Raw genomic sequence first — 57,671 nt, forward strand, 5'->3', positions numbered from 1 at the left:
TCCGGCCAAAATCATCGCGGGTGGTGATATGGCGATCAACGCCGGGCATCTGCTGAACGACAAGAGCCAGGTGATCGCGGGCGGCACGCTGGCGATTAATGCCGGCAGCGTGGATAACGTGGCGGTACCGGGCCAGCGCCTGACCACCGACGTCGGCGAAGTGACCAGTTACTACCGCATCAAGAAGAAGGGTAAAGATAAGCAGGGGCACAATGCCACGGCCTATACGCCGCCGACCACCATTCAGACCATTTCGCTGAAGCCGAGCCAGCTGATTGACCACGGGCAGGTGGCAGGTAACCCAATCGCCATTGCCCCACTGACGCAGCAGGGCACCAATGCCACTATCGGCGCTGCCGGTGGGGTCAATGCGGTGGTCAGCGGCAGTGATATTTCCGCCGGCCTGCAGACCATTGGCAGCGGCGCGCTGCCGGTGATCCAGGCCGTAGCGTTGCAGCCGGGCCAGCAGTTCGAAGTCGCCAACAAGGTCAATAACCAGCAGGGCGACGCGGTGGACAGCGTGGTGCGCATTGTCGGGCCAGACACCCGTTTGCCGGACAACAGCCTGTTCAAGACCAATCCGGCACCGGGCGGCCAGTATCTGGTAGAGACCGATCCGCGCTTCACCAACCAGAAAGCCTGGTTGGGCTCGGACTACATGATCGCCAAGGCAACCAATAACCCGGACAACGTATTGAAGCGCCTGGGCGACGGTTACTACGAGCAGCGGCTGATCCGCGAACAGGTGATCAACCTGACCGGCCAGCGCTATCTGGACGGTTACAACAACGACGAAGAGCAGTTTAAGGCGCTGATGGATCAGGGGTTGGCCTTCAGCCAGCAGTATAACCTGAAGGTGGGCGTGGCGCTGACGGCCGAGCAGATGGGGTTGTTGACCCAAGATATCGTTTGGCTGGTGAACGCCAAAGTCACCTTGCCGGACGGCAGCCAGCAAAACGTCCTGGTGCCGCAAGTGTATGCCCGTATGCAACCGGGCGATCTGGACGGCTCCGGTACGCTGATTGCCGGGCGTAACGTCAATCTCAATCTGGGCGAAGGCCTGTTCAACAGCGGCCATATCGCCGGGCGTGAAGTGGTGAAACTGAGTGCCGCCAACATCACCAACGTGGCGGGCCACATTCAGGGGGCCGACGTTGGCCTGACTGCCCGCACCGACATTAACAATATCGGCGGAGTGATCCAGGGCAACAACTCGCTGCTGGCCAGCGCCGGGCGTGATATCAACGCCATCAGCACCACCCGGACGGCACAGAGCGTTAACGGTGCCAACAGCTTCGAGCGCACCAACATCGACAGCGTGGCGGGCATGTACGTGCAGGGAGCTGACGGCAAGCTGATGCTGCAGGCCGGTCGCGACATCAAATTGGATGCGGCGCAGGTAGTTAACAGCGGCGAGAATGGCCAAACCCTGCTGAGTGCCGGGCGCGATCTCACCCTGAATACGGTGACCACGGCCAGCCGCGACAACCTGATCTGGAATGGCGACAACAGCCTGAAACAGGGCAACAGCCAGCAGGTCGGCAGCGAAGTGGTGGGCAAAGGGGCCGTGACCCTCAATGCCGGGAACGATATCACTGCCCATGCTGCAACGGTTTCGGCCGGCGATGCGCTGAACCTCAATGCCGGCCATGACATCAATATTCTCAGCGGCGAGAACACCCTCGATCTGGACGAGCGACACAAGGTGACTGGCGGTAACGGCCTGATGTCGAAAACCACTACCACCACCCGCGACACCCTGGATCGCCAGACTGTACAGGGCACTACCCTGAGCGGCGACAGCATTAATGTGTTGGCGGGCAACGATTTACGGGTTCAGGGCAGCAGCGTGGCCGGGACTCAGGACGTGAAACTGCTGGCAGGGAACGATCTTAGCATCACCGGCGCGACCGAAAGCAACAGCGAACTGCACCTCAAGCAGGAGAAAAAATCCGGCCTGATGAGCAGCGGTGGCATCGGCATCAGCTACGGCACCGAAAGCCTGAAAACCACGGATACCGCGCAGGGGCTGACCAATCAGGGCAGCACCGTCGGCAGCGTAAACGGCAACGTCACCCTGGGGGCCGGTAATAACCTGGCGGTGACCGGGTCCGAGCTGGTGGCCGGCAAGGACATGGCGCTGAGCGGCAAGAATGTGTCGGTGACGCAGGCGCAGGATCAGAACAGCCAGACTCACAAGGTCGAACAGAAGAAATCCGGCCTGACGCTGGCACTGTCCGGCACGGTCGGCAGTGCGCTGAACACTGCGGTAGAAACCTCGCAGCAGGCGAAATCCACCGACGACAGTCGCCTGGCGGCATTGCAGGGAACCAAGGCGGCGCTGAGCGGCGTACAGGCGGTGCAGGCGGCGCGTTTGGCGCAGGCGCAGGGCGCCGATCCAGCCAATAACAACATGGTGGGGATCAGCATTTCCTACGGTACCCAGTCTTCCACTTCTACTCAAAACAGCGGGCAGAGCACCGCGCAGGGCAGCAGCCTGACGGCGGGCAACAACCTGAGCATTACCGCCAGCGGCAACGGCGTGAAGGGCCAGGACGGCGACATCCTGGTGCAGGGCAGCCAGTTGCAGGCGGGCAAGGACGTCACCCTGAATGCCAATCGCGACGTGAACCTGCTTTCCGCCGAGAACACCCAGTATCTGGACGGTAAAAACGAGAGCCAGGGCGGTACGCTGGGCGTGGGTATCGGTGTCGGTTCCGGCGGTATTGGGCTGAGCGTTTCCGCCAGCGTCAACAAGGGCAAGGGTAACGAGAAGGGCAACGGCACCAGCCACACCGAAACCACGGTTAACGCCGGTAATCAGGTCAAGATTACCAGCGGGCGCGATACCAACCTGATCGGTGCACAGGTCACCGGCGAATCGGTCAAGGCCGACGTGGGCCGCAATCTGCTGCTGGAAAGCCAGCAGGACAGCGATCGTTACGATTCCAAACAGCAAAACGCCAGCGCTGGCGGCAGCTTCACCTTCGGCTCGATGACCGGTTCGGGCAGCATCAGCCTGAGCAAAGACAAGATGCACAGCAACTACGACAGCGTTCAGGAGCAGACGGGCATCTTCGCCGGTAAGGGCGGCTTTGACCTGACGGTGGGCGAACATACCCAGCTTAACGGTGCGGTGATCGGCAGCACCGCCACCGCCGACAAAAACAAGCTCGATACCGGCACGCTGGGCTTTAAGGACATCCACAATCAGGCTGATTTCGAAGTGGAGCACCAGAGCGTAGGCATCAGCTCCGGCGGCAGCATCGGCAGCCAGTTCGCCGGCAACATGGCCAACGGCCTGCTGGTGGGCGCCAACAACAGCGGACACGACAGCTCAACCACCCATGCGGCGGTGAGCGACGGCACCATCATCATCCGCGATCGGGACAAACAAACGCAGGACGTCAACGATCTGAGCCGCGACGTGGAGCACGCCAACCAGACGTTAAGCCCGATCTTCGACAAAGAGAAAGAGCAGAAACGGCTACAGCAGGCGCAGCTGATCGGCGAGATCGGCAATCAGGCGATGGACATTGCGCGGACCGAGGGGGCGATCGCCGCAACCAAAGCCGCCAACGAGAAAATGAATAACGTTACCGATGCCGATCGCAAGGCCGCGGCAGATAAGCTGGCGAAAGAAAAACCCGGCAAGATCATCACCGATAAGGATATCAACGAGCAGATTTACCAGACGGCGTATAACCAGGCGTTCAGCGAGTCGGGTTATGGCACGGGCGGTAAGGTTCAACGTGCGATGCAGGCGGCCACGGCAGCCGTTCAAGGATTGTCTGGTGGTGATTTGACGGGCGCACTGGCTAATGGGGCCGCACCTTATATTACTAAAGTCATAGCCGACAGTATCGAAGATCCAGCCGGGCGAGTCCTGGCGCACGCAGCGGTTAATGGTGCGTTGGCAGCAGCGCAGGGCAACAATGCCTTGGTTGGCGCGGGTGGCGCTGCGACGGGGGAACTTATCGGCATGATAGCGAGCGATGCCTACGGCAAGCCGGTAAGTGAACTGAGTGAAACAGAGAAGCAGACGGTTTCAGCATTGGCTACACTGGCTGCGGGCCTGGCTGGTGGCTTGATTGGTGATAGCAGTGCTGATGCCATCGCGGGTGCGCAGACCGGTAAGACGGTGGTTGAGAATAACTGGCTGAGTGAGACGGAATCCCGTCAGCTCGATAAAGAGCTATCAGCGTGCAAAGCTGCTGGGAGAGATTGCAAACCGGTGCTTGAAAAGTACATAGAAATCAGTAATAAAAATAGTAAAGAACTGGCTGACGCCTGTACGGGGGGCGGTATTGCTTGTGTCACTTGGGAAGAGGTTATTCAGGCGAATACCAATGTCGCCCGAGATGCTGATCCGGCACAGTTCCGTTTGAGTGAGAAATTGAAGGATCCAGATGCCGCAGCACTGGTAAATTATCTCAATGGTTCGGATCTTAAGTTCCTGAAAGATAATATTACCACCGGAGATCGTGTACTGGCGGTTGCCATCGATCCTACCTCTTGGCCAGCACTTGTGATGGGAGGAAAAGCCATAATCACGAATGGCGTAACTAAGGGGAAAGAGCAGTTGATAGCGGTAGGAGTTGCTAGTGCCGCAAATGCTGCAATTCAGTACGGTACAACGGGTGAAGTAAAACTCTCAGATGTTATAGGTTCCGGTGTAATCAGCGCTATCACTGCTGGTAAAGGTTATAATCCGACAGTGACGTGGAATGCTGCGGGTGGTTATTACCAAGCTGAGATGAAAGGTGACGATCCGTTTATGGGGGCGTTGCTAAGTAAAGCAGGTGCTTCCTCTGGCTATATGATGGGAAATGTTATTAAAATTCCTTTCGATAAAGTATTTAATCCGGTTTCAAAACAGTACGAATGGGTACAAACAGGAGTCTGGACAATTTCTAAGCCGGTTTCTCAGAGTTCCGTACCTTCAGTCGCTGCCAACGTTGTGGACTCTGCAGTATCGGGAGCGACTAACATAACAACGGACAAGATTGTGAAGGAGAAAAGCAAATGATAAAAATTCCAATATGGAAACTTGTACTGCTACTTGTTTATTCATGTTCAGTAATATCTATATTGATGTTCGTACTAAGCTTAGCTGTTCAGTGGTTAGGTGGGGATAATGATTTTTTTGGACCTTCGCAGTTACATGTTGCGTTCAAAATGGGGGGGGTGGGGGCTATTTTGGGCGTTGTTTTGTGGCTGGCATATTATATTCCATATAGAAGAAATTTCAGATAGAGTAAATATAATTACTTCATAACTAACTGGCGTTGAGAATAATGCGATGAGTGATATTGTACAGGCTCAGTCTGAAGGCGAGACGCTGGAGCAGAAAGCTGGTGAAACAGTATGAATGGGTGCCAACAGGAGTATGGACTATTATCAAGCCAGTTCCACAGAATCCATTACCATCAATAATCGGTAATGTTGGCGATACAGCCGTGTCAGGTATGGTTCAGGATAAACTACAAAAAATACGGGGAAAAGTAATGAGAAATAGTACGAGTCATTACTTAATCTTTTGTACTTATGTTGTTCAATGAGTTTAGTCATATTCATTTTGACAATGTTTGGACGTTTATTAGGAGCTTGGTTAGCTTGGGATGTTAATAGTACTTTTCCATTCTCAGAGGAAGATTTATTTGTCTCAAACTAACCTGGATGGGACCACCTGCTGGTTTTGTTTTTTGGTATTTTTACTATAGATGAGTTGTTTGAACTCTTAGAAGCAAGAATCCCGACCATCGAGCCGGGATTCTTGCTTCTAAGCCCTAAATATTCCAACTTCCCGCCGCCACCACCGAATAACTCCCGGTGCGGCGGTGAGCTCCAAACCAATATCCAGATAATGGATGCAGGTAGAGCACCAGAGCGTGGGTATCAGCTCCGGCGGCAGCATTGGTAGCCAGTTCGCCGGTAACATGGCCAACGGCCTGCTGGTGGGGGCCAGCAACAGCGGACATGACAGCTCAACCACCCAATCGGCGGTGAGCGACGGCACCATCATCATTCGCGATCAGGACAAACAGACGCAGAACGTCAGTGACCTGAGCCGCGACGTAGAACACGCCAACCAAACCCTGAGCCCGATCTTCGATAAAGAGAAAGAGCAGAAACGCCTGCAGCAGGCGCAGTTGATCGGCGAGATCGGCAATCAGGCGATGGACATCGCCCGGACTGAGGGAGCGATCACGGCCACCAAGGCTGCCAAAGAGAAGATGAATAACGTCACCGATACCGATCGCAAGGCGGCGGCAGACAAGCTGGCGAAAGATAAGCCTGGTGAGGTGATCACCGCTGAGGATATCAACGCACAGATTTATCAGACGGCCTATAGCAAGGTGTTTAGCGAGTCGGGTTATGGCACGGGCGGTAAGGTTCAACAGGGTATGCAGGCGGCGGTTGCCGCAGTGCAAGGGTTAGCTGGTGGCGATCTACAAGCCGCGATTCCAGCGAATATCGGTATTGCTATTGGTGGAACTATCTTTACTGATGGAGCTGATCCTGGTGCTCTATCGGGCAGTGTCGCTGGCTCAGCGTTCGGTGGTGCCATCGGAACTTATGCTCCGACGGTGCTTAAACCTGTATTAGGGCCATCAGCCGGTATGGTTAGCGATATCTTCGGCACCATGGGTGGCGAAGTTATTAGTAATGAATTGAAAAACACGATAAATGGGGTGGGGGATAAAAATGGAAAATAAACCTAAAGTGAAATTGAAAATATTGTTTATTAGCGTTATTTACTGCTTTGTGTGTTTTCTTTTTTTCATTTTGATAGTGAAGGTTGGTATTAATTTTTTAAAGTTTGGTGAGCTGCGCTTTACTCAGAAATCTTTTAAAGACTCTTTGGTGGTTAGTGGTATCGTTGGTGTTGCAGCCGGTGTTGGTTCATGGATTTTTGCAAAGATAGATGAGTATAACGCTAATAAAAAATCATCCTCTAATGAACCACCAAAGGATTGATAAATAAATAGACGTAATGAAAAAGGCTGAGCATGCCCCTTGATAGGGGGGCTTAAGATATTTTTAAATCCATATTCTTACATACAATGGAGTGTGATTATTATGGCAATAAAATTAGGTGCAATTTTTGCCGTTTTTTTATCAGTCACTGCTGTTTCTGGCTGTTCCGTGAACTTAACAAAATCTGTCGATGACTACACTGGAACGAATTTTTCCAGGATCAGAGTGAAAAACTACCTGCCACCGTTAACCTTTGAGGTTTATGAGAAATCAGGGAAGTGCTACAAGCTTGTAGATGCCAAGAGCTTAACTGCTGGTGTTAATATCATCGGTATCAAGTCGACCTACAACAAAAAACTGCCGGGCATGCTGCCGCCATCTTCAGAGATGCAGGGGAGGGATGCCATAGAGTATAAGATTAAAGCTAATCAGCATATTATGATTACTTATAAAGAAGAAACCTTTAGATCGCAATATAATCAAGTAATAGAGACGCGCTCATCCAGTTTCATTCCTGAAGTCGGTCACGATTATGACATTTACCCGGTTAATTCTGGTGTAAGGATTGTTGACCTGACCAGTAGCACCCATGCGCCAAAATCCTGGGGCAATGAAGATAAAGAGTGCAGCTATAAAACAGGCTTGTTGGGTGGACGAAATTACTATTGACGCGAAGCAACTCGCAAGTTACCGGTACGACTAATTAATTATGATACTGGATTTGCTACGCTGTCATTTCATCTATCAATTTGGTTAGATAATGCAAAATTAATAATTCATGCCGTCAATACGATATGAATAGTTGTTTTTTTACCAAAGTTGTTCCACTTACTATTAAGGAAGATTGCATGAAAAAGTTAATCATCTCCACTTTGGTTCTTTCCACTCTGGGCTTCGGCATGGCTGCCCATGCTGGGCAAAGTACTATCACTGCCGGTTATGCACAGAGCAAGGTGCAGGACTTCAAGAATATCAACGGCGTGAACGTTAAGTACCGTTACGAGTGGGATTCGCCAATCAGCGTTATCAGCTCATTTACCTATATGAGCGGTGACAAGGACGAGTCTTACAATGTCTATCGCGACAAGGTTAATAATCATGCCGAAGTTAAATATTACTCACTGTCCGTTGGTCCGGCATACCGTTTTAATCAATTTGTCAGCGTTTACGGGCTGCTGGGTTTGAATTATAACAAGGTGGATTACAAGTCCTCCTGGAGTAATTACGCATACAACACTTACGAATATATGGGTGAAGAGAGCGGTAACCAGAAGAAAACCTCCTTTATGTACGGTGTTGGTTTCCAGGTTAACCCGATGGAAAATCTGGCGGTAGATATCGGTTATGAAGGCTCCAAACTGGATGCCGGTGGTAAAAATCGCTCTATCAACGGTTTCAATATCGGCGTTGGCTATCGTTTCTGATAGTTGAACGCTTCCGGCCTCCCGATATCAAGAGGCCGGTAATCTTTACCCCATCTTCGGATAGACCCCCGGACCGATCGGCAGGCCGAGTGCGTACCACGCCAGCAACAGTAAAATCCACACGGCAAAGAACACCAGCGGATACGGCAGGATCAGCACGTAATAGGTGCCGAGCTGGGCGTCTTTGCGGTAACGCTGCAGGAAACCGAGGAACAGCGGCAGGAACGGCGACATCGGTGCCAGCGGCAGCACCGAGGAGTCGGCAATGCGGAAGGTCATCTGCGCGAATGCCGGGTGGAAGCCGAGCAGCATAAACATCGGGACAAAGATCGGTGCCAGAATCGACCAGATGGCCGAACCGCTGGCGATAAACATGCACAGGAAGGCGGAGAGGAACATCAGACCGAGGAACGCCGGTGCGCCGCTCATGCCGGCGGCTTCCAGCATGTCGGTCAGGCCGATGGCCATAAACTTGCCCATGTTGCTCCAGTTAAAGAACGCCACGAACTGCGACAGCGGAAACACCATCACGATAAAGCCGGCCATGCTCTTCATCGGCTCTATCAGGTGGTGGGGAATATCGTCTGGCCGTCGGATCTGTTTGGTCACCACGCCGTAGGTAATACCGACGGTGAAAAAGAACAGGATGATGATCGGTACAATGCCTTTGATGAACGGCGAGGGGATCACCGAACCGGTTTTCGGATCGCGCAGCGGGGCGGCTTCCGGTACCACCAGCGCGGCGATAATGGCGATAAACACCAGTGCGGCAATGCCGCTCATCATCAGCCCACGGTTTTGTAGCGGGGTCAGCGCTTCAATTTTGTCTTCCGCGCTGCCGCGCCACTCCGGCAACCTGGGTTCAATAAACTTATCGGTCAGCAGTGCGCCGGCGATGGTCAGCACGATCACCGAGGTGGCCATAAAGTACCAGTTGTCGATCACGCTGACGTGAACGGTGGCGTCTACCGCTTTGGTGGCCTCGGTACTGATACCGGACAGCAGCACGTCGGTGGTGACGATCAGCAGGTTGGCGGTAAAGCCGGAAGCGACCCCGGCGATCGCGGCCAATAGCCCGGCAATGGGATGGCGGCCCACGGCAAGGAACATCAGTGCGCCGAGCGGCGGCATCACCACCAGCGCGGCATCCGATGAAATGTGGCTGAAGAAGGCGATAAACAGCACCATGTAACTGGCATAGCGTGCGCTAACGCGTGAGGCCATTTTATACATCAGCGCCTGCAACAGCCCGACTTTCTCTGCCAGCCCAGCGCCGATGACCAGTGCCAGAATGGCCCCCAGCGGCGCAAAGCTGCTGAAGTTATGGATGATGTTCGGGAAAATCCACTGCATGCCCGCTACGCTCATCAGGTTATTCACCTTGATCAGCTCGCCGGTGGCCGGGTTCTTCACCGCTACGTCCAGCCAGGAGAACAGCGCCGTGGCCAGCATTAAAACAACGATTAAATAGACGAACAGTAAAAATGGATTGGGGATTTTATTCCCGATGCGTTCTACCCAGTAAAAAACGCGACCGGGGCTTTTATTGACTGACGTTGTGGCCTCACTCATTGTCTTACCCTCTGTGTTTGTCCTGTTGTGTTTATTTTTTATTATTTGATTTATTTATAATTATTTTCACAGACCCGTGGGCGGGCCTGCGCAGTTCTGTCTTTATTTTAACGGCGAAGGGTTAACCCCTGGCGGGATTGGGCAACTGTACGGCTGTTCTGTGCGTTGGCGTTCGAACTCGCGGCGGCACTCCGCCAGCAGTGCGCTGTCGCTCAACAGGTCGATGGCGGTGGCCGCCATCACCTTGCCCGCCAGGCACATGCCCTTGTGCGCGATAGAGGTGCGGCCCTGCGCCACCAGTTGCCAGGTGTGCAGCGGGGTGCCGAGCGCAAAGCACGGGCTGAAGCACTGAGCGGTCGGCGTCACCCAACTGACGTCGCCGACGTCGGTGGAGCCGTACAGCAGATCTTCCGAGGCCACATAAGGCGCGACTTCATCCATCAGTACCTTGTCGCCCAGGTTTTGCACCCATTCACGGCCGGCCGCCCCGCCAGTCCGGGCGATATTCAACTTGGCATTACGCAGGTCGTCCTTGTTCAGCGTTTGGCGGATCTCGGTGGCGAAGCTGCGCTCCTCCTCGCTGTACTCCGGCAGACCGAAGTCACAGACGTGGCGATACATCACCTGCTCCAGGCTGCGGTTTGGCACATAGTTGGAGCAGGCCTTGTCGAAACGTACCGTCATTTGGGTGTCGGTCATTAGCGCTGCACCCTTGGCGATGTTGATCACTCGCTGGTAAATATCTTGCGCTTGATCGAGCTGCGGCGCGCGGATCAGATACAGCACTTCGGCGTCGGCTTGCACCACATTGGGCGAACTGCCGCCGGTATTGGTAACTGCATAGTGCAATCGCGCTTCCTGCACGATGTGCTCACGCAGGAAGTTGGCACCGGTGTTCATCAATGTCACGGCATCCAGCGCGCTGCGGCCAAGGTGGGGTGAGTTGGCGGCGTGCGCGGCGACCCCCTTGAACTGAAACGCCGCCTGAATATTGGCCAGGGTGCTGGTATTGAACATGCCGCTGAAGCCTTCGGGGTGCCAGGTGAGGGCGGCGTCGACGTCATCGAACAGCCCTTCGCGTACCATAAAGGTTTTGCCGGAACCGCCCTCTTCGCCAGGGCAGCCGTAGAAACGCACGGTGCCGGTCAGGTGCTGTTGCTGCATCCAGGCTTTGACCGCGAAGGCTCCTGCCAATGCGGCGGTGCCCAACAGGTTGTGACCACAGCCGTGACCGTTCCCGTTTTCGACCAGCGGTTGCGGCGTGGCGCAGCCTGACCGTTGGCTTAATCCGGCAAGGGCGTCGTACTCGCCCAGCAGGGCGATCACCGGCTGGCCGCCGCCATAGCTGGCGATAAATGCGGTTTCAATGCCGCCGATGCCGCGTTCAAGCGTAAAACCTTCTTGCTCCAGCGCATCGGCCAGCAAATTGGCAGAATAGGTTTCGGTAAAGCGTGTTTCCGGGTGATCCCAGATGCTGTCGCTCAGTGCGCTAAAACGCGGCTGGTGTTGGTCAATGTAGTGATGGATAAACTTCAGCAGCTGTGGATAGCTCATGCTTGGCTCCCAAAAGTAGGCAGGTTAAGCGCCAGCGACGCCAGCGTTTTTACTGCCACCGCCATGACCTGTTCGTTAAAATCAAACTTCTCATTGTGGTGCCCGGCGCTCAGCTCGGTGCCGAAGATCACATACGAGGCCTGTCCGCCGTGCGATTTCACCCGTTCCATCATGTAGGTTGCGTCTTCAGAACCGGCGGCCTGTTCGCGGCGGTCGACCACCGAACTCAGTTCGGCAATGTCCTGCGCCTGGCGGTGAATGTAGTCCACCCACGGCTGGGTCGGTTTGCTGCTCTGCGCCGCGCCCATCAGCGCGATATCGCATTCAACGCCGTGCATTTTTGCCGCGCCCTCAATCACGTTCAGCGCCTGCTGGTAAACAAATTCGTTGATGGCATTGGTGGCGCCACGGGTTTCTACTTTCATAAATGCGAGGTCGGCGATCACATTACGACCGGTCCCTGCCTGCAGCACACCGACGTTGATGCGCGAGCTGCCTTCGCTGTGGCGTGGAATGGCGTACAGCCCCAGCGTGGCCTGTGCCGCCGCCAGCAGCGCATTGCGGCCATCTTCCGGTTTGGCCCCCGCATGGGCGGCCACGCCACGGTAGGTGACGTCGAGTTTGCTGGTCGCCATAAAACTGTCGCTGCCGCACACCAGCTCGCCGGCCGGTACGCCGGTGCCGATATGCACCGCAGTGAAGAAATCAACGTCGTCCACTACGCCGGCTTCCACCATGGATTTTGCGCCGCGGGTGCCTTCCTCCGCCGGTTGGAAAATCAGTTTGATGGTGCCGTTGAGCTGAGGCTCCAGGCTTTTGAAAACGTGTGCCAGTCCCAGGCCGATGGTGGTGTGGCCATCGTGACCGCATGCATGCATCATGCCGCTGTTGCAGGAGGCAAAACCTTCGCGAAACGGCAGGTGATCCGGCTGCAGCTTTTCGTTGAGATCGAGCGCGTCCATGTCAACGCGATAGGCGATCACCGGCCCGGGGCGGCCAGTATCCAGCGTGGCGACAATACCGGCGAAGCCGCCGGAAAAATGTGGCAGCCATTTTTCCAGCGCACCCTGTTCGCGGGCGCGCTGCTCCTGAGCCTGCAGAGCCTCGGCCGACGGTAACCCCATGCGGGCGTCGGCGTTAATCACTTCACGACCCAGTTGCAGGCGGTAGCCCAATCGATCCAGCTCTTCCGCCACCAGGGTAGCGGTGCGGAATTCAAACCAGCCGGACTCGGCGTAGCGGTGAAAGTCACGCCGCCAGGCCTGCAGCTGCGGGTACAGATCGGTCACCAACATCGAAAGCGGATTATTCATTTTGATATCTCATAAGTTATCGCGCCCAGGTAAATGCCGGGCAGCAGTGGTGCGCTGAACCAAATCAGACGGTGAAGCTATTTAATGAAAAAAAGACGTATTTAGTGACTAACTGCCGTGAATAGCGCTTATTGGCGCAGAAAATGCGATTAATTAAGCGAAATAAGAATTTGGTTATATATTCTGTTTTTTTCGAATGTACACAATGGAATCAGGCTAAATAAGATGCCAATATCTTGCTATTGATAAACAACGGTTATCGCCATTTTCCTATGCCAGCCTCAATAAAATTGCACCAATTACGTGCGTTTGTAGAAGTCAGTCGCCAGGGCAGCATCCGCGCCGCCAGCCGCACTTCACGCCTTTCCCAGCCTGCGTTAACCAAGTCTATTCAGGAGCTGGAGCAGGTGCTGGGGGCCAAGCTGTTTATTCGCCGCAGCCAGGGCGTGGTGCTGACCGACTGCGGCGATAACTTTTTCCAGCATGCCAGCCTGATCCTCGAAGAGCTGCGGGTGGCGCAGGAGGATATTCAGCAACGGCTGGGGCTGGCGGGTGGTTCGGTGAATATCGGCGTAGGCGGCAGCATTGCGCGCACCGTCATGCCGCAGGTTATCACCCAGTTTCATCGTGAATACCCGAAGGTCAAAGTACGGATTGTCGAAGGACAGCTGGTGTCGATGATCCCGGAACTGCGCCAGGGTGAGCTGGATTTTACCGTCAATACCTATTACCCCAGCAGCCTGGACAATGAATTACAGTACGAACGGCTGATGGAAAAAGAGTACAAGGTGGTGGTGCGCAAGGGGCATCCGATGGAAGGAGCGACGTCCCTGAAACAGCTGCAGCACTGCGACTGGACCATGCCGACGCCCAAAGGCAGCTACTATCGCCTGCTGCACGATCTGTTCGGGGATTTGGGAATGGCGCCGTCAATCAGCGTGACCTGTGAGACATTTATGGCCTGCACCAGCCTGGTGGCGCAAAGTGATTTCGTCAGTATTTTATCGGTAGATGTGATCTCTGATCCAATACTGGGTAAGCATCTGGTACCACTGGCACTGGAAGAAAGCTTGCCAAAGGCGACGTTTTATCTGATTCAGCGTAAGGACACCACGCTGACGCCGATGGGCGCACACCTGGCGCGCCTGTTTCGTCTGCACTGTCGCTGAGATCAGCGCCCTCCGAAGAGGGCGCTGATGCTTAGAACGCCACGGAACCCTGCACGAAGAAGGTGCGCGGTTCACCGACGTATTTGCCGAAGTTGTTGTCGTTGGAGCGGGTGAAGTAGCGCTGATCGAACAGGTTTTTCACCCCGGCACCCAGCGTCAGGTTCGACAGCTGCGGCCCGAAGTTATACTCCCCACGCATATTCCACACCATATACCCGGCGATGTTGCCAAACTGGCCGTCGGCGCTTTCCTGCGTGACGTAATCCGGCCCGGTGCCCGGCGAGTGCTGCCTGGACTGGGCATAGCTGTCCAGATTCCACACCCAACTGCCGGTGGCGTAGCGGGTGCCGACGGTATATACCTGGCGTGAATAGAACGGCAGATCCTTACCGGCGAAGTCGCCCTTGTCGGTGCTGGCTTTGGTATAGGTGTAGCTGGTGTAGACGCTTACGCCATCCAGCGCGCGGTTCAGTTCGCTGAGATCGTAGCTGAGCGCCAGCTCGATACCCTTGTGCTTGGTGGCGCCCATGTTGGTCCAGCCGACGTCGTTGCTGATGTACTGCAGCTGGTTATCGAAATCGATATAGAACAGCGTGGCCTCGGCTTTGACGATGGTGTCGTCGTAACGGGTACCGAACTCATAGGTATGGGCTTTTTCCGCCGTCAGGCCCGGTGCGGGTTGGTTGCCGTTGCCGCCCTTGGTCAACTGGAAGTACTGCATGCTGCCGAACGAGGTGTTGGCGTTGGCGAACAGCTTCCAGGCGTCGGACATGTGGTACATGACATTCAGTGACGGCAGCGGTTCGCTGTAGCTCTTCTCGCGGCTGATATTGTTGAACGAATCGTCCACATGGGTGCGGATGCTTTCATAGCGCAGGCCCGGCGTAACCGTCCAGTTGCCGACGTTGATGGTGTCGTCTATGTACAGCGCGTGGGCTGCGGTGCCGCCGGAGGTGTGCTGATAGTAATCCGGCGTTTCCGGGGTGGAGCCGATATCTGCCGGGTTGTACCAGGCAGAACGGGACGCTTTTTCATCCATGGTTTCGTTCAGGTAGCGGTAACCGAGGGTGATCTCGTGCGCCATGTCCCAGAAACGGAAGACCTGCGAGTAGCTGGGTTCAATCGCCCAGGTGGAGTAGTGGCGTGGGTAAGACACCATACGCTTCATCCCGGCGTTTTTACCGGTGCCTTCCGATTCGATGCTGCTGCCGCGATAGCTGTCGGTGAAATACGTCAGCACTTCGAACTGCTTGTCGTCTTCCTGGTGCTTATATTTGAACGACATGTCCTTGCGGCGGCCTTCGAACTGGTCCCACGGACGGGTCGACTGGAACGGATTTTGCGCATACTGCGCGCTGCTCAGCCCGCCCGGCATGCCGGATTTTGCGTCGTAATAGTGGAAATTGGCCAGCAACTCATCACGATCGGTAAACGCATAGCGCGTTTTCAGCATGAAATCGTCGATGTCGGTATTGTCGTTGTTGTCGCGATAGCCCTGGCCGTGCAGGCCGGAATACAGCAGTTCTGCGCCGAAGCCGTTGTCGGCGGTGCCGCCGAGCGAGGTGCTGGTCAGGGTTTTCAGGCCGCCGTGGCTGGCGCCCTGGGTCTGGACGCTGGCCGCGCCGCCGAAGGTTTTTGGGATGTCCTTGGTGACGAAGTTAATTACGCCGCCGACGTTTTGCGGTCCGTAACGCACCGCGCCACCGCCGCGCACCACGTCAACCGATTGCAGGCTGCCAATCGACAGCGGTGCCATCGACAGCTGTGGCTGGCCGTAAGGCGCGACCGCCAAGGGGACGCCGTCCATCAAAATGGTGGAGCGAGGTGAAAGACGAGAAGTCAGGCCACGTACGCCGACGTTGAGCGAAATGTCGCTGCCGCCGGTACCGTTGCTGTCGCGCACCTGCACGCCAGGCACGCCGCGCAGGGTATCGGCAATGGTCTGATCGCCTTGTTCATGCATTTGTTGTTCGGTCACGATGGAACGTGCGCCGGGGTGGTTGAGCAACACCGAACTGGTATCCGGGTTATCCAGCCAGTTGCCGACGACGGTAATATTGTCGGCAGGCGCATTATTTTGAGATTTATTATCAGCAGCAAGGACTGGCAGAGCCATGGCAACGGAAGCCGCCAACAGCGAAAGACGAAAAAGAATTGACATAATAATGCCTTAAAAGTTTCGAACCCGGATGTGTTTTTTTAGAAATGACAATCTTAATGATAATTATTGGCAAGTAAATAGCTTTGTTGCGGAATAATTCAACCGGTAAGCAAACGGCGGGGAAAGGTGTCGGAGCCCGGCTGGCGGGCCCCGAGCGGGGGATTATTTTGCCGTGACCCAAAACACGCCGCTGTGATCCAGCGCGGTGAATTTATGGTGCACCATTTCAATATCCGCTTGCGGATCAATATCTTTAAATAAGTCCGGGTGCAGGAATTTAGCGATGGCCTCGACCGCAATAAAATTCAGCGGCGTGTCATAGAACTGGTGGTAAATCGCCATCACGCGTTTTTCCTTTACCGCCTTCAGCACGTTCAGTCCGGTGCGGTTCATCAGTACCGCCAGCTTTTTCTCTGTGGTGGCCGTATCGGTGGCATAGCCCAGGGGAACCGCCAATGTGCCTTTATGACCGCGGCTCCAGTCGGCGCCGGTCATCAGATAGAAATCCGGGTTGCTGGCGATCATCTGTTCCACGTTCACCTCACCGCCCATTTCCGGGAACAGTTTGCTGCCGATGTTGTTGCCGCCGGCGGTATCGATAAACTGGCCAAAGCTGCCCTTGCCGAAGGTGTTGCAGCACTGCTCGCCCTTCATGCCGGCGCTGCGTTCGATAAACACGCTGGGGCGCTGTGCCGGCTTCAGCGTAGCCACCCGCTGGCGTACCAGATCCAGACGTTGCTGGTAGAGCTGGATAAAGGCGTCGGCATTTTGCTGCTCGTCAAACACCTTGCCCAACAGTTGCATGCTGGCGACGGTGTTGGTCAGCGGCTGCTGACGGAAGTCGATAATCAGTACCGGGATGCCGATTTTTTCCAACTGGGCCAGCACGCCGCTGTCCTTCAGCTTGCTCAGCAGGCCGATGTCGAAAATGATCAGATCCGGCTTACGGACAACGGCGCTTTCTACGCTGAAATCGCTGACGTAAGGGTTATCGAAGGTGGGGATCTGCATCACCTGCGGGAATTTTTTCGCGTAGGCCTCCACCAGATCCGGTGCCTTCACCTTCAGCGAGTTATCCCAGGCGATGATATTTTTCAACGGCTCCTGCGGATGCAGTATATTCAGTGCCAGCAGCGCGCGGGCATCGGCCAGGATCACCCGCTGGGCGGGCTGCTGCAGGGTGACTTCTCGACCCGCGACATCGGTCACGACGATCGGTGCGGCCTGTACGGCGCTGACCATCAGCAGGGCGCAGGCGGCCAGCCAACGGCTGGCTTTGGCAATAAGAACGGCAGGCATGGAGATCCTTGGGCATCGGGTATTGAATAAAGAGGCTAATGATAATCCATATCCTTTCGCTTTTTGAACACCCCCGTGCGGATATCTTAGGCTTTGCCCATCAGCGGATCGCTGACGCTGTGCTCACCGGTCTCCAGCCGTCCTGCCAACCGGCGCTGCCAGTCGCCGGAACCCTGCAATGAAATATCGTACCAACCTCCGCTGATCCTGGCGTCAAAGGCCTGCTGGTGGCGTCCTCCTGCCGGCAGCTCAATCGACCAGGGGCCGTTTTGCGTATAAGGGCAGCGGGCGATAGTCACGGTTATTGCCTGGCGGGTGGGGTTAGTGAGCGTTAATGACAGCTGGTCGCCTTGTGGCGTCAGCCGGACTTCCGGCTGCGGTTGCCCAATGGCGCCGCGCAGCTCACGATGGAAGCCGTTCGGGCCCAGTAACCACAGGTGGTACTCGTCCGCCACGGACCAGTTATCACTGAGCGCTTTGCCGGCCTCGACGGTATAGCGCCGTGGGATCTGATTCAGATCCAACCGGTCGTAAACGTGGAATACCGCCCCTTGCGTACCGGTGTTGTACAGGTTGAGCGTCAGTAATTGCTGGCTGGGGTAGAGGGTTTCTTCAACATGCAATTGGTAAGGCAGGGCGCGTGAAGGGCGTGCCAGCCGCGCCTGATGCGGCAACTGTTGTTTGTCCGCGGCCGGCAGAGGCACCTGCGGCAATTGCTCCTGCCGCTGGCGCAGGCTGTCGGCGGAATTGCGGCTGGTGACGGGCAGGTTGGGCAAGGTTTCCCCGTTGGGATCGACAAAGTTAAAGGCCGAAGTGAGATCGCCACATACCGCGCGTCGCCAGGCGCTGATATTGGGTTCATGTACCTTGAAGCGTTTCTCGAGAAATTGCAGCACTGAAGTGTGGTCGAACACCTGCGAATTGACCCAGCCACCGCGGCTCCAGGGCGACAGCACCAGCATGGGCACACGCGGGCCGGGGCCATAGATGCGGCCGTCCGGCGGCGGTTGTTCCTGTGAACCTGGTGGGGCGACATGCTGAAAGATTTCACTGTCGAACGGCACCGTCGATTTACCGGCGAAGCTGCCATCTTCACGCAGCGACGGTGCGGAGGGTGACGGCATATGATCGAAGAAGCCATCATTTTCATCATAATTGACCAGCAGCACGGTTTTGCTCCACACCTCGGGATTCTCCGTCAGCGCATTGAGGATCTCTTGGGTAAACCACCCACCCTGCACCGGGCTGGAAGGCCCGGGGTGTTCTGAATAGGCCGCTGGAGCGATGATCCAGCTTACCTGCGGTAATTTGCACTGCTGCACGTCGGCGCGGAAACCGGCCAGCATGGCCTCTAAATCGTTGCCGTCCGCCGCCGGCAGCGTATTGCCATTGCCTTTGTATAACGGCGCTTCGGCGTTCAGCTCGTCGCGGTAGGGGACAAAGGCAGTAAAGTCCTTCGGCGGCTGCGCCGGATTGCCCACTTTCACGCTGGCCGCACGGTACTGACGGAACCCCGCCAAAGGGTTGTCAGTGAAGTTATCCGGTAAAAACTGGTAGACCTTCCAACTGACGCCGCTGGCTTCCAGCCGTTCCGGATAGGTTTGCCATTGGTAACCCACGTCGGGTGGGCCTGGGCTGTCCCATTCGTTGACCACTACGGCGACCCCGGCCGCCGTCGGGCCGTTAGTGCCGGTCCAGTGGAACAAGCGATTGGTGTTAGTGCCGGCGTGGATCGAGCAATGATAGGCGTCGCACAGGGTGAAGGTTTCGGCGAGGGCAAACTGGAAGGGCAATTCGTGCCGACGGTAATAGCCCATCGAAGTCGGCGTTTTGTAGGTCGGCCAGGCGCTCATGCGGCCACTGTCCCAGGCGGATTGCTCATCCACCCACGAGTGCGGCGTGCCGCTTACCCGTTGGGCATTGCCGCGTTTGCTGTCCAGGTGGTAAGGCAGCACCAGCCGATCTTCCCCTTGCTGCTGCCAGACGTGACGGTTGCCGGGCAATGGAATGGTCATGCGATCGCTAAAACCGCGTACGCCGGGCAGCGTGCCGAAGTAATGGTCGAAGGAGCGGTTTTCCTGCATCAGGATCACCACGTGTTCGACATCGTTGATCGTGCCAGTACGGTTATTGGCTGGGATCGCCAAGGCTTTGCGGATCGAGGCGGGTAACAGTGAAAAAGCCGATCCGATGGCGGCAGCCCGCAGTATTTCTCTGCGCGAAAAGTCAGGCATGCGTCGTTAAACTCCCTGAGGTTTGCTTTGAAGATAGTTGCTAACGACGGTAATGGCGAAAAATAACAAGGAGATGAACAGGGGAAAAATAATGCCCCGCAGGGGGCATTGAGACAGCTGACAAACATATAATGTTTGTCAGCTGGCGTTAAAGTTTTTGAAAATAAATCAGGAAAATCAATTTATTGATTTTCGGCGGGCAACACACAAAGGGGGAAAAACCACGCTTTTATCCCCCTTTGTCAACAACCTGAATGCCCCGCATGGGGGCATTGATGGGGAAGCTTATTGTCGGATCAGACGACCGAGAGTGGGGGCCGTTTCGAAGTCGCTGCGGAACGGGTTGATGTCCAGGCCGCCGCGGCGGGTATAGCGGGCGAAAACGCTGAGCTTTTCCGGTCGGCAGCTTTGCTTGATGTCGTTGAAAATGCGCTCGACACACTGCTCGTGGAACTCGTTATGCTGGCGGAAGGAGATCAGGTAGCGCAGCAGGCGCTCGCGATCGATTTTCCGGCCCTGATAGTGGATCACCACGCTGCCCCAGTCCGGCTGGTTGGTGACCAGACAGTTGGATTTCAGCAGGTTGGACGACAGGGTTTCGGTCACGATGTCCCCCTGTTGGTCTGCCGCGCCGTGCAGATATTCCGGCTTAAAGTCGAAATCATCCACGGCAATGTCCAGATCGTCGATATTGATGCCCGGCAGGCTGTCGATCTGCGGCGAATACCCGTCCAGCCCCGGATAGAGCTTAACCCCAACCTGGCCGTTTGCCGCTTGCGACAGGTCTTTTTGCATCGCGGCACTCACCTGTTCCACGCTGTCGAAGCGCGTCTGGTTAAAGCTGTTGAGATAAAGTTTGAATGACTTGGACTCGATCAGGTTGGTGGAAGAGTGGGGCAGGGTGAATTCGCCAATGCCCACCACCGGCTTGCCTTTGGCATTGAGCCAGGAAAGCTCGAAAGCGGTCCACAGATCAAAGCCGCTGAACGGCAGGTTTTGTTCATCTACACCGATCAAATCCCGACCGCGGGAGCGGGGCAGGGCCTCGAGCAATTCGGGAGCGTACTGGTCCGGATAATCGGAGTTAGCGCCAAGATGGGTGATTTTATCTTGTTTTTTGATATGCATATTCATTGCTCCTTGCATGATCGGTATTGATATAGCGGTTAAACAGGCTGCGAGCGGCGTAAATCGGCCCGACACCCACCAGGGCGTAAACGACCTTGATCAAGAACTGTGACAGGATCATGGTCTTGATGATATCCCAGCTCAGGACGTTGTAGAACGCCAGCGTACAAAACACCACGCTGTCGATGGCTGAGGCGACCACGGTACTGGTGATCACGCGTACAAACAGGTAGCGGGAGTTGGTCAGCTCTTTGATTTTGCACAGCAGGTAAGAGTTGACGTTCTCGGAGATTAAATAGGCCGCAGACGACGCCACCAGGACCGCCATGATGCTGTGGACGATGCCGTCATAGGTCTTGCTGAATTCCCACTGCGGAATACTTGGCACCAGCGTGGTGACCCAGACGCCCAGCACGAAAATCAGGTTTGCCATAAACGAGATGATGATGGTGCGCCTGGCCAGCCGCAGCCCGTAAAACTCGTTCAGAATATCCACCAGGATAAAGGTGAGCGGGTAAATAAAAATTGCCGGGGGAGTGATGAGGTTCAATGCGGGAATTTGAATCGGTTTGACGCCACACAGGGTTGAGAAGATATAAATCACGCTGAGTGCGACGGTGATGATCAGGTAGGCGTACCACGATCGTTCATGGCGATCGCTGAGCTCATAGGCAGTTTGCTGCTGATTGTTACCGTAGATTTTGCGGTACAGCGCCTGCAGCTCATGGCGGCTCAGATCTTCCGATATTTCGCTGTCGGCCAGCTCATTGAGCCCCATGGTGATGGTTTTGCCGGTGGCCAATATCATGACATTGGCGGCCAGGGTGCCATGCCGGGTAAAGCCCAATAGCTTGAACTTTTGATTCGGTTCCATTTATAGCCGTTCTCCAAAGATATAACCCAGGAATTGCACGGTATCCTGATGATTTTTTTCCATGCAGTAATCTTCTTTGTCGTTAACCACAAAGAAGCCGTTTTTTCCCGAGTGATACAATAAAGGCGAATCGCAAACCAGCACCGGCGGGCGTTTTATAATAATGACCTCGCCTGGAATAAATGAACCTTTTATTTCGGTCTCTATTTTCATTGCTACCATATTTGACTCATCCCCGAAGAAATAAGTCAAAGGAAACTCCGTCACCAGTTGGCCGACTTTCCAACCGGCAACCGCTAAAAAACGCGACTGAGGAATTACGGGGACTGCGGAAGGGTTTTTATTGCCTTCGGTAGAAAGCGTTTCGTTCAGCAGTTCCAGTTTTGCCAGATCATAATCTTCGATCTCTTCACAGGAAACGCCAAAGAAATCTGAAATCCGGTTGACGGTGGCCTGTTGCACATTGTTGACCCGGCCGTCGAGAATTTTATAGATGGTGGTACGCGTCAGGCCAGTGCGGTTAGAGAAGGATGCTTTAGTTTCGCCCCGGGTGCGCATCAGATATTCAATATTCTTAATGATGTTGATTTTACGCTGCGCGTTAGTGGTCTTCATAAGCATTCCTTACAATATTCTGGCCGGCATTACTATATCGCACGCGCCAACATTGTCCAGAACTGACGCTGAGAAGCTGGGGGTAACCGGCTGATTAATCATTGAAAATGGGTTTTTATACGTCATGCATCATGCCAAATGATGCTTTTATCATGATGAGTAAAATGTAACATTTAGGTAATTAAATATAAATCAATTGCTTAGATGAAGCATCTTGAAAAGTAGACACAAAAGTGAGTTTTGTGTCTACTTTTGTGTTGACCATAGTGGTTTCCGTGAGCTAATGTTCACCCACACTGAAGTGTTTCTTGACGATCAAAACGGTTAATAAACGATTGTCTGACAACTTCTATAATAAAAAGCTCGGGGAGGGAGGCGTTTCCATTCTCTGGGTATTAAAGGATGTTTTAGCTACCGACACCAGGGATCCCCACTACGTCTTCAGTTTTAGCACCGCAGTAAAAAACCCGCTTCCGTATTGATGCCAGTCGGCTTTCAGCCGACCGATATCAATTTGTTGTTGCGCCTAAAAGAGGCTGCGGCAATATCACCGAACACCCTTCATGTTCCGATTATCCCCACTTCCCAGAGCGGGAGAGCAGGGATATCAATCAGCTTTGCGCCGGCGCCGGCTTCTGGGAACGGCTCATGGCCAACTTGAACACCCAATATAACAGGCTGGCGGCCAGCAGTGAGTTGATGGTCGGCACGCCCCACTCGGTTACCAACCCGACGATGCTGCCGACGATGCTGGCAATGATCGCCGCCCAGCCGATAGTCGGCGTCTGGTCCGGCAATTTCCCTTCGCGACGGCTCTCGTCGAGAATTTTACGGTGGGTGCGCAGCAGATAATAATCCACCAGCATGACGCCGATAATCGGCGGGAACACCACGCCAAGCACCGTCAGGAAGTCGACGAAGCGGTCGAGGATCCCCAGCACCGAAAGCGTGGTGCCCAGTACGCCGATCACCAGCGTGGTGGCGGTGTACTTCAGTCTTTTGCCCGTCATGCCTTCGACGGCGTTAACGATGCCCAGCGAAGAGGAATACAGGTTGAGGTCGTTAACCCTGAGGGTGGAGAACACCACCACCAGCAGGCCTGCGCCACCGGCGACCTGTGACATGATGGTGACCACATCCGCCGTGCCCAAGGTTTTGGCGATCAGTATCGCCAGGCCGTTAACCACGAATTCCCCGGCGATAATGGTAAAAATGGTTACGCCGAAAACATGCTTGCCGTTCTTGGAGTAGCGCGTCAGATCGGGCGTCATCAGGCTGGCGACAATCGCACCGCCGACCACGATAGTGATACCGGCGCTGATCGACAGAGGTTCACCCGGCGGTACCAATTGAATAATTTCAGGCAGATTGTGGCCGGTGAGGGTGATGATGGAGATATAGGCCACCAGCATAATAAACATCGGTACCGCAATCCTGGCGGCGATGCGCAGCGCCTTGAAGCCAAAGGCCACCAGAATGGTCAGCAGGGTGCCGGACAGGCCGGCCGCCAGGCCAAAGCCCAGCTTGTTCCCCAGAGCAAAATCCAGCGACTTGGCGAAGATGGCGTTTTGAATGCCAAACCAGCCCAGCAGGCTGACGGCGACCACCACCCCGATCAACACCGAGCCCAACCGACCAAAGCCGCACCAACGGGCCAGCAGGCTGCCGGAGATCCCTTCACGCATGCCCGCCAGGCCAAGGCCATAGGTCACTACGCCAAAAATCAGGCTGCCGATGAAAATGGCGGTAAATGCATCGAGCAGCGTCATGGAATGGCCCAATACGGCACCCAGCATAAACTGATCCAGTGCGGTCAACATGCCCATATGCACTATGGCCACGCTTAGAAACGAGACTCTTTTATCCTGAGGTACCCGGGTTAACGGGTAGTCTTCGATTTTGATCACGGTGAGGTATTCCTTGCTATTTAAATAAACTGGATGCCTTTAGCTATCAGGCGATCGGGAATGTAGCTGTCCAGCCGCGCATATTTGCAAAACTCCTCAAACTGCTGCTGTGTGTGGACATCAGATTTCTGATAAATGTTATATATTCTATTTTCTATGGTCTTATTGCTGATGTTATATATTTTGGCGATTTCTTTCACCGACAGCCGTTGCAGCATTAAAAATATAACGTCAAGCTCAGCCCGGGTAAAAATGGTGCTGTTGGTTTCGGTGGTCAGTACGCTGGGTTTTTGATGGTTGATATAATTAAGCGGGGATAAGGTGTTAAGCGGTTTGGCATTCCACATTACCCCGAAGACTTCTTTCTTATCGTTGTAGATAGGCAGTTTTTCGCTGATAAACGGCGTCAGGCTGTCTTTCCCGTACCAATAATGCGTTTCTATTACGGCAACCCGATCCCGCGAGATTTCGGTCATTTTGTCATGTTCTACAAAATCGGCCGCAGATTCGGCCCAGTCGGCGGGGAACTCGTCGTCTCGCTTACCGGCTATATCAAAGCTCAATGGCGTGTTGGTATAGAGGTAGGCGGCCCGGTTCATGTAAAGATGACGGGATGCCAGGTCCTTAATGCCCCAGGGCTCACTTAAGTGCTCCATCATGGCAATCAGGCCTTTCAAATAGAATTCATTACTTTTATCGGGCGAATCCATTCTGACCTCACCGACTGAAATTGGGTTAAATCTTTTTCGCCAGGTAGTGACGCGTATGCTGTTTGGCATAGTCGCCTAAGTTGCCGTAAACCTGATAGCCCAATTTTTCATAAAAGCCTCGGGCCTGGAAGTCGAAAGTATCGACATAAGCCATGTGGCAACCGCGTTTCTTGGCTTCTTCTTCGGCCTGTACCATCAGTTGACGGCCGTAACCGCTTTTACGGTATTGGTCGCTGACCCAAAGATACTGCACCTCAAGCCCGCCCCACCAGGTTCTGGCTACCAGGCCGGCGACGATTGCCCCTTCGTCATCAGTCACGGTCAGAAACAAAGGGTGGATGTCTACGGGCTCGATTTTGGCGTTATGGGCCCAAAGGCTGTCAATCACAAATTCTTCGTCTTTCGGATTTGGCTGGTCGGTAATATTGATATTCATCGTTATAATATAATTCCGTGTGATAATTGTTTGGCAGTGCAATCAAACTGAGGCTGCCCCAGCCGGTTTAACTATCACTTTTCATAATGTATTACAAGGGTGGTTTTCACCCGTTCCCGTCATGTGCTCAAGCGTTTATATTAGCTGCGACAGGGCCAGAAAATAACGTAATACGCGGTAATAAATAGCCTTTGGTCCTGCTCAGTCAATCTATTCCTATTGTGCCTCACCAGGGCCCCATCCAGGGAATACATTAGTTATTCAGGCTCCACCGGTAGAGCAAGCTAACTTGCCAAAGGGGAGCCGCCGCGTTTCGCATCCTCCCAACTTCAGCACGTTATTGATCTGCAGCCTTGTCTTTGGCTATGCCTTCCAAAGCTGGCTTTATGGCTGCGCTGAGCATAGCCCCATGGTCCAGGCCAGGCCACTCCCGGTAGTCAACCTTAAGCCCGTCAAGAGTTGCCAGCCGTTTGGCCAGGCTCTGAGCCGCGTCTGCGGGTAGCTGACTCTGCCTGATAATCGGCGGCGCTTCACGCATTTTTTCCGCTCCGCCGATCCACAGCTGCAGATGGGCAGACAAAGGCGGATGTCGGTCAATAACCCGCTGTGCTTCTTGCAGGATAAACCCTTTCCCCCACCACAGCGAAGGTTCTACGGCGATGTAATTCTGGAATGCGGCTGGCTGGGTTAACAAAGTATGCAAGACGAAGAGGCCGCCGTAAGAGTGGCCCCACAGCGTTTGTTGCTGCGGATTAACGGTAACCTTAGCGGCAACGGCAGGTTTAACCTGGGTTTCGATTAGTTTCAGGAAAGCGTCCGCGCCGCCGTTGGGCTGCTTTCCCACCTTCTGTTGCGAAGCCGGCGTGTAGTCGTAACTGCGGTCCCTGGAGTCGATGCGCAGATCGTTGTCATAGCTGAGCAGCACCAGCACCGGCGGCTGTTTTTGTACGGCAAGCTGAGCCAGCAAATGGGCATTCAGCTCCATTAATACCGCGTTACCGTCCAGAAAGTAGATCACCGGATAGCCGGTAGACGGTGGGGCAATGCGTGGCTGCGCTATGCGGATACGGTAACGACGTTGGCCGTCTGCGGAAGTGAGCCGCAGATCGCTGAATTGATAATCAGGTGATGGGCTATCGGCAACGGTAGCGCCAATGGTACGTTCCAGATCGGGCCTGGCCTGTACCAGCACTGGGGTGGCAACGCCGATAATCAGTGCGATAACAAGGGTTAGAAAGCGACGATAAGACGATGGCATGCTGGATTCTGTTTATCGAGAAAAGGCGATATTAGCATTTATGCCGGAAAGCAAAAAACCTGTCTTTCGACCCTATCTTTGCATAGGAAACCGACCTTGGACGGCCGGCGTTAGCGGTGGGTTGTACGATTATCCTGCAACGAGAGGCGCTGGCCGAGGGAAAATATCCTTTAAGGAGTTATGCCCCCGGCCAACGCTGACATCAGTCAAAAGTGCATTTTAGAAAAGATATTTCACGCCAAGCGCAGCCTGGGTGTCGCTGTAACCTTTATCCCCCATTTGTTGCCCAATGTTTGCCCACAGATTCAGATTGTTGCCGAGTTGCCCTTCCACACCCGTTTTTATTTCGCCGATGTGGTGAGTGCCGGCCATTGAGACTCTGGTGTCATCCAGGGTCACGCCGAAGTTTTTACTGTTGTGGAGCCAGTTGGCTTCAACAAAGGGTTGGAATGTCCGATCCTTACCTTTGTCGATAGCGCTGTGCCCTTTGAGGTACGCCTTGACACCAAGGCGGGTGCGGATGTTGTTTTGTCCGTCGCCCTGCACGCGAGTGCCATTGGACTCGATATGCTCCTTCGCTTTCACACCCATCCAGGTAATCTCAGCCTGAGGTTGTAACCAGAAGGTTCTGGTCATTCCCTGGCGGCTCTTGCTTTCACCGAGAAGGAAGCTGTAACCGCTGGCTAATGATGCGGTAAATCCACGGGATTTATATTTCTCGGCGTCGAGGTTGTCGCCATTCACCTCGTTGTTAAACCACTGGTATTGCAGCCAGCCATCCATATAAAGCCCTGACTTATTTGCCGCATTCGCATACCAGGTGCCGTAAATGCCGGTGGAGTAGCCATTAATGTTCCCACGTGAGCCATAGCCGGTAACTGATGAGTGGGTATGGCTTTTCTGGTTGGCATAGCCTGACATCACACCGAGGTGGTAACGGTTGAGTCCGTCGCTGCTCCACTGAGCGAGATCCGCACCCAACTGCACCACATAACGGTTGGCCTGAGTCTTGTTCTGACCATCAGCCATCTTGCTGCGTTGATGCCCACCCTGGTTACGTAACCACATGTTGGTCACTTTTTTCTCACCGGTAAGCACGTCGGTGTACTGGGTTTCACCCAAACGGTCGTGCAGCGAGAGAGTAAATAGCGTATTGGCGGCCAGCATATTCGCGGCATAGCTGCCTGTTTCTGGGCGGAAGATATGCTCGGTAGGGCGTGCTGGTTCCAGAGGATTTACCGGGGGGAGCGGCGTTGAAGGATCCGCCGGTATTACAGGCTCTGCCGGTGTTACAGGTTTTTCCGACGTCCCTGGGTCGACAGGGGGGATAACAGGTTTTTCTTCCGATATGCCGGGGTCGACAGGGTTTGCCTGCGTGCTGGTCAGATACCAGTTTTTGTTTTTCTTCACCAGGTCGTAATCATAGGCGCCGGCAGCAATACGCCCTGATTTGGTGAAAATGCCTTCAGACTTTCCGCCTACGGAAATCAGCTCGATGCCTTCGACCGTTTGTGCGCCGTTGCCGCCAGCCTTGTTAACCTGAACGTTTGAATTACCCGCCGAGTTGCCGGTGATCACCAGCCTGTCCGATTGCGACTTATCGTCACCCAGCAGGGTATTGAAAATCAGAGTGCCATTGTTCCCGGTGTAGTTTTGGGTGGTGAGTGTCTTAAACTGCCCGCCGGTCGGGGCAGAGAAGGCGAGGGTGCCGGCGTTGCTGACAGACTGTGATACCGAGGAATTATCGGTTACCGTCCATACTCCGCCTTGGTCGAGAGCCATATTAGTGGCATTTTTGGCTGCGCCGGTAAGGGTGGCATCTTCCAGCCTTACCGATACCACGTTTTCTGGGGCGGCAATGATATTGCCGTAGAGGCTGGAGTTTTTTGCAGTGAAATTGACAGCGGCATGCTCACCGGGATCTGCATCAAAGGCGTTAATCAGCAGGCCGCTGCCGGAGCGTGGGGCAATGGCATTGTTAAACGTCACATCCAGCGCGGCTCCGTAGGAAGCCACAACGCTCCCCAGGGAAGACATCAGCGTGCTGTCAGTTATGTTGACTGTACTGACATCATTATCTTTGGATAGCGTGTCTCTATTGGCAAAAATAACCGCGGCATTTTTCCCTTCGGTCTGGATTTGAGTCCCGGTGACGCTCATCCGGCCGCCGTTATATGTGACCAGACCGTGAGCGATTTCTCCGGTTGTGCTTATATCTCCGCCAACCAGAGTCGTTTCCCCTTTGTTGCCGGCACCAGCACCCAGCGAATTGAACCCCTTTGTTTCTATGGACACATTAGTTACAGATGCAGATGAGCCCTCATCTGCAGCCCCTATCCCGTAGCCTCGTTCAGCGAAAGTTTTTATTGTGCCGCCGTTAATGGCGACTTTACCGCTTTTATAAGTCACTGCACCGTATGAGTCTTTGGCGGTGGTTTCGATATTTACGTTAAACGTCTCAATAGCGGCATTATTATCCTTGGCCAAGAGCCCCAGGCCTTCTTCACCGGCAGTTCTTATGCTGCTATCACGAATCGTTATTTTGGCATTATTCAAAGCCGCAGCGCCGTAGGCTTTGTCTCCGGTTATTTCGATGGCCGAATTGATAATCTCAGCTGATGATCCCGTATCCGTAGCGACAATACCGTGGCTGTTGATATTGGCGGTTTTTATAGTGCTGCCGTTAATGATTAGTTTTCCGTTTTGATATGCCGCCACACCATAAGAATCTTTGCCTGTTGTTTCTATACTGGCATCGGAGACTTCAATGGAGGAGTCGGCATCGCTGACATAGACCCCACGACTATTCTCTCCAGTGGTTTTTATACTCCCGCCGCTGACGATGGTTTTCCCGCCCTGGTAAGCCGCCGCACCATAGGCTTCTTTTCCATTTGTCTCTACGTTGACATTTGATGCGTTAACGGAAGAATCGGTGCCTATTGCATGAAGCCCATTGCTCATCTCCCCTGCGGTTTTTATGCTGCCGCCGTTGAGGGTTACCGTTGCGGCATCTTGAGCAAGGGCACCCGTTGCCCCCCCTTTTTTGGTTTCCACCCTGGTGCCTGTAGTGCTGATGGTTGTCCCATTTCCATATGCCGCAAGCCCATATCCCATATTTCCAAGGGTGGTAACGCTCCCATCCGTCAGCGATATATGCGATTGGTCAGTGGCAATCACCCCAGATCTATAATCTGAACTATCGGTAAGTACAGTTATATTTTTTCCTGTGATATTAGTATCTTTTCCGATGGCCATAAGGCCCTCGAACGTTTTGTTTTCTACATCGCGTTGCTTACCATTAGTGATGATTAGCATGTCAGCGAAAGCATTCGGCAGGCCAGGTAAAAAACACGCAGTGCCTAGTATTAACGCGCCATTAATGGCGAAAGCTATTTTTTTAACTTTAAAGATGAACATGGTATTAACGTCCCTTATGTTAATTTGAATATGATTGATATTTTATTTGGTTTAGGGAGAGTTGGCCGAGGAATAGGGTGGTAATGCATCCATTTATTTGATGTCAGTTGTTGTCACTCTCGAAATTTAGGCGTGACTAAAATAGCTCAACTTCAAACTGGGGTAAAGCTTTCGGTTCTTATTTGTGTTTATTATTTAAAGTGGGTTAGACTACTTGATGTTATTTGTTTCAGTTATGAATTGATATGTGATGCGATTACTTTTTATTTTTAATTTGTTTTTTTAATTTAAGTCAAAGGATTGTGGGGTTTGTAAGGGCTGGATTACGCGGGCATTAACGTTGAAAACTAAAGTGCTCTTGTATGTTTTTGATTGAGTTAATAATTAATTGGTTTATAAGAAAGTAGAGTTATTTATATCATTCTTTAAACAAATGTGCTGGATGTGTACGGCTGTAATTATAATCTTATAGTGTGTGATATATGAGAGATAATATAGTCATTTAGACAAGCTATTTAAGAATGGTGATTGTTCCCTTCTGTGGGGGAAAATATGCGTGTTCTAGCGTTGGCCCGCAGGGGGAGGCCTTTAGGCCGAATAATCGAACTTGTTCGATGGAGAGTCCTACCCCAGAAAGCAAAAAAACCGCCATAGGCGGGTTCTTCTAAATAGGGTGCCCGGACTCGGACAACCGGTGCTTGCGCCGGATTGAACAACGCTTTAGCGTTGGCCCGCAGGGTGAGGCCACTGGCCGAATAATCGAACTTGTTCGATGAAGAGTCCTGCCCCAGAAAGCAAAAAACCCGCCATAGGCGGGTTCTTCTAAATATGGTGCCCGGACTCGGAATCGAACCAAGGACACGGGGATTTTCAATCCCCTGCTCTACCGACTGAGCTATCCGGGCAACGGGGCGCATTTAACCCTATTGGCCGGATATCGTCAATCGCTTTCTGTCACAAAGCCGATCGGTTGCTCTATTTTCATGCAGTGACGATCGAGGCCTGCGGCGTTTTGGGGCATTATCACCCAATAAGTATGCAAAAAATTCGTGTATTTATACCATTTTGATTTTTCTGTGTTTTATTTTTATTCTTTTTATAACAGTTAGTTACGCTGGTGTGTTCAAGTGGGTGATTAGCATAATAGTTACTTGAACCTCATAAAAAAACATGCAATCATTGCGCAAATTTTAGCACTCTACGTCCCTAACGGCGTTTCCGCTCATTTAAGTCAGAGGGTTGCAGGCATGACTGGTATGGTTCCTCAAGCGCCACTGCGCACCAGACATCTGATGATGCCGCCACTCCGCCGCTATCTTTCCCGAACGCCGTCCTCCAGAAACGCCCAGCCCAGCATGCGGTAAGGCAACTTCATGCTCGCTGTTAGGCATTATTAAAAATAGAGCTGCGGCTCTGATTTTACTGATGTCTATTGGACGCTGCCGATACCAGTTCCCGATAGTACCCTGATAATCTTAAGATCATCAGCCGGTCACGCATGCGCTCTATGCTGCCACCCCGGACATCAATTTGCCGGGATAACCTTTGTTATCTCATCACCGTGCCTTGTGGCACACCCTCATCCTTAACCGTTTGAGAGTTAGCACTATGAAAGAATTGAAAATAGCCACCAGTGCCAGCCTGGTCGCCGCCATTGAAACGCTGCGCCAGATTGTCCGCGTCGAGCAGACGGATTATACCGACGTTGCGGCGTTGGTGGTGTCGGTTGATGACGTCAATGCCGGTATCCTGGCGCAGCTTAAAGCCACCGGTTTTGAGATCCCGACCTTTGTGGCGGTGGCCGGTGACGAGCATCTCTCCCCGGACTACCTGCCGTTTATCAGCGGCGTTTTTGCGCTGGACGGCGCCAGCAAGGCGTTTTATATGGCGCAGTTGGAAGCCGCGGCGGATGCCTACGAGCAGGCGCTGCTGCCGCCGTTTTTCAAAACCTTGAAAACCTATGTGGAAATGGAGAACTCGACCTTTGCCTGTCCGGGGCATCAGGGCGGGGAGTTTTTCCGCAAGCATCCTGCGGGCCGCAAGTTTTTCGAGTTTTACGGTGAAACGCTTTTTCGTTCCGACATGTGCAACGCCGACGTCAAACTGGGCGATTTGCTGATCCACGAAGGTTCGGCCAAGGACGCCCAAAAGCATGCGGCGCGGGTATTCAACGCCGATAAAACCTATTTTGTGCTCAACGGCACCTCGGCCGCCAACAAGGTGGTCACCAACGCGCTGTTGACCCGTGGCGATCTGGTGCTGTTCGACCGTAACAACCATAAGTCCAACCACCATGGTGCGTTGATCCAGGCTGGTGCGACGCCGGTGTATCTGGAAACCGCGCGCAATCCCTTTGGCTTTATCGGCGGAATAGATTCCCGCTGCTTTGACGAGCGTTATCTGCGCGAACAAATTCGTCAGGTAGCGCCGGAGAAAGCCGAGGCAGCGCGTCCTTTCCGCCTGGCAATCATTCAGCTCGGCACCTACGACGGCACTATTTATAATGCGCGTCAGGTGATCGACACCATCGGTCACTTGTGCGATTACATCCTGTTTGACTCGGCATGGGTGGGCTACGAAGGTTTTATCCCGATGCTGAAAGAGTGTTCACCGCTGCTGTTGGAGCTGGATGAGCTTGACCCGGGCATCTTTGTTACCCAGTCGGTGCACAAGCAGCAGGCCGGTTTCTCGCAAACCTCGCAGATCCACAAGAAAGACGACCATATCAAGGGCCAGAAGCGCCACTGCAACCACAAGCACCTGAACAACGCTTTCATGCTGCACGCCTCTACCAGCCCGTTCTATCCGCTGTTTGCGGCGCTGGATGTCAACGCCAAGATGCATGCCGGGGCCGCCGGTCGCCGTATGTGGATGGACTGCGTGAAGCTTGGCATCGAGACGCGCAAGCAACTGCTGGAACGTTGTTCGCAGCTCAGGCCGTTCGTGCCGCTGCAGGTTGCGGGCAAAAACTGGCAGGATCACGACACCGATTTGATCGCCAACGATGCCCGTTTCTTCAACTTTGTGCCGGATGAGAAATGGCACGGTTTCGAAGGCTATGCGCAGGACCAGTATTTGGTCGATCCGTGCAAGCTGCTGCTGACCACGCCGGGTATTGATGCCGCCACCGGCCAGTACACCGAGTTTGGCGTGCCGGCCACCATTCTGGCCAACTTCCTGCGCGAAAACGGCATCGTGCCGGAGAAGTGCGATCTTAACTCGATCCTGTTCCTGCTGACCCCGGCGGAAAACCCGGCCAAGATGGAACAGCTGGTGGATATGCTGGTGCAGTTCGAACGTTACGTGGAAGAGGACGCGCCGCTGAGCCTGGTGCTGCCAACGGTGTATCGCAAGAACGAGCAGCGTTATCGTGGCTATACCCTTCGCCAGCTGTGCCAGGAAATGCACGATTTGTACGTCAGCTTCGACGTTAAACAGCTGCAAAAAGAGATGTTCCGTCAGCGTCATTTCCCGCAGGTGATGATGAATCCGCAGGACGCCAACGTGGAGTTTATCCGCGACAACGTCGAACTGGTGCCGATCGGGCAGGCCGAAGGGCGCATTGCGGCAGAGGGCGCGTTACCTTACCCACCGGGCGTGCTGTGCGTGGTGCCGGGTGAAGTCTGGGGCGGGGCGGTACAGCGTTATTTCCTGGCGCTGGAAGAGGGCATCAACCGGCTGCCGGGCTTCTCGCCGGAGCTGCAGGGCGTGTATATCGAGAAAAAGGATCACGGCTGGAAACGCATTTTCGGCTATATGATCAAGCCCTAGTTTTAGGCGGCCCAGAGGGCCGCTTTTAAATCATCCTGCGCGGGATGACAAAGCCGTGCGGTGGCACTACCTTTTAGGTAAAAGTGACCGATGTCGGATTAACATGATGAAAAAAGAGGGTTATCTCGAGGGCGTCGGCAGAGAGAAACGACGTTCAACGCTGCGTAATTTTAACTGGTTCTTATTGGTTAATGTATTGTTGGCGTGCTATCTGCTGTTCCAGCGTAGTACGGCACTCAACGAGCGCTCTCTTATACATTTATTGTGCGGCGCGCCGGCGATTTGCAGCGTGGTACTGGTGTCCGTCCTGTCTTTTGTTACCTTACGTCAGTTGGTTAACAGGGGAGAACTGGCGGCTTGGCGTGGTGGCGTTTTTTGCATCTTGTTGCTGACTCTGTGTTGGTGTGGTGTTTTTCACCACCTTATCGTCAACAACAACATTAACCTGGTTTATCCGTTGTCCCTCGGCCTGTTGTTTTCCTCCCTTATTGCCTTTTATCTGTCCCCACGTTTGTTTTTCCTGTTCAGCATTCCGATATTGCTCGTGGCGATTGTCGAAAATATCTTTATCCACAGCGCCTTCTCATTGGTGAACCTGGTTTCATATGCTCTGATGTTGTTTGTTATCTATTCGGCGCAGAGCCGACTGGAGCAATGGTTCAAATTGGCGATTGAGCGTGAACAGGAAAACAAGCAGTTGATTGAACGCTTGAGCAAGCTGGCACACCGCGACCCGCTTACCGGCATTGCTAACCGCCGCTACTTCGACAATTATTTTGATGCGGTTATGCTGCGGGAATCAACTCTGCAGATGCCGTTTTCACTGATCCTATTGGACGTCGATTTTTTCAAAAAATATAACGACCATTATGGTCATCAACAGGGAGATAAATGTCTGATCCGTTTAGCTGCTTGCCTGGAAAGCGCCACTCGTCGTTCGCAGGATCTGGTGGCCCGTTATGGTGGCGAGGAGTTTATTATCCTGCTGCCAAAATCCGACGTCTGCGAGGCAGCTCAGGTAGCCAAGAGGGTTGAGACGTTGCTCGCTGGTTTGGCGATGCCACATGCCACTTCCGAGGTTGCGCCATGGGTGACGGTAAGCCAGGGGATTGCACAATGGCAGCCGGGACAAGACCGTGAACAATTGCTGAGAACAGCCGATCATGCTCTGTACCGCGCCAAGGATCTCGGACGTAATCGCTATAGCATTGTGGGGTAATGCAGGCGAACAGGACGACGCAAGAGGTCGTCCTGTTCGGGGGACTAACGGCGTCGGTAACTCTTCTGGGCGTTGTTCACCTTCACCAGGTAACGGCGAGATTCGCCGGCCGGATGCTTGGTGGTCAGCGTCTGATAGACGTCGCCCGGCTGCATGCCGTTGATGATGCTCACCGCACGGGTCCTGTCACTCGAGAACACGCGCAGCACGCTGCCGGCGCCACCGTTATAGGCGGTGATAACCGCGTAGCGGCGTGAGGTAGGGTTTTGAATCCCGCCCAAATAGTTGTTCTGCAAAATGGCCAGATAAGCCGTACCGGTATCGATGTTGTTTTCCGGATCGAACAGGTAACTGCGGCTTGGTTTGCCCCATTTACCACGCATCTGGAACACGTCCTTACCGGCGGTGTGCTGCACCACCTGCATCAGGCCCAACGCATCTGAACCGCTCACCGCATAGGGGTTAAAGCTCGATTCGGTCTGCATGATAGCCAGGATCAGCGACTCTTCCACGCCGTATTTTTCCGACGCCTTGCGCACCATCGGCAGGTATTTGTGGGCACGTTTGTCCAGGTGGTTTGGCACCAGCTGAATAGTGACCGAGTAAATCACGTGCAGGCCGGAGGTGCGTTTTTGCAGCTTGGTCTGCAACAGATAGTCGGCAAAGTGCGCCGCTCGCCATTCCCAACGGATAGGGGCGCCTTTGTTATCCAGTACCTGGCCGTAAAGGAACGGCTCTTTACTGATCTGGATATCGTTGACGTCGGAATAGAGATCGATGGAACCCGGATCGTCCCCCATCAGCAAGGTGCTGATAATCGCCTGGCGCAGATGCGCGGCGGGATCGGTGGTGGCGATGGTTTCAATAGTGATGGCACCAGAATCAAAGTTGATGTGACTACGGGTTTGATACTGGTCGGTGTATTTGACGTAATCTTTCGGCCCGGCGATCAGAACTTCGTTCAGACCCCAGATATTCTCGATGTTGTGGGCGAACTGACCCATCAGGATTTCGAAGCCGTTGGTGTCTTTGACCCAGGCTTCGTTGACTTCGGTGCTTTTTTTGCCGGAACAGGAAATCAGCAGAGGCGCTATCACTAGCAAAGCTAAAATTTTCTTCATCTGAAAGCCGTATACGAGAAGTATTGGAAGGGCCAGCGCCTGGCCCCAACAGCATTATTCGCTTGGTGGCGTATAGCCTTCGATATGGACGTCATGCCCTTCGAACAGGAATTTGATCATTTCCGCTTCCAGCAATTTGCGGTCGTCGACGTTCATCATGTTCAGTTTTTTCTCGTTGATCAGCATGGTTTGTTTTTTCATCCATTCTGCCCAGGCTTCTTTCGAGATCTCGTTATAGATGCGTTTGCCGACTTCCCCTGGATAAAGCTGGAAGTCCTGCCCTTCGGCGTCACGCTGCAGGAAGGTACAAAAAATGGTTCTGCTCATGCTAATTCCTCATCAATGGCGCTATCGCCAAATAAACCCTGTTGGCGCGGGGACTGTTTTGCCAACTGTTGCAACAGGCGGTCAACCGGCGCGGCCAGGCCGACCGATGGCGGCTGCGCTAAGTTATACCAGAGACCGGCGCCCTCATCCATGCTGCTGCCTGTAGCGTCCATTTCCAGCCATATTGGCACGATATCGAGATGGAAATGACTGAAAGTATGACGAAATGCGGTCAGTTGCTCCCGGCGATTGTTTTTCAGACCGCGCTGTTGCAGCCAGAGTTCCATCTCTTCACGTTCGCTGAACTGCGGGAAGCAGAACAGACCACCCCACAGGCCGACGGCGGGGCGTTGTTCCAGCCAGGCTCGTTCGCCGTGCTGCAGCAATAAGAAGTAGGCGGTTTTTTCCGGCAGGGTCTGCTTGGGCTTTTTACCGGGGTATTTTGCCCAACTGTGGTGGGCGTGGGCGATGCAGCCCAGGCTGAGCGGGCACAGTTCGCATTTCGGCTTGGAGCGGGTGCAGACCATCGCCCCCAGATCCATCATCGCCTGATTGAACTGGCCAACGCCCTTGGCCGGAGTGACGTTTTCGCTGATTTCCCACAGTCGGTTTTCCACTTCTTTCTTGCCCGGCCAGCCTTCTACGGCATAGCAGCGGGCCAGTACGCGTTTTACGTTACCGTCGAGGATGGGGTAGTGTTGGCCGAGCGCCAGCGACAGCACTGCGCCTGCCGTTGAACGGCCAATACCGGGCAGAGCGTGGATTTCTTCAAAGGTTGTCGGGAACTCGCCGCCGTGCTGTGCGACAATAGCCTGCGCCGCCTTATGCAGATTGCGCGCACGGGCGTAGTAGCCCAGGCCGGTCCACAGGTGCAGCACTTCGTCCAGCGGCGCTTCAGCCAGCGCACGCACGTTGGGAAAACGTGCCATAAAGCGCTGGAAGTAAGGGATCACGGTGGCAACCTGAGTTTGTTGCAACATGACCTCAGAGAGCCATACTTGATAGGCGGTCTTATCAAGCTGCCACGGCAGGGTTTTACGGCCGTAACGCTGGTACCAGTCAAGCACCACCTGTGCGAACTGCTGTGCTTGCATCATAAGCTGATTCGATATCCGGCAGAAAATGAAGCGCGATTGCAGCATAGAGTCATGATGCTGTAAACCGGAACTTTCCGACGTCGCACGGCAGGTACATTAGATGAACACTTGCTAAACCAATGTATCTTTGCATAATGCGCGTTTCCCTAATTGGCAGCCAAACAGACAGAAAGCACTATGATTAATGACGTCATCTCCCCGGAATTTGATGAGAACGGCCGCGCGATGCGCCGTATCCGCAGTTTTGTCCGCCGCCAGGGGCGGTTGACCAAAGGCCAGCAGCACGCGTTGGACAACTATTGGCCGGTGATGGGCGTGGAGTATCAGGCTGAACCTGTCGATATCGCCGCACTGTTCGGGCGCGACGCGCCGACCGTGCTGGAGATCGGTTTTGGTATGGGCGCCTCGCTGGTGACCATGGCGGGCAACAACCCGCAGCAGAACTTCTTGGGGATAGAAGTCCATTCGCCGGGCGTGGGCGCCTGCCTGGCCGACGCTACCGAAGCGGAACTGAACAACCTGCGCGTAATGTGTCACGACGCGGTTGAGGTGCTGGAAAATATGATCCCGGACGGTTCGCTGGACATGGTTCAGCTGTTTTTCCCCGATCCGTGGCACAAAGCGCGCCACAACAAACGCCGCATCGTACAGACGCCGTTTGTTGAACTGGTGCGTCGCAAACTGAAAGTCGGCGGCGTTTTCCACATGGCCACCGACTGGCAGCCTTATGCAGAACATATGTTAGAGGTTATGAACGGGATCGCAGGCTATCGCAATCTTTCCAGCGATAATGATTATGTGCCGCGTCCGGATTCACGCCCACTGACAAAATTTGAATTACGCGGCCAGCGTCTGGGACATGGCGTTTGGGACTTGATGTTTGAGAGGAAAGAATAATGGCTAAGAACCGCAGTCGTCGTTTACGTAAAAAGTTACACATTGAAGAGTTTCAGGAGCTGGGCTTCTCCGTAGCATGGCGCTTTGCCGAAGGCACCGCGGTTGAAGATATCGACAGCACGCTGGACGCTTTTATCGACGAAGTGATTGAGCCGAACGGCATGGCTTTTGACGGTAGCGGCTACCTGCAGTGGGAAGGCCTGATCTGTCTGCAGACCATCGGTCACTGCACTGACGAGCAACGCGAACTGGTTAAAAAATGGCTGGAAGCGCGTAAACTGACCGACGTTAAGGTCAGCGATCTGTTCGATATCTGGTGGGACTGATTTTCCTGCCTGATAAGCGCGGCCTGTCGTCGCGCTGAATCTATTGATTTAAGGTGCCTTTACGGCACCTTTATTTTGTCCGGAGTGTGACCGCGGTGGTAACAACATTGGATAACGCGTTGCTGGATGAGATCCTGCAACAGGTGCGCCCGCTGATTGGCCAGGGCAAGGTGGCGGACTATATACCGGCGCTGGCGGAAGTGGCGGCCGATCGGCTGGCGATCGCCGTTTGCACCGTCGACGGCGAAATGTTCCAGGCCGGTAACGCCGACGAGCGTTTCTCTATTCAGTCGATCTCCAAGGTGCTGAGCCTGACGCTGGCGCTGACGCGCTATCAAGAGCCGGAGATCTGGCGTCGGGTTGGCAAGGAGCCTTCCGGCCTGCCGTTCAACTCGCTGCTGCAGCTGGAGATGGAGCAGGGCAAACCGCGCAATCCGTTTATCAACCCCGGTGCGCTGGTGGTATGCGACATGCTGCAAACCCGGCTCAGCGCGCCCAAGCAGCGAATGCTGGAAGTGGTGCGCCAACTGGCCGGTGAAGATGACCTGGCCTATGACTCGCGCGTGGCCCGTTCCGAGTTCGAGCACTCCGATCGCAATGCGGCGATAGCCTACCTGATGAAGTCGTTCGGCAATTTCGAAAACGACGTGCTTACCGTGCTGCAAACCTATTTCCACTACTGCGCGCTGCGGATGAGCTGCGTGGAGCTGGCGCGCAGCTTTGTTTATCTGGCCAATCACGGGCGTGATCTTAGCGGACGCGAGGTGATAAGCCCCCTGCAGGCACGCCAGATTAATGCGCTGATGATGACCAGCGGCATGTACGACGGCGCAGGAGAATTCGCCTATCGCGTGGGCATGCCGGGCAAGTCCGGCGTGGGGGGCGGCATTGTCGCTATCGTCCCCGACGAGCTGTCGATCGCCGTCTGGTCGCCGGAACTGGATGCTTCCGGTAACTCATTGGCGGGAACTGCGGCGCTGGAACTGTTGTCTCAACGGATTAGCCGTTCGATTTTTTAGCCCCACCACGGAAGGGCGTCAGGAGAATATATGTTAAAGAAAACCGGGTTAGCCTTACTGTTGCTGACTGCTTCACAGGCCCATGCCGAGTATCAGTGCAACGTTAAACCCCAGGACGACGTGATTATCAGTCCGCAGAACGTACAGGTGACCGGGGCCAGCGGCAATCTGCAGATTTCGCCGGATGGCGATGTCACCCGCAACGGCCAGGCGCTGAGCCTGACAGATAGCCAGCGTCAGAAGGCCTTCAGCTACCAGAGCGCATTGCGCAAAGAGCTGCCGTGGATCGACAACGGCGCTCAGCAACATCTGGAAAAAGCGCGGGTGGCGCTGGACAAGGTGATCGTCAAAGAGTTGGGCAGCGACAGCAACGTGCGTAACCGCCTGACCACGCTGAACGGTCAGCTTAAGCAACAGATGAACCGTATCATCGAGCACCGCAGCGACGGCCTGACCTTCCATCACAAGGCGATTGATCAGGTTGAGCAGGATGGCCGCAATATCGTCCAGCAGAGCATGGGCGGCGTATTGCAGGACAGCCTGAATGAGATGGGCGTCAAGCAGGCAGCCAACAGTGGCGGCAACCCGTTGCAGGCGATTATGGGCAATCTGGGGGGCCTGCAGAAGGCGATTCAGAACGAATGGAATAACCAGGAGCAGGACTTCCAGAACTTCGGCCACGACGTGTGCAACCGCGTTACCGGCCTGGAAACCCAGCGCAAAGATTTGCTTAATGCATTGAAGTAATCTGGCTTATGGTCTGTTTTGACCTTCTAACGAACATCTGACAGACTGGTTAAACTATAATCAATGACTAAAAGGATTTTGCATTGATGCCAGTGATATTCCGTTATAAAGGTTATAAATTCTTTTTTTATTCGAATGAATATGAGCCGTTGGAACCGGCTCATATTCATGTCAGAGATGCCGTGGCAGAAGCCAAGTTTTGGCTGATGCCAGAAGTGCTGGTAGCCCGTAATGATGGGTTTAATGCCAGAATATTAAAAGAATTAACCGAAGTTGTTGGAGTCCATAAAGGGTTATTTTTGGAGGCCTGGGATGAGTATTTCAGCTAAAAACGTAAACTTCGATGAGACAACGATGTGGGTTGAGTTGAGCGATGCCAGAATTATCGGCGTTCCACTCGCCTGGTTTCCTCGATTGCTGAATGCAACGAACCAAGAGCGTGCCCATTTTGAGCTGAGTGCCCGTGGGATCCATTGGGAGACGTTGGATGAGGATATTTCTGTTGAAGGCTTGCTAAAGGGAAGAGGGGATATTACCCATTGTCCCCACCATGCTGCCTGACGCTTAAAAAAAAGCGCTGATAATTCAGCGCTTTTTTTTCATTCATCCGCCAGGAACAACTCCAGCAGCGAGTTAAGGAACAGTTTGCCTTTCTCGGTGATCTGCCAGTATTCCGGCGTTTCCACCAGATAGCCTTTCGCCAGCGCTTCGTCCAGCGATGCACGGATCGCGCTTTCATCCAGCCCGGTGTAGTTGACGAACTCGGCACGCGGTGCGGCCTCCAGCAGGCGGAAGCGGTTCATAAAGAACTCGAACGGCCGATCTGCCGCCGTCACCTCATGCTGCTTGTCCCGGTACTTGCCCTGCATAAAACCGCGCGGATGCTTGGTTTTCGCGGTGCGCAGAATGCGACCGTCGCTGAAGGTCAACTTGCCGTGTGCGCCGCAGCCAATCCCCAGGTAGTCGCCGAAGCGCCAGTAGTTGAGGTTGTGCTGGCACTGATAGCCCGGTTTGGCGTAGGCCGAGGTTTCATACTGCTGGTAGCCGGCGGCGCTCAGCAATTCATGGCCCCGTTCGAAAATATCCCACAGCGCGTCGTCGTCCGGCAGCACCGGCGGGCGTGAGCTAAACAGAGTATTGGGTTCGATGGTCAGCTGATACCACGACAGGTGCGGGGGATTGAGGGCGATGGCCTGACGTAAATCGTCCAGCGCCTCTTCCAGCGACTGGTCCGGCAGGCCGTGCATCAGATCGAGGTTAAAACTGCGCAAACCCAGGCCGGTAGCCAGGTGTGCTGCGCGTTTGGCCTCTTCCGGGCCATGAATGCGACCCAGACGAGTTAACTTCTCGGCGCTGAAACTCTGTACGCCGATAGAAATGCGGTTCACACCGGCGCGCTGATAGCCGCTGAAGCGATCGGCTTCTACGGTACCCGGGTTGGCCTCCATGGTGATCTCGGCGCCGTCAATCACTGGGATGCGTGCCCGTACGCCGTCCAGCAGCGATTGCATCGCTTCGGCACTCAACAGGCTGGGGGTGCCGCCGCCGATAAAAATGGTGCTGATTTCACGACCACTGACCAGCGGCAGATCGGCATCAAGATCCGCCAGCAGATGATCGACGTATTCCTGATGCGGTACTTCGCCCTTCAACGCATGCGAGTTGAAGTCGCAGTACGGGCATTTCTGCACGCACCACGGAATGTGAATGTACAAACTCAGCGGGGGCAACTTAAGCATTGCGCATCGCTTCCAGCATCAGCTTCAGGGCTTTACCACGGTGTGATACTGCGCGCTTTTCGTCACGGCTCAGCTCGGCAGCGGTGCGGCCCAGCTCCGGAACGTAGAAGATAGGATCATAGCCGAAACCGCCTTCACCGGCGGCGGCATCGGTGATTTCACCGGCCCAGCTGCCGTGGAACACCAGCGGCGTCGGGTCTTCCGCGTGGCGCATATACACCAGCACGCAGTGGAACTGTGCGCCGCGGCTGCCCTTGGGCACGTCCTTCAGCGCAACCAGGAGCTTGTCGAGGTTTTGCTGGTCAGAGGCGTCTACACCCGCGTAACGCGCAGAATAGATGCCTGGCGCGCCGCCCAGAGCATCCACCGCCAGACCCGAGTCGTCGGCGATCGCCGGCAGGCCGGTGATTTGTGCCGCATGGCGGGCTTTCAGAATGGCATTTTCAATAAACGTCAGGCCGGTTTCCTCGGCGGACTCCACGCCCAATTCGGTTTGTGCGACCACGTCCAGACCGAAATCGGCCAACAGGTCGGCTAGTTCGCGCACTTTACCCGGGTTACCGGTGGCAAGAACGACTTTTTGCATGATGACTACCTTGAAATTTATTCGATTAGCGCCGCGACCACGGCGGGGATCTGTTGCGGATTAACGATGCGTAACTGTTTATGCCGCCCCAGTTCGCCTTTCTCTATGGTGACGTTGCTTTTCGCCACTTTGAACTGTTTGGCGAGAAACTTGATCAGATGAGCGTTGGCCTGGCCGTCTACCGGCGGGGCGGTAATGGCGACTTTAAGTTCGTCGCCATGCAAACCGATAATCTGGTCGCGGCTGGCTTTCGGCTGAATATATAGCCTGATTGCCAGCCCGTCCAGCACGGGGGTGACTGCACTCACAGCAGGAACCAGATCTCACCGAACAGATCCATACCCAGGTAGTTGATCAGATACAGGATCAGGATCACTACCATCGCTGAAAAATCAATGCCGCCCATTGCCGGAAGAATACGGCGGATTGGTGCCATCAAAGGTTCGGTCAGTTGATACATCAACTGGTCAATCGGGCTGCGGCCCTGACTTATCCAGCTCATCAGCGCGCGGATAATCATCACCCAGAAGATCAGATAACCGGCCGACTTCACCAGCGAGATCAAGCCAAACAGCAGGTTATACGGGCTGAGTGACATCGCGCCACCCTGAATGAGCAGCAACAGCGGGTACTTGATGGTCATCAGCAGGAAAGCCAACAGCAGGGATGCGCTGTCAATAGGTCCCATTGACGGGATAATACGGCGCAGCGGGCCAATCACCGGCTGGGTGATCTTCACGATAAACTGCGCGAATGGGTTGTAAAAGTCAGCGCGTGTCCACTGCATCCAGATGCGCAGCAGCAGTACCATGACGTAAAGATCAATAACGGTTTTGACCAAAAAAGTCAGCGTTAGCATGAAGTCGTCCTTCTCCTTAACTCTCGATTATTTAAAATGATTTTTCCATTTCCTGCGCACGGGAAACTGCCGCCTGCATGGCTTTGGCCACGGTTGCCGGCAGCTGTTGCTCGTTGAATACCCGCAGCGCCTCGGCGGTGGTGCCGCCTTTGGAGGTTACCTGCTCACGCAAGGTCGACAACGGCGTCTCCGGATTGGCTTCCACCAGCGCAGCGGCGCCGGAAGCCGCTTGTTGCACCAGCGCACGGGCCGTCTGGCTGTCGAAGCCCATACGTTCGGCTTCCTGCTGCATGGCTTCCATAAACAGGAAGAAATAGGCTGGGGCACTGCCCGCGGCGGCGATCACGCTGTTGATGCCGTTTTCGTCATCCACCCAACATACCTTGCCGACTGACGCCATCAAATCACTGGTGTAGTCACGATCTTGTTGGCTTACCTGCTGCGGCGCATACAGGCCGCTCATGCCTTTTCCCACCAGCGATGGCGTGTTTGGCATAATGCGTACTATGTTCAAGTTGTCGGCCAGCAGCTGGTAAAAACGGCTGACCTGAATGCCTGCGGCGATCGACAGCACCAGCTTGCCGCTGAAATCGATCTGATCGCGCAACGGCTGGCAGACATCTGCCATCATCTGCGGCTTCACCGCCAGTACGATGACGTCGGCCTCGCGTGCGCAGGCAAAGTTATCGCCGCTGCTGACGATGCCATAGTCGGCAGCCAGCGCATCGCGGTTTTTAGCCGAAGGCGCGCAGACGCTGATGGATTTGGCCGGGTAACCGCCCGCCACCAGGCCGGCGATGATTGCGCGGGCCATGTTGCCGGCGCCAATGAAGGTAATCTTACGGTGTTGCATTAAAATTCCTCGTCAGTGTGTCAGGACTGCGAATAATCTCGCGCGCCAAAAATGGCGGTACCGATACGAACCAGAGTGCTGCCTGCGGTAACGGCCGCCGTCATGTCATCGGTCATGCCCATCGACAGCGTGTCCACCTGCGGATAATGCTGTTGCAGCGCCAGGAAGGCGTCGTGCATCTGGCGGAATACCGCCAATTGGCTCTGATAGTCTTCTTGCGGAGCCGGAATCGCCATCAGCCCGCGTAAACGAACGTTTGGCAAGGCAGCCACCGCTTCAGCCAGCGCCGGCAGTTCAGCCAGTACAATGCCAGATTTACTCTGTTCATCGCTGATATTTATTTGGATCAGAACGTTAAGCGGCGGCATGTCTGCCGGGCGTTGGTCGCTTAACCGCTGGGCGATACGCAGCCGATCGACGGTATGACACCAGGCAAAGTGCTCTGCTACCAGCCGGCTCTTATTGGATTGCAAAGGGCCGATAAAGTGCCACTCCAGCGTTGCCCCTTCCGGCAACGCGGCAAAATGCTGAACCTTATCCACGCCTTCCTGCACATAGTTTTCGCCGAAGGTTCGCTGGCCTGCCGCGATGGCTTCTGCGATCGCCGCCACAGGTTTGGTTTTACTCACTGCAAGCAGCGTCACTTCTTCTGGAGCGCGAGCGCAGCCTTGAGCGGCCGCGGCAATGCGGTTTCTGACATCCTGCAGATTCTGTTGGATAGTGCTCATTATTGACCCAGGAGATTGATATGGATATCGGTGAATTCGTGGCCCTTAGTGTAAAGCATAATGCTTCCGATCTGCACCTTTGTACGGGACATCGGCCGATGTTGCGCATCGATGGCGAATTACAGCCGCTGGAAGGTGCGGAAAAACTGACCGAGACCAAGATGCACCGCTTGTGCAGCGCGCTGCTGCAACCCCAGCAGCGGCAGCAATTGCAACAGCAGGGGCAGCTTGATCTGGCGCTGACGCTTGCGGACGATATTCGGCTGCGCGCCAATTTCTTTCTGCAAAGCCTCGGGGTTTCGCTTGCCTTGCGGCTGATTGCCAGCGAGTGCCCGACGCTGGCGGCGTTGGCGGCACCAGGCATTATTTCGGCACTGGTGCGCAGGGAAGATGGCCTGATTTTAGTGACCGGCGCGACCGGCAGCGGTAAATCCACGACCCTGGCGGCAATGATTGACGACATCAATCAGCACCAGCGGCGGCATATTCTTACGCTGGAGGACCCGATCGAATTTATTCACCACAGTCGACACTCTTTAATTCAGCAGCGCGAATTGGGCCGCGATAGCCACAGCTTTGACGACGCATTACGTGCTGCCCTGCGTGAAGATCCAGACGTCATCTTGCTGGGTGAGCTGCGTGACACCACAACCATCAGGCTGGCGCTTACCGCTGCGGAAACCGGCCATCTGGTACTGGCGACGCTGCATACCCGCAGCGCGACGCAGGCGGTCGATCGGCTGGTGGATGTTTTCCCGGCGGAAGAAAAGCCCTACGTGCGTGCTCAGTTGGCCGGTAGCCTGCAGGCGGTGATTGCGCAGAAGTTGTTGAGTCGGCCCGGGGGCGGCAGGGTGGCGATTTTTGAGGTGCTGACGGCGACGGCGGCGGTCAGCAGCATGATCCGCGAGGGCAAAACCCATCAGCTTGCCAGCGTGCTGCAAACCGGTGGGCAGTCCGGCATGCAGACCTTTGAACAAGGTCTGCAACAGCGGATCGGTGCGGGGTTACTGGGTGGCGTGGAGGGAACTTTGCCAGCGGATTAACCCAATTGCCGTTCGAACCAGCTTTCCAGAATGACCACCGCCGAGGCGGAATCCACGCTGCCCTTGTCAAGCGCACGGAAGCCGCCGCGATCGAACAGGTTGGCGCGGGCCTCTACGGTGCTGAGGCGCTCATCATGCAGCGCGATTTGCACGCCAAAGCGGCCGTGCAGGCGGTTGGCGAACTTGCGCGCTTGCTCAGTGACCGGCTGTTCGGTGCCGTCCATGTTCAGCGGCAGGCCGACCACCACCAGATCCGGTTGCCACTCTTTCAGCAACTTCTCGATTTTCTGCCAGTCCGGCGAGCCGTCCTGCGCTTTGAAAGCCGCCAGCGCACGGGCGCTGCCGGTAAGCTCCTGACCAATGGCCGCGCCGATGCTTTTGGTGCCGAAGTCGAAGGCGATAATGGTGCGGTTGGTCATCAGGCGTGTCCTGCGTGGTTGGCAATGCTGCGAATATCGATGCCAAGGCGATTGGCGGCCTCGCGCCAGCGGCTGGCGATCGGCGTATGGAACAAAATGTCAGTGTCGGCCTCAATGGTCAGCCAGGCGTTTTCCAACACTTCCTGTTCCAGTTGGCCTTTTTCCCAGCCGGCATAGCCGAGCGCGACCAGCACGTCATCCGGTTGTTCCGGTGTGCCCAGCGTTTCCAGCACGTCTTTCGAGGTGGTGATCATGGTCTTCGGCGAGATCTGAATGCTGGAGCCGAAGCCTTTGCGCGGGGTATGCAGGATAAAACCGCGATCGTCAGCCAGCGGGCCGCCGGCAAACACCGGTTTATCCAGACTGATGGCCGGATCGCGCGCCTGCGGCATGATCTTCAGTTTGCTCAGCACTGTTTCCACCGTGAACTGTTCCACCGGTTTATTGATCACCAGGCCCATGGCGCCGTCTTCATTGTGCTCGCAGACATAAATCACCGAGCGTTTGAAGCGAGGATCCTGAAGTGATGGCATAGCGATAAGAAAATGGTGTTGTAAATTCATGGTGTTATTTAAGGTATTTGATTGGTGAGAAGTTAAACAGCCGCCAGTATGCGGCTATCCCCATCGCCTTTCAAGCCGCGACTCGGTTGACGCGGGCTGACAGCGTCATTCAGGGAGGTCGGGAAGGCGGGCGACGCAAGTCACCCGCATTTCGATTACTTCGCTGCCAGACGCTTCTCGATTGCATCCATCAGCATACCGGTGATGGAAACCGGGAAGGCCGCTTCTATTTCACGCGCACAGGTTGGGCTGGTGACGTTGATTTCAGTCAGGCGATCGCCAATTACGTCCAGACCCACAAAGATCAGCCCTTTTTCTTTCAGCGTCGGCGCCACCGCGCGCGCAATTTTCCAGTCGCTTTCGCTCAGTGGGCGCGCTTCGCCACGGCCGCCAGCCGCCAGGTTGCCACGGGTCTCGCCCTGCGCCGGGATGCGTGCCAGACAGTAAGGCACAGGCTCACCGTCAACCACCAGAATGCGCTTATCGCCCTCCTTGATTGCCGGCAAGAAGTTCTGCGCCATGCAGAAACGGCTGCCGTGCTCGGTCAGGGTTTCGATAATCACCGACAGGTTAGGGTCATCCTGCTTCACGCGGAAGATAGACGCGCCGCCCATGCCGTCCAGCGGTTTGAGAATAATGTCGCTGTGCTGCTGGTGGAATTTGCGGATGTGTGCCGCGCTGCGACTGACCAGGGTGTCCGGCGTCAGTTCCGGGAACCAGGCGGTGAACAGCTTTTCGTTGCAGTCGCGCAGGCTTTGCGGCTTGTTGACCACCAGCGTGCCTTTGACCTCTGCACGTTCCAGAATATAGGTCGCGTAGATGTATTCGGTATCGAACGGCGGATCTTTACGCATCAGGATCACGTCCAGATCGTGCAGCGCCAGATCCTGTTCGCTGCCAAAGCTGAACCAGCTTTCTTTATCTTCCTTTACGTTCAGCAGACGGGTGCGGGCGCGGCCGTCACCGGCGTGCAGATAGAGATCGTCCATCTCCATGTAATGCAGTTCCCAGCCACGGCGCTGCGCTTCGAGCAGCATGGCGAAGCTGGTGTCTTTCTTGATGTTGATGGAGGCGATAGGGTCCATCACGATGCCGAGCTTAATCATCTTTTCTCCTTTAACCCAGATCACCGAAACGTACCTGCAAAGCGGTAATTGCGGTGAGTGCTGTGGTTTCTGTACGCAGAACGCGTGGCCCCAGCAGGATATCAGTAAATCCGTGGCCTGTGGTCATCGCAATTTCGTCGGCGGATAAACCGCCTTCCGGCCCAATCAGCAGGCGGACATGTTCCACTGGCAGCGGCAACGTATTGATGCTGTGGCTGGCGCGTGGGTGCAGGTTAAGTTTCAGGCTGCCATCTTGCTCAGCGCACCAGTCTTCCAGTTTCATCGCTTCGCGAATTTCCGGAATGCGGTTACGGCCACATTGTTCGCAGGCGGCGATGGCGATCTTCTGCCATTGCTGAATTTTTTTCGCCAGACGTTCGCCATCCAGCTTTACGCCGCAGCGCTCGGAAAACAGCGGGGTGATGACATTGACCCCGAGCTCGATGGATTTCTGGATGGTGAACTCCATCTTCTCACCGCGAGAAATCACCTGGCCCAGATGCAGATTGAGCGGCGATTCACGGTCTTCCTGTTGGCCTGCGGCTAACCGCACCAGCACGTTTTTTTTGTCGACCTGGGTGATTTCGGCGTCAAATACCTGGTTGCTGCCGTCGAAGAGCTGCAGCGCCTGGCCGGCGCTCATGCGCAGTACACGCCCGATGTGGTTGGCGGCGTCTTCGCTCAGTGCGATTTCTGCATGGTCGATTAACGGCTGCGGATGATAAATGCGGGGTATACGCATAGAAATATTCGTTCCTGACTCATGTGCAGTCATCAGTGCTGCAGTTTGAAAAAAAAGAGTATATACCCAAAGTAATTGAAGCTGCAGCAAGGCGGCAAGTGAGTGCATCCCGATGAGCTTACTTAAGTAAGTGATTCGGGTAAGCTCACGCAGTTAACGCCGCTGCAGTTTTAAGTACGAAGGGAATTTAGCCCTTTCGTTGCTGGCAAGCCTGTTGAACATAGGGATTGTGATTGCCCTGTACCTTAGCGATGCGTGCCTCCCGCAGGCATTCCCATTGGCTGACCGGATACTGACGGTTCCACACTTCGAAAAGTTGGGTCTGCTGGCGTGAAAGCCGCAGTTGATAACGGTCGCGCATATAAAAGTAGGTGCGGGCGATAGCGCCGCGGGCGCGGGCGGGCGGTTCGGCCTGCTTGTTTTTAAAGTCCACCTTCATGGGGCACTGGCCGTACTGGCCTTCGCCGCCTTTCCATTGGCTGTACATGAAATTATTGCGATCGCCGTTCACTTCACCAATCGCTGGTTGCAGGTTGTGCAGGTCAGTTTCGATTTGGCGATAGCCCGCGTCTTTATTGCAGTTTTTGCGACCGCCCTGTTGCCAGCACTGCAATTGATGGCCGAACTGCCAGGCCGGGACCACATGTTCCCACTCGATACGCTGTGCGCGTTGAGCGTTCTTACGCGGCTGATAGCCGCAACTGTTCAAATCCGGGATGCCTTTCTTACCCTGCCACTCAATCCGGCAGCCGCAGTAGAAAGAGCCGGGCGCGCCTTGGTTGATTTTGGCCGCTGCAGCCTTGGCCTGAGAGAAATTATTAATGCCGTGCGCCTGTGCGGCACCTGCGGCGAAAACCACCGTAAACAAAATTTTGCGAAGCATGTTCCAAAACGGCTCAAAATTGGAAAGGCAGGCAGGGTAGCGGAAGTCAACGACAGTGGCAAACGACGGGCTTTACACCCATGGCTCTCAAGCTACAGCCGGGTGCCTGGCTGTAACCTGAAACTCGCAGGATATAGCGGTGGATATTTGGTTAAAGAGGCTCGTTGGCGATAAATTTTAATTTTTCACCACACTGGCGGCAGCGATATTCGCTTTCACCGCGAAGCACCCGATTATGCCGACGTACGGTGAGCTGATGCTGTTGGCAACGGCAGAGGTAGGGGAAGGTTTTGCTCTGCACCGAGGCAATCTCAAACTGGTGGGTGCGGCTGGCCGGCACCTGCAACACGCTTTCCATCATCCAGCGCCATTCGCGCCCATGGGGGGCTACGCGGCCGAACTGGCGGAAAACTAGCAGGTGCGCCAGTTCGTGCGGCACCACTTCGTCGATAAACGGCTGCTGGTTTTCCATCAGCAAAACCGGATTCAGGCGAATTTCCCAGGCTTGCAGCCAGGCGGTGCCCGCACTGGTGCCACGTTGCTGGTAAACGACTTTGGGTTCCGGAAATTCGACGGAAAAATGCTGACGCGCCAGCAGCAGTTTTTCGCGCAGGCTGCGCATCACCGCCTGTTGCAGCGCTATGGGGATTCTTACTTTGTTCATTGAGGCTAGCTTAAGCAATGGCGCGACGGCTGGCAATAAGACGAAAAACTAATTCTCATCCCGCCTGTCGGGCCGGTTTTTTATCGCATTGATAACCCGATCGACGCTGATGGATTGTAATCAATGTGTTAACTGCGGGATAATAAACCGTACATGCTGAGTCTGTACCCGCAGCGCTCACAGAAAAGATTGAAAAGCACCCCGAGAAAATACCTTTCTAACGCAGGGGTTATTATGCGATTTAGCGCAATAACCGACTGATTAAAAATACGTAAGGTGTGGGAAGTTTTTTGACGCGGCCTGCCCCGAGCTGGCTGAGTAAGTGTGAATTTAACGCAGCTGATGTTGCAAGTGAGAGATCAATGTCGAATAAACCGTTCCATTATCAAGATCCGTTCCCGCTGAAGAAAGACGATACCGAATACTATCTGTTAAGCCGCGATCACGTTTCCGTGAGCGAATTTGAAGGCCAGGAAGTTCTGAAAGTAGCCCCTGAAGCGTTAACCCTCCTTGCTCAGCACGCGTTTCATGACGCTTCATTTATGCTGCGCCCGGCGCACCAGCAGCAGGTTGCCGATATCCTCAAGGATCCGGACGCCAGCGAAAACGACAAATACGTTGCGCTGCAATTTTTGCGTAACTCGGAAATCGCCGCCAAAGGTATTTTGCCGACCTGTCAGGACACCGGTACCGCCATTATCGTCGGTAAAAAGGGCCAGCGTGTCTGGACCGGTGGCGGTGACGAAGAAGCGTTGTCACGCGGGGTGTATAACACCTTTATCGAAGACAACCTGCGATATTCGCAAAACGCCGCGCTGGATATGTATAACGAGGTCAACACCGGCAGCAACCTGCCGGCGCAGATTGATCTCTACAGCGTAGACGGCGAAGAATACAAATTCCTGTGCATTGCCAAGGGTGGTGGCTCCGCCAACAAAACCTACCTTTATCAGGAAACCAAAGCGCTGCTGTCTCCGGGCAAGCTGAAGGATTATCTGGTCGAGAAAATGCGTACGCTGGGCACTGCGGCTTGCCCGCCGTACCACGTGGCATTCGTTATCGGCGGTACTTCGGCGGAAGCGACGCTGAAAACCGTAAAACTGGCGTCGACCAAGTACTATGACGGCCTGCCGACCGAAGGCAATGAGCACGGTCAGGCATTCCGCGACGTGGCGCTGGAAGAAGAGTTGCTGAAAGAAGCGCAGAACCTGGGGTTGGGCGCGCAGTTTGGCGGCAAATACTTTGCACATGACGTCCGCGTGGTACGTCTGCCGCGCCATGGCGCATCCTGCCCGGTGGGGATGGGGGTTTCCTGCTCCGCTGACCGTAACATTAAGGGCAAGATCAACCGCGACGGCATCTGGCTGGAGAAGCTGGAGCATAACCCGGGCAAATTTATCCCGCAGGAACTGCGTCAGGCCGGCGAAGGTGAGGCGATCAAAATTGACCTTAACCGCCCGATGGCCGATATCCTCAAACAGCTGTCGCAATACCCGGTATCCACCCGCCTGTCCTTGAGCGGCACCATCATCGTGGGCCGCGACATAGCCCACGCCAAGCTGAAAGAACGCCTGGACAGGGGCGAAGGCCTGCCGCAATACGTCAAGGATCACCCGATTTACTACGCAGGCCCGGCCAAAACGCCGGACGGCTACGCCTCCGGTTCACTGGGGCCAACCACGGCCGGGCGCATGGATTCTTACGTCGACCTGCTGCAGTCTCACGGCGGCAGCATGATCATGTTGGCGAAAGGCAACCGCAGCCAGCAGGTGACCGACGCCTGCCACAAGCACGGCGGTTTCTACCTCGGCAGCATCGGTGGCCCGGCGGCCGTATTGGCACAGCAGAGCATCAAGAGCCTGACCTGCGTCGAATACCCGGAGCTGGGTATGGAAGCGATCTGGAAAATCGAAGTGGAAGATTTCCCGGCGTTTATTCTGGTGGATGATAAAGGCAATGACTTCTTCCAGAAGATCCAGGCCGGCCAGTGTTCTCGCTGCGTGAAGTAACCGCCGAAAGGATTTGCCGCCCGCAGTGGGGCGGCAAATTTCAGGTTTTATCAACCCCTGTGTAAATTACTGTAGCCCGCTGGACGCCATGTTTTAACCTGTATACCCTACGCGCAAAGCACTAATACGCGCATAAAGGCATATTTGGAACAGAAGGTTCGGCAAACTCATGGAAACGCAGGAAAGTCATATCAGGGAATTGCTGGTCTGGATTGAAGACAACCTAACCAATCCCTTGTCATTGGATATCGTTTCTGCCAAATCAGGCTACTCGAAATGGTATCTGCAGCGAATGTTCAAAAAGCAGACCAGTTTGTCGCTGGCTTCCTATATTCGCGCACGCCGCTTGTACCTCGCCGCTTTCGCCTTGCGTTATACGCAAAAAAGCATTCTTGATATTTCTATTGAATATCAATTCGATAACCAACAAACCTTTTCTCGCTGCTTCAAAAAGCACTTTGCCGAATCTCCCAGTGTTTATCGCCATGCGCGTAAACAGGACTTCAGCCATCTGGTTCGCTCGCTGTCGGTGAATCAGCCGGGTGATATCAAGGTCGATCGCGTCAAGGTCGCCAAGGGGCAGTATGCTATCCGCGGGAAGAGTTACCCTTACCATCTGGATATTACCGATCTGGATAAGTCGCACCTTCCCATCCGCAGCAAAATAAAAGAGACGTTCTATGCCCTGCTGGGCGGGCGCCCGGCATTGACCTATTCGCTGGCCCAGTTTGTGCCGGATGGGGAAAGAGTGCGGGTAGATTACACCCTGGGGGTAGCGGCGGACTGCCCGGTCAGTGACGATGCCGGGCTTGAAGCACTGCCGGATATCTCCGGTGATTTTTGTCGTTTTTGCTATGCCGGCAAGCCGGTGGCCCTGAACGATCATATCGTCCAGATGTACACTCAGGTCTTGCCGCAACTTGGCCTGGCCCGCCGGGAAGGGCCTGACCTGACGATGTTCAACTATTCGCTAAATGAGCGGGAGGAGCTGCATCTTGAGCTCCAACACCTGGTGCCAGTGACTCCCCTTGACTGAGTGGGGTGGCAGAGCGGTTCTTTTGCTGCACGATATCTGCCATCACTGCCAGCGCGATTTCAGCCGGGGTCTTGCTGCCGAGCGGCAGGCCAATCGGGGCATGAATTCGCTCCAGCTCTTGCGGGCTGAATTCGGCAATTTGCTGCAGGCGTTGGCGACGACGCGCGCTGTTGCGCAACGATCCCATGGCGCCGATATAAAACGCCGGAGTATGGATAGCTTCCATAAGCGTCAGATCGTCCATGCGGGGATCGTGAGTCAGCGCGACAATTGCGGTATTGGCGTGACAGCCGCCGTCTTCAATAAACTTGGCCGGAAACTGACGCAGTAGCGTTACGTTGGATCTCAACTGCGGGGCGAAATTTTCCAGCGCCTCCGGACGGTTCTCGCACACCAACACTTCAAACCCCAGCGAACTGGCGAAATCGGCACAGTACAATGCCACGCTGGACAGACCGGCGATCAGCAAACGCGGGGCCGCGGCAATATGCAGGGTAATTTGCGGACCGCGGCGTTCCACCTGGGTTGCACTGGCGAAATCGGTCAATGTCAGGCTGCCGCAGGCATCCGGCAGGGTGAGGCGTTTGACCAGCGCATGGTGTCCGTTTAGCGCGCCGGCGAGGGTTGTCAGGTAATCGATGCTCTCGTCGCCCGCCGGCAAATACTCAATCAGCACCTCCAGCACGCCGCCGCAGGGCAGCGCCACGTTGGGCTCCAGACCACCCTCACCGTAACGAATGACCTGGCTGGCAGCCTGATACTCCCCGGCCGCCAGGCGCCGCAGAAAGTCTTCTTCCACGCACCCCCCGGACAGCGAGCCGCAATAATGCCCATCCTGGGTGGAGGCCAATAGCGCCCCCGGCGATCGCGGTGAGGAGCCGTAAGTGCTCAGCACGGTGCACAGCCACACCGGTTGTTGTTTCAGCCAGTTTATCGCCTGGCTGACCACGGTGATATCGAGATGTTGCATAGATGAGTTACTCGCTGACCGGTAGCTGCGACGGAAGATCTATATCCTGCACCACGGTGGGTTGATCAAAATAAAGCCAGTGTACCGCCTGCTCTTTAAGCAGATCGCGTGCGCCATTATCGCCACGTAATTGGCTCAGTTGTTTGCGCAATAGAGCGGAAAACCCAACCGGGTGACCCGGCTGTTGCTCAAAACGGGGGCGGACAATGGCGTGGTGCTGCAACGTGGTGGCTACCCGCTGGAAAACCGCCGGGGTAACGAACGGCATATCCGCCAAATGAACCAGCCAGCCTTGCCAGTGCGGCGTGGCGTTAACGCCAGCGGCAATGGAATCGCCAAGACCGTCGCTGGCCAGCAGCGTGACTGGAACCTGATAGGCGGCGCAAATCTGTTGTACCGGGTGGTTGTCCGGTCGGGTGACCACCCATATTGGCAGGCCGGACGCCAACGCTTGACGCAGCGTCTGTTCAAACAGCGAACGTTGGCGGCCAGCGGCATCCGCAAACTCGGCATTTAATTTATTGCCTGCGCCACCGGCCTGAGAGAAGCGTTCTCCACGTCCGGCAGCGGCGATCACTATGCCTGTTGTCATCTTACCCGCCCGAATTTGCGCAACGTCTAATTACCTTACTAAAAATATGTGTTGTTGAGATGTGTTTTTATTGAAAATCGCATGTTAATCATCACATAATTTTGGTTATAAGCATATGCTTATGACGTCTACGGCAAGGTCGTCAGCGTTTGCGCAACACCACCGCTGAACACAAAACTACAATAAAGATGCAAAGGACTTTTTATGAGCAATTTCAACCCGTCGCGGCGCCGCTTTATCAAAAGCGCCGTGATAGCGGGGGTCTCCGTGTACCTCGCGCCCCTGTACAGCCGCGCCTATGCCGCGCTGTTTGAACAAAAGATCCTTCAGTCCCCGAACTGGGATGCCCATGAGAAACGCATACGCTTTCGTATCGATGGCCGTGCCAAAGTCATGGGGCAGAAGGTCTTTGCCCGTGATATTCGCGCGGTGGATATGCCGCACTGGCCACAGCAGCAGGCGCACGCCTTTATTTTGCGTGTCACTCAAGCAGACAAGCTGTTCGAAGGCATTGATCTCTCCTTGCTGGGCGACGACCTGCAGCCCGATCGGCTGGTAACCGCCGAGGATTTGGCGCGCGACGGTCTGGCCTTCCCGGCATTTTACGGCGACGACATGCTGCTGCCGATTGGCAAAACCCCGGCTTACCTGGGCCAGGCTGTGGCAATCCTGATTTATCACGACTTTGCCCGTTTCCGCTTCGCCAAGGACAAGCTGAAATTCCGCGAAGGCACGATTAAATACGGGGCGCAAACCGGTCCGCTGCAGCGTGACCCTTGGGGCACTTTCCGCTATGTGCGGGTGGGTGGAGACAAGCCGTTCGATGACGACCGTTTTTCCAGCCTGAAAGATACCCCGATTTTCCCGGTTTCGATGAAGAAACACCTGCCGGTCTGGCCGGAAGGGCGCGAAGGCGGCAAGCTGGATCAGGAAGGGATGTACTACGCCGGCATGATTGCCGATGAGTTGAAAACGCCGCCGGACGAGTGGCTGGTGATGTCACACCGCTACACCACGCAGTCCGTCGACACCTCTGCGCTGGAGCCGGACAACGCCAACGGCTGGTTCGACGCCGAGACGCAAACGCTGCATCTGGTGGTGCCGACTCAATCGCCGCAGGAAGTGGCCGATGAAATGCCGCGCATGCTGGCAAAACGTAATCCGCCGGTTAAACAGCTGATTCTGCACCCGTGCTACACCGTCGGTTACGGCTCGAAAGATCACTTTAACTTCCCGTATTACGGCGCGGTGGCGGCGATGTACGGCGACGGGCACCCGGTTCGGCTGGCCAACGACCGTTTTGAACAGTTCCAGACTGCACTGAAACGCCATGCCTTCGACATGAATTACCGCATTGCGGTAAACCGCCAAACCGGTGTACTGCAGTCATTTCACGGCGAGATGACGGCAGACGGCGGCGGCCGCAGCAACTTTACGCCTTCGGTGGTGATGGTGGCGGCAACTGCGGCGCAGTCGATCTATTACTTCCCGAAAAGCGATTTGTCTGCGGTGGGGCTGGCTTCGCGCGCCATCGATGCGGGGTCGGCACGGGGTTACGGCACGCTGCAAAGCATGGCCGCCACCGAAATGATGGTCGATGAGCTGGCTGCCGAACTGAAGATTGATCCGATTGAATTCCGTTTGCGCAATGTGCTCAAATCCGGCATGAAAAATACTCAGGGGGCCATTCCTGCCGGGGCTATTCGCGCCGATGAAGTGCTGGAGAAGGCGGCGAAGCATGAGATGTGGCTGCAACGCGCCAAGCGCAAGGCGGAGTTTGAAAGCCAGCATCCGGGCAAACGCTATGGCGTAGGCTTTGGCTGCGTGCAAAAAGACTTTGGTACCGGTGCCGAAACTTCATTCGCCCGCGTCGAGCTGGGAGAAGACGGGCGCATTATGCTGCATCACAGCGGTGCCGAGATGGGCACCGGCATGTCGACCTCTCAGTCGGTGTTGTGCGCACAGTGGCTGGGCAAACCGGCTGATGAGGCTCACTTCTCGGTGACCGACTGGTCAGTGTTGCCGATGGTCACCAGCGGCGATCCTTACATTATGTCGCAGGCCGATCAGGATAGGTTGCAAACCAATCCGGCCTGGACGCCAAGCTACTGCTCACCTTCCAGCGCCAGCAACTCGGCATATTATTTCTCCCACAGTACGCGAGAAGCGGCACGGCTGATATTCGATCATGGCCTGTGGCCGGCGGCGATGGCGATTTGGCAATCCGGCATCGGCGGCGGTCAGGCGGCGCCTTTGGTGGTGCGCCGAGAGGATGCGCGTTGGGTAGAAGGTGGATTGACCGC

48 protein-coding genes, 1 tRNA gene and 1 pseudogene (2 of these 50 cut by a window edge) are annotated in these 57,671 nt (G+C 54.9%); 18 read left to right on the plus strand and 32 right to left on the minus strand.

Going from position 1 to position 57,671, the window contains the following annotated elements:
* From H5P17_RS09295 to H5P17_RS09315, 5 genes and pseudogenes are all read left to right on the plus strand, one after another.
* Window positions 1–5,029, plus strand: partial view of a hemagglutinin repeat-containing protein gene (locus H5P17_RS09295; protein WP_255477878.1) — the 3' portion only. 4,814 nt of this gene lie to the left of the window's left edge; the window shows 5,029 of its 9,843 coding nt (coding positions 4,815–9,843); its start codon lies beyond the left edge, outside the window; the stop codon is at window positions 5,027–5,029.
* A gap of 844 nt (window positions 5,030–5,873) precedes the next feature.
* A pseudogene (locus H5P17_RS26815) lies at window positions 5,874–6,210 on the plus strand (filamentous hemagglutinin); the annotation flags it as partial.
* Window positions 6,211–6,708: 498 nt separating this feature from the next.
* Window positions 6,709–6,981 carry a hypothetical protein gene (locus tag H5P17_RS09305; RefSeq protein ID WP_182822509.1) on the plus strand — a complete coding sequence of 91 codons (273 nt, stop codon included), beginning with the start codon at window positions 6,709–6,711 and terminating at the stop codon, window positions 6,979–6,981.
* A gap of 102 nt (window positions 6,982–7,083) precedes the next feature.
* Entirely contained in the window at window positions 7,084–7,650 is a 567-nt protein-coding gene (locus H5P17_RS09310) for a hypothetical protein (RefSeq protein ID WP_255477879.1), read from the plus strand.
* Window positions 7,651–7,829: 179 nt separating this feature from the next.
* A complete protein-coding gene (locus H5P17_RS09315; RefSeq protein WP_044553460.1) occupies window positions 7,830–8,405 on the plus strand; it encodes an Ail/Lom family outer membrane beta-barrel protein in 576 nt (191 codons plus the stop codon).
* Window positions 8,406–8,450: 45 nt separating this feature from the next.
* Here the strand turns inward: H5P17_RS09315 and abgT are convergent, their stop codons facing one another.
* The 3 genes from abgT to H5P17_RS09330 all read right to left on the minus strand — a co-directional run bounded on the left by abgT (window position 8,451) and on the right by H5P17_RS09330 (window position 12,844).
* Window positions 8,451–9,977, minus strand: a complete 1,527-nt coding sequence (abgT, locus tag H5P17_RS09320) for a p-aminobenzoyl-glutamate transporter (protein WP_182822511.1) — start codon at window positions 9,975–9,977, stop codon at window positions 8,451–8,453.
* Window positions 9,978–10,079: 102 nt separating this feature from the next.
* The gene (locus tag H5P17_RS09325; protein WP_182822513.1) at window positions 10,080–11,531 is read right to left on the minus strand and encodes a M20 family metallopeptidase; all 1,452 of its coding nucleotides are present in this window, start codon (window positions 11,529–11,531) and stop codon (window positions 10,080–10,082) included.
* Complete coding sequence (locus H5P17_RS09330) at window positions 11,528–12,844, minus strand: M20 family metallo-hydrolase (RefSeq protein ID WP_044553457.1); 1,317 nt, start codon at window positions 12,842–12,844, stop codon at window positions 11,528–11,530. The genes H5P17_RS09325 and H5P17_RS09330 overlap by 4 nt, the downstream gene beginning before the upstream one ends.
* Window positions 12,845–13,116: 272 nt before the next feature.
* Here H5P17_RS09330 and H5P17_RS09335 point away from each other — a divergent pair, with 272 nt between their 5' ends.
* A complete protein-coding gene (locus H5P17_RS09335) occupies window positions 13,117–14,013 on the plus strand; it encodes a LysR family transcriptional regulator (protein WP_041414962.1) in 897 nt (298 codons plus the stop codon).
* Window positions 14,014–14,044: 31 nt separating this feature from the next.
* Here H5P17_RS09335 and H5P17_RS09340 read toward each other — a convergent pair whose 3' ends face one another.
* From H5P17_RS09340 to H5P17_RS09395, 12 genes are all read right to left on the minus strand, one after another.
* Window positions 14,045–16,174 (minus strand): TonB-dependent siderophore receptor, encoded by a 2,130-nt coding sequence (locus H5P17_RS09340; protein ID WP_182822515.1) that lies wholly within the window; start codon window positions 16,172–16,174, stop codon window positions 14,045–14,047.
* A 162-nt stretch (window positions 16,175–16,336) separates the two neighbouring features.
* The gene (locus tag H5P17_RS09345) at window positions 16,337–17,416 is read right to left on the minus strand and encodes an ABC transporter substrate-binding protein (protein ID WP_370570032.1); all 1,080 of its coding nucleotides are present in this window, start codon (window positions 17,414–17,416) and stop codon (window positions 16,337–16,339) included.
* Between the two features lie 143 nt (window positions 17,417–17,559).
* Entirely contained in the window at window positions 17,560–19,707 is a 2,148-nt protein-coding gene (locus tag H5P17_RS09350) for a phosphocholine-specific phospholipase C (protein WP_182822519.1), read from the minus strand.
* A gap of 285 nt (window positions 19,708–19,992) precedes the next feature.
* Window positions 19,993–20,835 (minus strand): NADPH-dependent 7-cyano-7-deazaguanine reductase QueF, encoded by an 843-nt coding sequence (gene queF, locus H5P17_RS09355; RefSeq protein ID WP_182822521.1) that lies wholly within the window; start codon window positions 20,833–20,835, stop codon window positions 19,993–19,995.
* Complete coding sequence (locus H5P17_RS09360; RefSeq protein ID WP_020828622.1) at window positions 20,813–21,709, minus strand: queuosine precursor transporter; 897 nt, start codon at window positions 21,707–21,709, stop codon at window positions 20,813–20,815. Before H5P17_RS09360 ends, queF begins: the two co-directional genes overlap by 23 nt.
* Complete coding sequence (locus H5P17_RS09365; protein ID WP_020828621.1) at window positions 21,710–22,324, minus strand: helix-turn-helix transcriptional regulator; 615 nt, start codon at window positions 22,322–22,324, stop codon at window positions 21,710–21,712. It abuts the gene before it with no gap.
* Between the two features lie 611 nt (window positions 22,325–22,935).
* On the minus strand, window positions 22,936–24,231 hold the full coding sequence (locus H5P17_RS09370) for a cytosine permease (RefSeq protein WP_044553452.1): 1,296 nt from the start codon (window positions 24,229–24,231) through the stop codon (window positions 22,936–22,938).
* Window positions 24,232–24,251: 20 nt separating this feature from the next.
* A complete protein-coding gene (locus tag H5P17_RS09375; RefSeq protein ID WP_044553451.1) occupies window positions 24,252–24,941 on the minus strand; it encodes a PAS and helix-turn-helix domain-containing protein in 690 nt (229 codons plus the stop codon).
* A gap of 25 nt (window positions 24,942–24,966) precedes the next feature.
* Window positions 24,967–25,377, minus strand: a complete 411-nt coding sequence (locus tag H5P17_RS09380; protein ID WP_044553450.1) for a GNAT family N-acetyltransferase — start codon at window positions 25,375–25,377, stop codon at window positions 24,967–24,969.
* 337 nt (window positions 25,378–25,714) lie between these two features.
* Entirely contained in the window at window positions 25,715–26,635 is a 921-nt protein-coding gene (locus H5P17_RS09385; protein ID WP_182822523.1) for an alpha/beta hydrolase, read from the minus strand.
* A gap of 219 nt (window positions 26,636–26,854) precedes the next feature.
* A complete protein-coding gene (locus H5P17_RS09390; protein ID WP_182822525.1) occupies window positions 26,855–30,052 on the minus strand; it encodes an autotransporter outer membrane beta-barrel domain-containing protein in 3,198 nt (1,065 codons plus the stop codon).
* Between the two features lie 829 nt (window positions 30,053–30,881).
* Window positions 30,882–30,957, minus strand: a tRNA-Phe gene (locus H5P17_RS09395).
* A 703-nt stretch (window positions 30,958–31,660) separates the two neighbouring features.
* Between H5P17_RS09395 and speF the strand changes: the two genes are divergently transcribed.
* Together speF and H5P17_RS09405 are read left to right on the plus strand one after the other, a co-directional pair.
* A complete protein-coding gene (gene speF / locus H5P17_RS09400; RefSeq protein WP_182822527.1) occupies window positions 31,661–33,823 on the plus strand; it encodes an ornithine decarboxylase SpeF in 2,163 nt (720 codons plus the stop codon).
* A 103-nt stretch (window positions 33,824–33,926) separates the two neighbouring features.
* Window positions 33,927–35,042 carry a GGDEF domain-containing protein gene (locus tag H5P17_RS09405; RefSeq protein ID WP_182822528.1) on the plus strand — a complete coding sequence of 372 codons (1,116 nt, stop codon included), beginning with the start codon at window positions 33,927–33,929 and terminating at the stop codon, window positions 35,040–35,042.
* Window positions 35,043–35,086: 44 nt separating this feature from the next.
* On the opposite strand, the gene mltC is transcribed toward H5P17_RS09405, so the two are convergent.
* The 3 genes from mltC to mutY are packed head-to-tail and all read right to left on the minus strand — an operon-like array spanning window position 35,087 to window position 37,587.
* Window positions 35,087–36,163, minus strand: coding sequence for a membrane-bound lytic murein transglycosylase MltC (gene mltC, locus H5P17_RS09410; protein ID WP_020828615.1), 1,077 nt, complete (start codon window positions 36,161–36,163; stop codon window positions 35,087–35,089).
* A 54-nt stretch (window positions 36,164–36,217) separates the two neighbouring features.
* Entirely contained in the window at window positions 36,218–36,490 is a 273-nt protein-coding gene (locus H5P17_RS09415; RefSeq protein ID WP_020828614.1) for an oxidative damage protection protein, read from the minus strand.
* Entirely contained in the window at window positions 36,487–37,587 is a 1,101-nt protein-coding gene (mutY, locus tag H5P17_RS09420; RefSeq protein WP_255477880.1) for an A/G-specific adenine glycosylase, read from the minus strand. Before mutY ends, H5P17_RS09415 begins: the two co-directional genes overlap by 4 nt.
* 177 nt (window positions 37,588–37,764) lie before the next feature.
* On the opposite strand from mutY, the gene trmB reads away from it, so the two are divergent.
* The 6 genes from trmB (at window position 37,765) to H5P17_RS09450 (ending at window position 41,137) form a co-directional block, all read left to right on the plus strand.
* A complete protein-coding gene (trmB, locus tag H5P17_RS09425) occupies window positions 37,765–38,484 on the plus strand; it encodes a tRNA (guanosine(46)-N7)-methyltransferase TrmB (RefSeq protein ID WP_044553445.1) in 720 nt (239 codons plus the stop codon).
* Complete coding sequence (locus tag H5P17_RS09430; RefSeq protein WP_020828611.1) at window positions 38,484–38,810, plus strand: YggL family protein; 327 nt, start codon at window positions 38,484–38,486, stop codon at window positions 38,808–38,810. The genes trmB and H5P17_RS09430 overlap by 1 nt, the downstream gene beginning before the upstream one ends.
* A gap of 95 nt (window positions 38,811–38,905) precedes the next feature.
* Entirely contained in the window at window positions 38,906–39,829 is a 924-nt protein-coding gene (gene glsB, locus H5P17_RS09435; RefSeq protein WP_044553889.1) for a glutaminase B, read from the plus strand.
* Between the two features lie 30 nt (window positions 39,830–39,859).
* Window positions 39,860–40,576, plus strand: a complete 717-nt coding sequence (locus tag H5P17_RS09440; RefSeq protein WP_044553444.1) for a DUF2884 domain-containing protein — start codon at window positions 39,860–39,862, stop codon at window positions 40,574–40,576.
* An 86-nt stretch (window positions 40,577–40,662) separates the two neighbouring features.
* Window positions 40,663–40,905, plus strand: a complete 243-nt coding sequence (locus H5P17_RS09445) for a DUF4160 domain-containing protein (RefSeq protein ID WP_182822532.1) — start codon at window positions 40,663–40,665, stop codon at window positions 40,903–40,905.
* On the plus strand, window positions 40,889–41,137 hold the full coding sequence (locus H5P17_RS09450; RefSeq protein ID WP_044553443.1) for a DUF2442 domain-containing protein: 249 nt from the start codon (window positions 40,889–40,891) through the stop codon (window positions 41,135–41,137). Before H5P17_RS09445 ends, H5P17_RS09450 begins: the two co-directional genes overlap by 17 nt.
* Window positions 41,138–41,175: 38 nt before the next feature.
* Here H5P17_RS09450 and hemW read toward each other — a convergent pair whose 3' ends face one another.
* Genes hemW through H5P17_RS09480 form a run of 6 tightly spaced genes read right to left on the minus strand, consistent with a single transcriptional unit; the run spans window position 41,176 to window position 45,341 of the window.
* Window positions 41,176–42,315: a radical SAM family heme chaperone HemW gene (gene hemW, locus H5P17_RS09455; protein ID WP_182822534.1), complete on the minus strand. Its 1,140-nt coding sequence runs from the start codon at window positions 42,313–42,315 to the stop codon at window positions 41,176–41,178.
* Window positions 42,308–42,901 (minus strand): XTP/dITP diphosphatase, encoded by a 594-nt coding sequence (locus H5P17_RS09460; RefSeq protein ID WP_044553439.1) that lies wholly within the window; start codon window positions 42,899–42,901, stop codon window positions 42,308–42,310. Before H5P17_RS09460 ends, hemW begins: the two co-directional genes overlap by 8 nt.
* Before the next feature lie 17 nt (window positions 42,902–42,918).
* Window positions 42,919–43,209, minus strand: a complete 291-nt coding sequence (yggU, locus tag H5P17_RS09465) for a DUF167 family protein YggU (RefSeq protein WP_044553437.1) — start codon at window positions 43,207–43,209, stop codon at window positions 42,919–42,921.
* Window positions 43,206–43,760 (minus strand): YggT family protein, encoded by a 555-nt coding sequence (locus H5P17_RS09470; RefSeq protein ID WP_044553435.1) that lies wholly within the window; start codon window positions 43,758–43,760, stop codon window positions 43,206–43,208. Before H5P17_RS09470 ends, yggU begins: the two co-directional genes overlap by 4 nt.
* A 31-nt stretch (window positions 43,761–43,791) precedes the next feature.
* Window positions 43,792–44,613, minus strand: a complete 822-nt coding sequence (gene proC, locus H5P17_RS09475) for a pyrroline-5-carboxylate reductase (protein ID WP_044553432.1) — start codon at window positions 44,611–44,613, stop codon at window positions 43,792–43,794.
* A 20-nt stretch (window positions 44,614–44,633) separates the two neighbouring features.
* Complete coding sequence (locus H5P17_RS09480) at window positions 44,634–45,341, minus strand: YggS family pyridoxal phosphate-dependent enzyme (RefSeq protein ID WP_044553430.1); 708 nt, start codon at window positions 45,339–45,341, stop codon at window positions 44,634–44,636.
* A 20-nt stretch (window positions 45,342–45,361) separates the two neighbouring features.
* Between H5P17_RS09480 and H5P17_RS09485 the strand changes: the two genes are divergently transcribed.
* Window positions 45,362–46,384 (plus strand): type IV pilus twitching motility protein PilT, encoded by a 1,023-nt coding sequence (locus H5P17_RS09485; protein WP_182822536.1) that lies wholly within the window; start codon window positions 45,362–45,364, stop codon window positions 46,382–46,384.
* Here the strand turns inward: H5P17_RS09485 and ruvX are convergent.
* The 6 genes from ruvX to H5P17_RS09515 all read right to left on the minus strand — a co-directional run bounded on the left by ruvX (window position 46,381) and on the right by H5P17_RS09515 (window position 50,761).
* The gene (ruvX, locus tag H5P17_RS09490) at window positions 46,381–46,803 is read right to left on the minus strand and encodes a Holliday junction resolvase RuvX (RefSeq protein ID WP_020828599.1); all 423 of its coding nucleotides are present in this window, start codon (window positions 46,801–46,803) and stop codon (window positions 46,381–46,383) included. The two genes, H5P17_RS09485 and ruvX, sit on opposite strands and share 4 nt — an antisense overlap.
* Window positions 46,803–47,366, minus strand: coding sequence for a YqgE/AlgH family protein (locus H5P17_RS09495; RefSeq protein WP_044553426.1), 564 nt, complete (start codon window positions 47,364–47,366; stop codon window positions 46,803–46,805). Before H5P17_RS09495 ends, ruvX begins: the two co-directional genes overlap by 1 nt.
* A gap of 155 nt (window positions 47,367–47,521) precedes the next feature.
* Window positions 47,522–48,472 carry a glutathione synthase gene (gene gshB / locus H5P17_RS09500; protein ID WP_182822538.1) on the minus strand — a complete coding sequence of 317 codons (951 nt, stop codon included), beginning with the start codon at window positions 48,470–48,472 and terminating at the stop codon, window positions 47,522–47,524.
* Between the two features lie 10 nt (window positions 48,473–48,482).
* Window positions 48,483–49,214, minus strand: a complete 732-nt coding sequence (rsmE, locus tag H5P17_RS09505; RefSeq protein ID WP_044553422.1) for a 16S rRNA (uracil(1498)-N(3))-methyltransferase — start codon at window positions 49,212–49,214, stop codon at window positions 48,483–48,485.
* A gap of 187 nt (window positions 49,215–49,401) precedes the next feature.
* On the minus strand, window positions 49,402–50,097 hold the full coding sequence (endA, locus tag H5P17_RS09510) for a deoxyribonuclease I (RefSeq protein ID WP_044553420.1): 696 nt from the start codon (window positions 50,095–50,097) through the stop codon (window positions 49,402–49,404).
* Between the two features lie 151 nt (window positions 50,098–50,248).
* Entirely contained in the window at window positions 50,249–50,761 is a 513-nt protein-coding gene (locus H5P17_RS09515) for a SprT family zinc-dependent metalloprotease (protein ID WP_044553418.1), read from the minus strand.
* Window positions 50,762–51,123: 362 nt separating this feature from the next.
* On the opposite strand from H5P17_RS09515, the gene fumA reads away from it, so the two are divergent.
* Both fumA and H5P17_RS09525 read left to right on the plus strand, forming a co-directional pair.
* Window positions 51,124–52,770: a class I fumarate hydratase FumA gene (gene fumA, locus H5P17_RS09520; protein WP_044553416.1), complete on the plus strand. Its 1,647-nt coding sequence runs from the start codon at window positions 51,124–51,126 to the stop codon at window positions 52,768–52,770.
* A gap of 169 nt (window positions 52,771–52,939) precedes the next feature.
* Entirely contained in the window at window positions 52,940–53,806 is an 867-nt protein-coding gene (locus tag H5P17_RS09525) for a helix-turn-helix domain-containing protein (protein ID WP_071827055.1), read from the plus strand.
* Here H5P17_RS09525 and H5P17_RS09530 read toward each other — a convergent pair.
* Both H5P17_RS09530 and H5P17_RS09535 read right to left on the minus strand, forming a co-directional pair.
* A complete protein-coding gene (locus H5P17_RS09530) occupies window positions 53,730–54,776 on the minus strand; it encodes an XdhC family protein (protein WP_182822540.1) in 1,047 nt (348 codons plus the stop codon). The two genes, H5P17_RS09525 and H5P17_RS09530, sit on opposite strands and share 77 nt — an antisense overlap.
* A 7-nt stretch (window positions 54,777–54,783) precedes the next feature.
* Window positions 54,784–55,368: an NTP transferase domain-containing protein gene (locus tag H5P17_RS09535; RefSeq protein WP_182822542.1), complete on the minus strand. Its 585-nt coding sequence runs from the start codon at window positions 55,366–55,368 to the stop codon at window positions 54,784–54,786.
* 204 nt (window positions 55,369–55,572) lie between these two features.
* On the opposite strand from H5P17_RS09535, the gene H5P17_RS09540 reads away from it, so the two are divergent.
* Window positions 55,573–57,671 carry the 5' portion of a xanthine dehydrogenase family protein molybdopterin-binding subunit gene (locus H5P17_RS09540; RefSeq protein WP_182822544.1) on the plus strand. The gene runs 691 nt beyond the window's last position, so the window shows 2,099 of its 2,790 coding nt (coding positions 1–2,099); its start codon is at window positions 55,573–55,575; the stop codon falls past the right edge of the window.

The organism is Serratia sp. OS31 (assembly GCF_014164835.1).
In the GTDB taxonomy this organism is placed as follows: Bacteria; Pseudomonadota; Gammaproteobacteria; order Enterobacterales; family Enterobacteriaceae; genus Serratia; species Serratia liquefaciens_A.

What these genes read in the sequence shown, in the direction of transcription:
- H5P17_RS09305 (WP_182822509.1), top strand. Translation starts at nt 6,709, where the DNA reads ATGGAAAATAAACCTAAAGTGAAATTGAAAATATTGTTTATTAGCGTT.
- H5P17_RS09310 (WP_255477879.1), top strand. Translation starts at nt 7,084, where the DNA reads ATGGCAATAAAATTAGGTGCAATTTTTGCCGTTTTTTTATCAGTCACT.
- H5P17_RS09315 (WP_044553460.1), top strand. Translation starts at nt 7,830, where the DNA reads ATGAAAAAGTTAATCATCTCCACTTTGGTTCTTTCCACTCTGGGCTTC.
- abgT (WP_182822511.1), bottom strand. Translation starts at nt 9,977, where the DNA reads ATGAGTGAGGCCACAACGTCAGTCAATAAAAGCCCCGGTCGCGTTTTT.
- H5P17_RS09325 (WP_182822513.1), bottom strand. Translation starts at nt 11,531, where the DNA reads ATGAGCTATCCACAGCTGCTGAAGTTTATCCATCACTACATTGACCAA.
- H5P17_RS09330 (WP_044553457.1), bottom strand. Translation starts at nt 12,844, where the DNA reads ATGAATAATCCGCTTTCGATGTTGGTGACCGATCTGTACCCGCAGCTG.
- H5P17_RS09335 (WP_041414962.1), top strand. Translation starts at nt 13,117, where the DNA reads ATGCCAGCCTCAATAAAATTGCACCAATTACGTGCGTTTGTAGAAGTC.
- H5P17_RS09340 (WP_182822515.1), bottom strand. Translation starts at nt 16,174, where the DNA reads ATGTCAATTCTTTTTCGTCTTTCGCTGTTGGCGGCTTCCGTTGCCATG.
- H5P17_RS09345 (WP_370570032.1), bottom strand. Translation starts at nt 17,416, where the DNA reads ATGGTCAGCGCCGTACAGGCCGCACCGATCGTCGTGACCGATGTCGCG.
- H5P17_RS09350 (WP_182822519.1), bottom strand. Translation starts at nt 19,707, where the DNA reads ATGCCTGACTTTTCGCGCAGAGAAATACTGCGGGCTGCCGCCATCGGA.
- queF (WP_182822521.1), bottom strand. Translation starts at nt 20,835, where the DNA reads ATGCATATCAAAAAACAAGATAAAATCACCCATCTTGGCGCTAACTCC.
- H5P17_RS09360 (WP_020828622.1), bottom strand. Translation starts at nt 21,709, where the DNA reads ATGGAACCGAATCAAAAGTTCAAGCTATTGGGCTTTACCCGGCATGGC.
- H5P17_RS09365 (WP_020828621.1), bottom strand. Translation starts at nt 22,324, where the DNA reads ATGAAGACCACTAACGCGCAGCGTAAAATCAACATCATTAAGAATATT.
- H5P17_RS09375 (WP_044553451.1), bottom strand. Translation starts at nt 24,941, where the DNA reads ATGGATTCGCCCGATAAAAGTAATGAATTCTATTTGAAAGGCCTGATT.
- H5P17_RS09380 (WP_044553450.1), bottom strand. Translation starts at nt 25,377, where the DNA reads ATGAATATCAATATTACCGACCAGCCAAATCCGAAAGACGAAGAATTT.
- H5P17_RS09385 (WP_182822523.1), bottom strand. Translation starts at nt 26,635, where the DNA reads ATGCCATCGTCTTATCGTCGCTTTCTAACCCTTGTTATCGCACTGATT.
- H5P17_RS09390 (WP_182822525.1), bottom strand. Translation starts at nt 30,052, where the DNA reads ATGTTCATCTTTAAAGTTAAAAAAATAGCTTTCGCCATTAATGGCGCG.
- speF (WP_182822527.1), top strand. Translation starts at nt 31,661, where the DNA reads ATGAAAGAATTGAAAATAGCCACCAGTGCCAGCCTGGTCGCCGCCATT.
- H5P17_RS09405 (WP_182822528.1), top strand. Translation starts at nt 33,927, where the DNA reads ATGATGAAAAAAGAGGGTTATCTCGAGGGCGTCGGCAGAGAGAAACGA.
- mltC (WP_020828615.1), bottom strand. Translation starts at nt 36,163, where the DNA reads ATGAAGAAAATTTTAGCTTTGCTAGTGATAGCGCCTCTGCTGATTTCC.
- H5P17_RS09415 (WP_020828614.1), bottom strand. Translation starts at nt 36,490, where the DNA reads ATGAGCAGAACCATTTTTTGTACCTTCCTGCAGCGTGACGCCGAAGGG.
- mutY (WP_255477880.1), bottom strand. Translation starts at nt 37,587, where the DNA reads ATGATGCAAGCACAGCAGTTCGCACAGGTGGTGCTTGACTGGTACCAG.
- trmB (WP_044553445.1), top strand. Translation starts at nt 37,765, where the DNA reads ATGATTAATGACGTCATCTCCCCGGAATTTGATGAGAACGGCCGCGCG.
- H5P17_RS09430 (WP_020828611.1), top strand. Translation starts at nt 38,484, where the DNA reads ATGGCTAAGAACCGCAGTCGTCGTTTACGTAAAAAGTTACACATTGAA.
- H5P17_RS09440 (WP_044553444.1), top strand. Translation starts at nt 39,860, where the DNA reads ATGTTAAAGAAAACCGGGTTAGCCTTACTGTTGCTGACTGCTTCACAG.
- H5P17_RS09445 (WP_182822532.1), top strand. Translation starts at nt 40,663, where the DNA reads ATGCCAGTGATATTCCGTTATAAAGGTTATAAATTCTTTTTTTATTCG.
- H5P17_RS09450 (WP_044553443.1), top strand. Translation starts at nt 40,889, where the DNA reads ATGAGTATTTCAGCTAAAAACGTAAACTTCGATGAGACAACGATGTGG.
- hemW (WP_182822534.1), bottom strand. Translation starts at nt 42,315, where the DNA reads ATGCTTAAGTTGCCCCCGCTGAGTTTGTACATTCACATTCCGTGGTGC.
- H5P17_RS09460 (WP_044553439.1), bottom strand. Translation starts at nt 42,901, where the DNA reads ATGCAAAAAGTCGTTCTTGCCACCGGTAACCCGGGTAAAGTGCGCGAA.
- H5P17_RS09470 (WP_044553435.1), bottom strand. Translation starts at nt 43,760, where the DNA reads ATGCTAACGCTGACTTTTTTGGTCAAAACCGTTATTGATCTTTACGTC.
- proC (WP_044553432.1), bottom strand. Translation starts at nt 44,613, where the DNA reads ATGCAACACCGTAAGATTACCTTCATTGGCGCCGGCAACATGGCCCGC.
- H5P17_RS09480 (WP_044553430.1), bottom strand. Translation starts at nt 45,341, where the DNA reads ATGAGCACTATCCAACAGAATCTGCAGGATGTCAGAAACCGCATTGCC.
- H5P17_RS09485 (WP_182822536.1), top strand. Translation starts at nt 45,362, where the DNA reads ATGGATATCGGTGAATTCGTGGCCCTTAGTGTAAAGCATAATGCTTCC.
- ruvX (WP_020828599.1), bottom strand. Translation starts at nt 46,803, where the DNA reads ATGACCAACCGCACCATTATCGCCTTCGACTTCGGCACCAAAAGCATC.
- H5P17_RS09495 (WP_044553426.1), bottom strand. Translation starts at nt 47,366, where the DNA reads ATGAATTTACAACACCATTTTCTTATCGCTATGCCATCACTTCAGGAT.
- gshB (WP_182822538.1), bottom strand. Translation starts at nt 48,472, where the DNA reads ATGATTAAGCTCGGCATCGTGATGGACCCTATCGCCTCCATCAACATC.
- rsmE (WP_044553422.1), bottom strand. Translation starts at nt 49,214, where the DNA reads ATGCGTATACCCCGCATTTATCATCCGCAGCCGTTAATCGACCATGCA.
- endA (WP_044553420.1), bottom strand. Translation starts at nt 50,097, where the DNA reads ATGCTTCGCAAAATTTTGTTTACGGTGGTTTTCGCCGCAGGTGCCGCA.
- H5P17_RS09515 (WP_044553418.1), bottom strand. Translation starts at nt 50,761, where the DNA reads ATGAACAAAGTAAGAATCCCCATAGCGCTGCAACAGGCGGTGATGCGC.
- fumA (WP_044553416.1), top strand. Translation starts at nt 51,124, where the DNA reads ATGTCGAATAAACCGTTCCATTATCAAGATCCGTTCCCGCTGAAGAAA.
- H5P17_RS09525 (WP_071827055.1), top strand. Translation starts at nt 52,940, where the DNA reads ATGGAAACGCAGGAAAGTCATATCAGGGAATTGCTGGTCTGGATTGAA.
- H5P17_RS09530 (WP_182822540.1), bottom strand. Translation starts at nt 54,776, where the DNA reads ATGCAACATCTCGATATCACCGTGGTCAGCCAGGCGATAAACTGGCTG.
- H5P17_RS09535 (WP_182822542.1), bottom strand. Translation starts at nt 55,368, where the DNA reads ATGACAACAGGCATAGTGATCGCCGCTGCCGGACGTGGAGAACGCTTC.